This window comes from Profundibacterium mesophilum KAUST100406-0324, assembly GCF_009835145.1.
In the GTDB taxonomy this organism is placed as follows: Bacteria; Pseudomonadota; Alphaproteobacteria; order Rhodobacterales; family Rhodobacteraceae; genus Profundibacterium; species Profundibacterium mesophilum.
Genome location: NZ_APKE01000021.1, coordinates 1 through 41,309, shown reverse-complemented (window position 1 = coordinate 41,309; position 41,309 = coordinate 1). Strand labels below are relative to the sequence as shown.

Below are 41,309 nucleotides of genomic sequence, written 5' to 3'. Positions count from 1 at the left end.
AAACTCCTGCCCTAATCTCCGTCAGGTGCGAAATCTCAGGTCAGGTGAGAATTGGGAAGGTGCGGGCCAGGAAACGCTTACTGTGCTCTTCACGGAGCCCTGACAGATCGTGTAGAGAGTGTTTCCTGTCCCAGTGACGGTCGTGTGAAGGAGACCTGCGATGGCTCCGAACTGGCCCGCTGCCGCTGGCGCTCGAGCGTCCCGTGCATCGAACGCGGTAGACAGCAAACGAAACACGGGAAATTTCCCGAGAAACAACCTTGGGTTGTAATTCTGGGTGCCGGCAGCCATCGCAAATCGCCCCTCGGAGGTCCGGATCAAGATCGGAGCCGTGATTTGCGGGCGTGATACCATGCCTCGGTTTGGCGCAGGGCATACCTCATGGATGACGGGGCCAGCATGTAGAGCAGCCAGGGGAGGTGCGACATGGCGCCGGGCTTCTCCATCACGGCGGACAGGACGAGCTTGCGGCCTTCACGCGCGGAACCGGCCGGTTCGCGAAGCTCCCGCCGGGCACTTTCCATCAGGTAGGCATGCGCCTGACCGCTTCGCCGCAATGCATGGCGATTGCGCTCCCACAGCATATCGCGCGCCGTCATGTTCGCGCGGAATGCCTTCGAGCGCTGATCGGCCCCGTCATCGCGGTAGAGGGCGAGCGGTTCGGGAATGGCCGCCACGTCGTAGAGCCGCGCCGCGCGCTGCAACCAGTCCCAGTCCTCGATCGCGGGCAGGGACGGGTCGAACCCCCCGATGACATTGAGGACTTCGCGGCGCACCAGCCCGCTCGAGGTCGGGGCGCGCACCGGGTTGTCGAGCAGGGCAGGCTCGAAGATCCGCCCCTGCGCGGCGGCATGGCGCAAGACCGATCCACCCGGCTCCGCGATCTCGAGCCCGGTATGGCAGAACCCGACACGGGCGGGCAGGGGCAGCATCACCGCCATCTGCCGCGAGAGCTTCTCGGGATGCCACGTATCGTCGGAATCGAGAAACGCGATCCAGTCGCCGCGCGCCTGCGCGATGCCGCGATTGCGGGCACTGGCGACACCGCCATTCTCCTGGCGGATGACGCGCAGGCGTGGATCGGTGATCCTTGCCAGCCGCGCGCCAGTGTCGTCGCGCGATCCATCATCGACCACCAGGAGCTCCAGCGCCCTCCATGTCTGACCAAGGACACTGGCCACCGCGCGTTCGGCGAGGTGGGCGCGATCGAAGGTGGGAATGATGACGCTGACGAGTGGCCCGGTGACGGGCAGATCGCCGCTACGCATTGGTGGGGCAGGGGGCGTTGACGGGGCGGGGGCCAAGGGCAGGGGCGGCGGAATGCGTCCCTCGGCGCGGCGTGCGGCCAGCCGGGCAAGGAACGCGCCCGCACCGCGCCGAAGGCCGGCGCCGCGCGGTGCCCCCCCGATGCGGCGCAGCAGGGCCCCGCAGTCATCGGCGGTCGCGGTCCCTTGCGCATCGCTGGCCAATGCCGCGATCGCCTCGGCCAGCGGCGCGCGATAGGCCGCGATCCGTCCCGCGCGCTCGATCTCGGTGACGGTGTTTTCCAGCGCCCTCAGACGCGAGCGGAGGCCGGACTGCGAAAACCGGTGCCCGCTCAGGGAGACCGCCCCCTCGGGCGCGCGGCGATACAGCGAAAGGCCTTGGGTGATCTCCCGCCCCGTGAAGCCGCGGGCTAGGGCGCGGCGCATCAGATCGCCGTCATCGTCGACGCCGCATTCCGTGTCCCACCCGCCGGAGGCCGTGAAACCGTCCCGCGTCCACAAGATCGCGCAGGGCGGCCAGTATCGCCCGGTCAGCCAGCCCGCCAGAAGGTCCGCACCGGGCCGCGCGGGGGGCACGGAGGGCGGTGCGGCGATCCAGATGCCGTTCCTGAGCTCGTACCGGTCCCAGGGGCAGAGCGCGAAGGCGCGGGTCTGGCCCGCGAGAGCCCCGTCGAGTGCCCCGTCGAGCGCGGCCAGCGTCGGCGGCGTCAGCAGATCGTCGGCATCGAGGAACATCAGGCGGTCCCCCACCGCCGCCGCCGCCCCGATGCCGCGCGCCGCCGCCGCCCCCGAGGCCGGTCCCGCCAGCACCCGCACCTGCGGCGCGAAGCCTTCCGCGATGTCCCGGCTGCCGTCGCGCGATCCGTCATCGACCACGATCACCTCATCGGGCGGGCGGGTCTGGTTGAGGACCGAGCGCAGGGTCTGCGCAAGGAAGGCCGCGCCATCGCGGCAGGGAATGATGACCGAAAGACGGCTCACGCGGCGCGGTCCAGAATGCTCTCGATCTGCGCACGGGTGACTTCGAGATCGCGGCGCAGCGGATGCCCCGCGCCGACACCGCGCGCCGCGACATAGCCGTAGCGATGCCCGAGGGCGGCGGCCATCGCGTAGAAGTTGGGATTGGGATAGCCGGGATCGGCGATCTCGATGATGGTCGTGCCGGGCGCGCAGAAGAGCATGTTCGCAAGTCCCGCGCCATGCGGCGCCAGCAGCAGCTTGGTTCGCGACATCAGCGCGACCTGTGCCTCGAAAGTGAGATGCTCCATCTCGGCGATCTTGAAGCCCTGCGCCTCGAGAAACGGCACGAAGGTCTCTTCTCCCAGAAGCCGGCGGCCGCGTGCGGCGCGGCGGGTGACGAAGACCTTCTCCGCGCCGCCCGGCGGATCGGCGGCGGCGCTCCTCGCGGCGGTCAGAAGCTCGGGGCGGAAGCGGTCGCATTCGAGGAGGACCAGTTCATCGGCGGCGAGCACCGCCCCGCGCGGCAGCTCGGCGGCGGGCGCAACGCCGATCCGCGCAAGGCTGGCATCCACCCAGGCCGGGCGATCCATCGGCAGGACGAGATCACCGAGCTCTCCCAGATCGCGCAGGCAGACGAGCTTTCCCAGATGTGCCGTGAACCAATGGGCGTAATTGTCGAAGACCCGCTCGGCGATCCAGACCGCGCGCCGCCGGTGCATGTCGGGCGCGCGCCGGGCGAGGGGGGCGTGGAAGGGGCGGTGGCGTATCTCGCGCAGATCGAGACTGCGGCCCGCGGCATCGAGGATCGCCGGTGAGAAATCGCCAAAGGCCGTCCGCCCCGTCAGCACGCGCGCATCCGCGATGCTCAGAAGCCGCGTGGGACCGGCGGCCCGCAACGGCACATCGCTGAACGAGAAGCCGAACCAGCCGGCCTCGCGGGGAAGCCCGGATGCCGGCAAACCGATGGGAAGATCGGCGGGAACGGGGGCCGGGGGATGGATGATGCTGGCGGTCGCGGCCTCTGCCGCCGGAACGTGGCGCCGGTAGCGTCCGGCAAGGAGCATCGGCGGCACACCCGCCTGCGCCGCGCGCCTGCCCCACCGCTCGCCCATCCAGCGCAGGCGGCGGCGCAGCCGACCCGGCAGTCCCGTGACTTCGGCCTCGGCGGGCGCAACGTAGAGGGGGACGTTCTTGCTCATGTCTGTCTCGTCCAACTGGAGTGGCCCGCTCTCACCTCGCGGCAAGCGTTCGGAAGATCTCGGCATAGCGGCTGTAGCAGGCCTCGTCGGAGAAAAGCTCGGCCCGCGCGCGCGCGGCGGAGCGTGAAAGGGGGCCGCCGTGGTCGAGCCCGCGTGCGAGCGCCGCGCGAAAGGCGGATGCGTCTTCGGGCGGCACGACGATCCCGGTCGCCTCCGTCAGCACCTCGGGGATGCCGCCGATGGCGGTCGCGGCGGCCGGGGTGCCGCAGGCCAGCGCCTCGATGAGCGCGAGCGGCATGCCTTCGCGGCGCGACGGCATGGCAAAGAGGCTCGCGCGGCGCAACGCGCGGCGCAGCGCCTCCGGCTCCAGATGCCCCGCGAGGTGGACCCGCGCGCCCAGGCCGAGCCGCGCGATGCTGCCCTCCAGCTCGGCGCGGTCCGCCCCCTCGCCGGCGATCGTGCATTGCGCATCCGGCAGCCCCGAGAGCGCCTCGAGAAGGATGTCGAACCCCTTGTTCGGCAAGAGCCGCCCGGAGGCCACGATCCGGCCCGGCTCGGCCTCGGGCGGGCCGGGGCACCAGAAATGCGTATCGGCCCCGTTCGGGATCATGTGAAGGCGGTCTTCGGGCACGCCATGCGCGCGCGCGACCTGCGCCAGCTCGCCGGAGACGACCGTGACCGCGTCGGCCGCGGCCAGAAAGCCGGGAAGGCGGGCCGCCATGCCCGGCGTCGGCTCCAGAAGGTCGGCGCCGTGGCCCGAGAAGACGAGCCTGTATCCAAAGACCGGACGCAGCGCGAGAAGATAGGCCGCGGCGCCGGTCATGAAATGCAGGTTCACCACCGCCGGTCGGACACGCGCGAGGAGCCGTGCGAGCTGCAGCAGCGAGCGCCCCGCCCCCGGAAGCGCGCTCAGCGTGGGCCGCCCCCCGCGCCCCGCGCCGACCTCCAGATCGATCCGGGTGCCGCTGTCGGGCGTCTCGTCGGGGCCCGCGCGGACCGGCGTGAGACCGCGCGGAGGCAGCTCCTCGACGAGGCGGTCCATCATCCGCTGCACGCCGCCACGGTCGGACCGGGGGGTCGCCGAGAGGAGCAGGATGCGGGGGAGGGAGGATGCGGTCATGGTGATCTCCGGCAGGCTGCGGCGGCGCTGCCTTGCGGCGCGCGATGGTGCGGGGGACAGGTTCGGCTCACTTGGCCCGCGCCCGGCGCTCGCGGCGCAGCGCCGCGCCATAGCCCGCGATCATCGCGACCTGGCTGAGCCCGATCAGAAGGCTTTGGCCCAGCCGGTTATGGCCCTCCTTCCTGAGCGGATAGCCCAGCATGTTCAGGTAGAAGCCGGCGCCCTCGAGCTTGGAGCGCCCGTCGGCACGCGCGTTCATCGCCTTGTGCAGATCCCGCAAACCCCGCCCGTAGCCGGCATGCTGGCGCCAGAACGTCCCCATGTCGAGCGCATGGGCATGATCGACGACGGCATCCGGCGCATAGACGAGGGTTCCGCCGGCCGCGCTCCAGCGAAGGCTCAGATCCCGGTCCTCCGAGGCGACGGCGAAATCGCCGAAACCGCCGACCGCCAGGAAATCCTCGCGCCGGAAACAGACATTGTTCGTCGTGAAGAAGGTCATCCCGCTGCCATGCGACTGGTAGAAGTCGTAAAGATAGCTGCTGAGCGACTGACTGGCCGAGGAGTAGACATTGCGCGGCAGCGCGTTCTCGATCCGGCCCCCGACGAGCCGTTTCTCGATGCCCCCTTGCGCCGCGACGAGCCGGGTAAGCCAGTCGGGCCGGGGGCGGCAATCGTCATCGGTGAAGCAGATGAGCTCGGCCCCTTCGGCGGCCCTGACGCCCCGGTTTCGTGCCTGTCCCGGCCCGGCATTCGGCTGGCGGATGCATTCGGCCCAGTCGAAGGGCGCGCAGACCCCGGCAAGGGGCGTGTCGCTGCCGTCATCGACGACGATCGTGCGCACCGGCCCGCCATCGAGCCCGGCAAGCGCCTCGAGACAGGTGCGAAGCTCTTCGGGGCGGTTGTAGCTTGCGATGACGATGGCCGTCTCGCGGCCCGCGCCGGTATCATCCACGTGTTTCGCATCGCGCATGGCGGTGTCCTCCATCGTCATTTCCTTGCGCCTTGGGGCTGCACGTCCGTGCGTTCACCCCCGCCCGTGAGCCGGTCGAGGCCCGAGCGCACCCAGAAGAAGCCCAGCCCGCCGCACAGGTAATGCAGCCAGAGCACCGGCACGGCGAAGACCGCGTCGGCCGCACTCTGCTCGCGCAGAAGGCGGCGCAGGAAGCGCCGGTTGAAGACTGCGAGCAGTCCCAGCGAGGCCGCGACCAGCCACAGCCCCGCGCCGCGCGCGGCGAGCATCAGCACAAGACCCGCAAGCGTGGCGGAGACGCACAGGACCGAGAGCTGGCCCGCGCGGCTCACGTTCAGCGCCGCCGGGGCCGATCCATGGCGCGGCGCGGCCAGAAGGCGCGCCCAGGGGATCGCGCGGTCGAAGAGGTCGGTGCGCATCATCCCGCCGAGCGACCAATGCTTGAGATGGGTGCCCTGCAGCTCCGGATGGATCGCGATGGGCCGGCCGGCCCCATGCAGGCGCAGCCCGAACTCCACGTCCTCCATCATCCGCTGTCCGGCATCGAAGCCGCCCTGCGCGGCGAAATCCCCGGCCCTGACGGCGCCGCATCCGGTCCAGAAGGTGGAGGCCGGGCCGGCTCCCTCGATATGGACGTGACGGTGCAGCATGTTGCGGATGCGGCTCACCCGGCCCGGCGCGGCGGGCCGTGCGTCATAGGCGCCGAAGAGCGCCGCATGGTCCGGGTGGGCGGCGAAGAACGCGGCGATCACGGCGCGCGCATCCGTCGCCACCACCACGTCGGCATCGACGAAGAACAGGATTTCGGCATCGCTGTGCGCGGCGCCGATGTTGCGCGCGCCCGCCGCGCCGACATTCGCATCCAGCACGATCGGCGCGATCCCGCGGGCGCGGCAGATATCGGCGGTCCCGTCGCTGGAGGCGTCATCGACCACCACGATGTCCCCCGGGGCGAAGCCGGCGGCGGCGAGCCCGTCGAGGCAGGGACCGATCACGCCCGCGCCGTTGTGCACGGGGATGATGGCGGCGATGGCCGAAGTGTTCTTCATGCTGACTGCACGCGGTCCTTTCACGGCTGCCGCCGCCCTAGCGGGAGAGCTGCGCGAGCAGGGATTTCAACCGGCCCGGCAGGATGAAGTTCCCAAGATGGAACAGCAGCTCGGCCCGTCCGGCCTGCCCGAAGGACCGCGCCTTGCGCAGCAATGCGAGCGCGGCCCTGCGGTCGCCCTGGCGCGCGGCGCGGATCGAGGGCAGGGTCAGGGTGAAGGCGGCGGCGGCGGCGGGCGTGACGAGATCGCGCCGCTGCTCGATCCAGGTCACGTCGTCCTGCCAGTTGCCCTTCATCGAGATACGGTCGCGGTCATCCATGCGCCACACGGCCATGGGGCGCTCTGGCGCGGCGAAGAGGATGCCGGTCCCCTCGGCCCGCGCCGCGCGCAGCAGCCAGTCGATATCGACGAAGCGCTTGCAGTCCGGATCGAAGGGCACTTCGGCAAAGAGCGCGCGGGGCGCGAGGATGGTCGAGGTCTGGATCGCGCCGTCGCCCGTCGGGGGGCGCCGGCGGCGAAAGAGATAGTCGCCCATCGGCTCGCCGGCGGCGGGCAGGCGGCGCGGCCAGAAAAACTCCTGCGTCTCGGTGCGCGCGAGAAACCGGCAGGTGACGATGGGCCGGGGCAAGGCGCAGGAGCGCGCGGCTTCGATCTGCGCCGCGAGCTTGCCCTCCAGCCACAGATCGTCATCGTCGAGAAGCGCGATCCACGTGCCGCGCGCGGCGCGGATGCCGCAATTGCGGGCCTCGGCATTGCCGACATGCGCCCCGGGCCGCACGATGCGCAGACGCGGATCGCCTATCCGGGCGAGGGAGGCGATGGCGGCGGGATCGTCGCCGTCGGGCACCACGATCACCTCGAGGCTGGGCCCCTTCTGTGACAGGGCCGAGGTGACGGCCTCGAGCACCATCTCGGGGCGCCCGTAGGTCGGGATGACAACGGAGATCTGGGGAAGGTCGATATCGGTCATGAAACTGTCCTACCTGCCGCTGCGGCATTGAGGATGAAATGGTTGCTGCCGGGCTGGTCAGGGACGGCCCTGTGCCATGCGCCGGGACTATGGTGTGGCGGGGGCGCGTCGCGGCGCCCCATCCGTGGCGTGTGACCCTTCCGCGCGGCGGCGGAATGGAAGGGTTGCCAGATACAGTGCCAACCCCCGCGTCATCGACGCGAAACCGGGACCATCGCCTCCTTCAAAGACAATGCCGTCCCGAAATGCAAGCCCGCAGCGGTTGCCGCGCGCGGCCTCAGCGCGCCCAGGCGCGGGCGAGCAGGTAGACGCTCCAGAACGAGAAGCCGATGATCTCCAGGTAGTCCTCGAGCCCGACCCCGAGCGGCCGGATGCCCAGCATGTCCTCGGTGGCCGCAAGCCCGAGCATGGCGAGAGCCGCTACGGCGACCATGGCCAGCGGCTGCAGCATCGCCATGGGATCGAGGACCAGGGCGATGACGAGAAGCGCGTCCTCCCACAAGATCACGTGGCTCTCCTCGAGCCCGACATACCAGGCGGATTCGTGCAGCATCAGCAGATCGTCCGCGCCCAGGAACAGCGTCAGGAGCGCGAGGACCAGCAGGGCCAGCATCGCCTTGCGCGGCTCGCGGCGCCGGTGCTTCAGCGTCTCGAAGGCGAGGATCGCGCCCGACATCATCAAGAGGCCCGATGGCGCGTATTCGAGGATGCCGTAATAGAATGGCTGCCCGGCGATCGCGTTGGCATCGCGGTAGAGAAGCGCGCCCGGAACGCCCGTCGCGCGGCGGATCAGGGAGGCCATGGAGGATCACCGCCGCGAGCGATCCGCCAGCGGCGAGCCACGCGGCCGCCGCGCCGAAACTTGCCTTGTTCACCCTTGATGTCATCGCAGAAATTCTCGTTCTCGCGCCTCTTGGCGCTTCAATATCCAGAGTAATATCCAAAGCGTTCTTTATAGCTCAAGGCGATCCGGGGTCCACGGGTTCCGACAGGCTTTCCGCCATGATCGCGGCGGCTTGGAGATGGCGGAGTGGCGGGCCGCAAAGGCGCGCGGGCGAAGGGGCTCCATGCGATCCCGGTCCTTCCGCGCTCCCCTTGCGGACCCGTCGCGGCCCCGCATGGCGCAAGACTGCCGGACGCCTCGCCGATTGGCCAAGCCCGCCACCCGGCCAGACACGCGTGCGGGGCCGGGTGGCAGGCTTGGCTTTGCGCCCCGAGGGCGCGCCGCCTACATCAAAAGCCGCAGCGCTTCGAGCGCCCGGTTCAGCGGGGCCTCCGAACCGTCATCCCCGGCGATTTGCGATGCCGATCCCGGCAGGATCAGGCGGTTCGCGCTGCGCTCCATGGCCTCGGGGGCGTCCCGCGGCACGCTGTCCTCGTGGAAATCGAGCGCCACCCCTTTCGGCCCGATCGAGACATGGGTGATCCCCAGCGTGCTCGCCCGTCCTCTCACGGCGGCCAGAAGCAGCAGGTTGCGGGCCTCCTCGGGGGGCGGGCCGAACCGGTCCTCGACCTCGTCGGCGAGACGGTCGGCCTCCTCGGCGCTCGATGCCCTGGCGAGCCTGTTGTAGAGCGTCGCGCGCACCTCGGGGCGGGGGATGTAATCGGCGGGCAGGGCGGCCGCGACCTCGGTCCCGATATCGGGGCGGGCCCGCGGCGGCTCTCCCTTGGCCTTGCGCAGGGCCTCGGCGAGCATGTGGGCATGCAGCGCGGGACCGATGCGCGCGTCGTGCCCGCTCTGCGCATCGCCGAAGAGATCGCCGGCGCCGCGCTGGTCCATGTCGGCCACCGACAGGGTGAAGCCCGCGCCGAGGCTGTCGGCCGCCGCGAAGGCGTCGAGCCGCGCGCGGGCCGCCGCGCGCATGCCCTCCTCGTCCGAAGCCGCATCATCGCCGGGCGCGGCGGAGACGGGCGCATCGCCTCCGGAGGCCTCCGTCAGCAGCCAGCAATAGGCCTGCTCGGCGCCGCGTCCCACCCGGCCGCGCAACTGGTGCAGCTGCGCAAGACCAAGCAGTTCGGGGCGCAGCACCACCATCGTGTTCGCGCGGGGAACATCGAGCCCCGATTCGATGATTACCGTGGCCAGCAGCACATCGCCCGCGCCATCGGCGAAGCCGGTCATCACCTCGTCGATCTCGCGCGCCGGCAGCTTGCCATGCGCCACCTTGATCGAAAGCTGCGGCACCAGGCGGGCAAGGCGCGCCCGTTCCTCCTCCATGTCCTCGACCCGCGGCACCACGACGAAGCTCTGCCCGCCGCGCCGCCATTCGCGCATCAGCGCATCGCGCAGCAGCGTCTCCGCCTGGCGCGGGCGGTCCGACAGGACGGTGCGCACGGGCCGGCGGCGGGCCGGCGCCGTGGTCAGCAGGCTCAGCTCCTGCACACCGGCAATCGCCCCCTGGAGGCTGCGCGGGATCGGCGTCGCGCTCATCGACAGGACATGCACCCCTTCGGCAAGATCGCGCAGGGCCGTCTTGTGCTTGGCGCCGAAGCGCTGTTCCTCGTCGATCACCACGAGGCCGAGATCGTGGAACGCGCAGCCCTTGCCCAGGATCGCATGGGTGCCGGCCACGATCCCGATGCGCCCATCGGCAAGACCCTCGCGCACCCGCCGGGCCTCGGCGGCGGTGCTCAGGCGCGACAGGCCGGCAACCTCGATCCCGGACCCCTCGAAGCGCCGCGCCAGCACGCGCGCATGCTGGCGCGCGAGAACGGTGGTGGGCGCGATGAGCGCCACCTGCGCGCCCGAAAGGGCCGCCGCCGCCGCCGCGCGGATCGCCACCTCGGTCTTGCCGAAGCCGACATCCCCGATCAGGAGCCGGTTCATCGGCGTGCCGGATGCCAGGTCGTCCAGCACGGCGCGGATCGCCCGCCTCTGATCCTGCGTCTCGGTCCAGGCGAAGGCGGCCGCGATCTTCTCATAGGCCTTCGCGGGGGGGCTCAGCTTGCGCGCCTTCGTCTCCCGGCGCGCGGTGGCGGCCGCGAGAAGGGCCTCGGCGCTGCGCTCGACCGTCTTGGCAAAGCGCGCCCGCCGGCTCTCCCAGGTCTTGCCGCCGAGCTTGTCGAGCGAGACCGTGCCGCTGTCATGCCCGTAGCGCCACAGGCGGCCGGCATCGGAGACTGGCACGAGGCTGGCCTCGTCGCCGGCATAGCAGATACGGATCGCCTCGCCGCCCTCGATCTGCGTCAGCCCCTCGAACCGGCCGAGCCCCTCATCCTCGTGGATCACCAGATCGCCCAGGTGCAGATCCTGTGCCTCGGCGAGCCAGGGCGGCACGATCGTGGCCCCGCCGGTATCCTCGGCGCGCGTGCCCAGCACGTCCCGGGCGGTCAGCACGAGACAGGCATCGTCGCGAAAGCCGCGCTCGAGCGGGGCGCAAAGGCTCGCGATCTCGCCATCGGGCAGGGCGAGGGCGGCGTCCCAGTCATCGACCTCGCGCACCGGGCCGGCCCCCGCGGCCATGCGGCCGAGACGGGCACGGTCGCGTTTCGTCGCGGCAAGGAGGATGGCGCGCCCGGCCTCCTCGACGGCCTCGGCGAGCGCGGCGCGCGGGCGCCGGCTTCCGGCGATCTCGGCGCCCGGCGCGATCCCGTCAAGTTCGAGCGGGTGAACCCACGCGGCGATCCGCTGCCATTCATCGGGCGCGAGGTAGAGCGCATCGGGGGGCAGGGCGCGCCGTGCCTCGGCGCCCGAGATCTCGGCCTCGAGCCTGTGGGCCTGTTGATCGGGAAGCGCCTCGATCAGTCCCTCCATCCGCGCGCATGCGCCGGGGCCGGCAAGGATCGGCGCGTCCTTCATGTGATCGTGCAGGCGGCAGAGCCTGTCGCGGGCCTGCGGCAGCCAATGCTCGGCGCCGCGCCACGGGGCGCCCTGTGTCCCGGGATCGGCCTTCTCGGCATCCGCGTCCTGCTCCCCGGGGGTCTCGGCCCCATCATCGAGGCTCCCGCCGCGCCGCATGGGGGGCGGCATCTCGCTTGCCGCATCTATCACCAACGTCTCCACCGCGTGGGTGGTGATCTGCGTCGCCGCGTCATAGGCGCGCAGCGTCTCGATCGCGCCATCCTCGAAACCGATCCGGAAGGGGCCGTCGGCGGCCGCCGGGAAGATGTCGACCACCGCGCCGCGCAGGGCGATCTCGCCCGGCTCGTCAACCCGCTCGTCGCTGCGGTAGCCGTGATCGCACGCCCAGCCCATGAAATCCTCGGGAGAGAGCGCGTCGCCCGGTGTCAGCTGCCGCCAGGAGATGTCGCCGGCGCAAGGCACGCGCTGCGCCATGGCGCCGGGGGAGGTGATGACGAGGCAGGGGCCCTCCTGCGCCATGCGGCGCAGCACCGAGAGCCTGTGACCCATCGCGGCCGCCGAGGGCGACGCCCAGTCATAGGGCAGGCAGTCCCATGGCCGAAAATGCAGCACCCGGGTGCCCGGCAGGGCGGCGCCGAGGAAGCGGGCGATGGCTCCGGCGCGCATGTCGTTGCGGCTCAGGTGAATCGCACGCTCCGAGCCGGCGCCTTGCAAGGCACGCAGAAGACGGACGGCTTCGGCGCCCGCCGGGTGATCGGTCGGCATGAAGCGCCCCCTCTTCGGTTGTCGTGAGGGGCAACATGGCCCGGCCCGGCCCGGTTCCGGGGCGCAGGGATCGGGGGGAGAGCGGCGGCGGATCGGCGGTGGATGCGCGGGCGCGCCCGGATCCCGGGGCGTCAGCCGCCCCCCGTCCCGCGCGCCTCTCCCGGGGTCATGCCGGTGGCGGCGCGGAAGCTGCGCGAGAAGCTCGCCGCGCCCGAAAAGCCGCAGGCCCGCGCCGTCGTCTCGACATCGGTGCCGGCGCGCAGCAATGCGCTGGCATGGGCCATGCGCCGGGCCTGGAGCCGCTCGCGGAAGGTGCCGCCGCCATCGCGGGCCAGGAAGCGCTGCAGGCTGCGCTCGCTGAGCCCGCAGGCCTGGGCGGCCTGGGCGAGGGTGGCGCGCGGCTCGGCGAAGACCGCGTCGAGATGCGCCTCGAAGGCGGCACCGACGCGGGCATCGAAGGGGATGGTCACGGGGGGGGCACCGGGGCCACCGGTGCCGCCAGCCTCGCCCCGCCCGCTTGCCAGGCGTTCCCGCATCTGCGCGATGACCCGGAGCGAGCGGGTGCAGCGGGCCAGGAGTTCCTCGGGCTTGAACGGTTTGGCAAGGAACTGCTCGGTGGCCAGGTCGCTCGCCCGCCCGCGCGTCAGCCGGTCGTCATGCCCGGTCAGGATGACCACGGCGAGCTGCGCGAATTCCGGCGCGTCGCGGATCTCGGCGATGAGGTCGAGCGCGTTGCCATCGGGCAGGATCACGTCACTGACCAGAAGGCCGATCGGATGACGGTTCAGCGCCCGGCGCGCGGCCGCGAGCGAGCGTACTCCGCGCGCCGGGCCAAGGGCGCTCAGGACCTCGCAGATATACTCGCACAGATCGCTGTCATCCTCGAGGACCAGGATCTCGCCTTGCCCGATCATGGGCGGATCGCCCGGCTTCGCCGGATCGTCCCCACCGCCCGCGCGCGGTGCCGCGGGATGCAGGGTGCCCTCCGCTTCGTTTTCCGCGCCCCCCGCTTCTTCTTTCGCGCCTCCCGCCTCCTCCGGCGCGGCACGCGGGCTGGGCCCGCTTCCGGGCGCGGGCAAGAGCGGCGGCTCATCGCCGCCATCCTCGCGCGCCGCGCCCCGCTCGCCGCCCCGCTCGCCCGCCTCCCGCGCGCCGTTCGGCGCGAGGCTCCGCAGCTGCAGGGGGCCGGAGGGGGCGAGCGTGTGACAGGGCAGCCCGATGGTCACCGTCAGCCCGCCGAGCCCCTCCGATTGCTCGCCCGTCGACAGGACCATCCTGCCGCCGCAATCGAAGACGGCGGCGCCGGCGATCTCGAGCGGGCGGCGCGGCAGGCTCTCCGCCTTGCCCTCGGCAAAACCCTGCGCGCCGCGCAGCGCCTCGGGCGAGGGGCCCGGCCCGCCGGTTGCGACGGACAGATGCAGCCTGTCGGTGGAGAGGGCGATCTCGGTCTCGATCGTGCCTTGGGCGGGGACGCGCTCCACCGCGTCCGACAGGACCGCGCCGAGGATGGTCTCGAGCGCCTCGTTGTCGAGCGTCGCCGAGCCGAGCGTCTGCGGCATCCGCGCGCGCAGGCCGCTCCCGGCGGCCGCCGCGCGTTCGTGATGCAGGGCCAGGACGGGGATCACGAGCCGGTCGAGGTCGATCGTCACGCGGCGCGGCTCGAGCGGCAGCGCGTCGGCGACGGCCGCCATCTCGCGCACCAGGGCGCCGAGCTGGTCGGAGGCGCGGCGCATCACGGCCAGCAGGCGCGTGTCGATCCGCTCCGTGCGCCCGGCATCGGCGAGCGGCGCGGCGATCATCGCAAGCGGGCCGCGCAGCTCGTGGGACATGCGCATGTAGAAGCGGCGGCGATGCTCCAGCTCGCGGCTCAGCGCGGTGTTGGAGGCCCTCAGGCGCAGGCTCGACTGCGTGAGCTCGGCCGTCTTGCGCGCCACGCGCGTCTCGAGCACGCGGGCCCGCGACTGTGCCAGGTGCAGCCGCCCGCGGATCAGCATCCACAAGAGCGCCGCCGCCCCCAGCAGGGTCAGCAGGCGCCCCCAGAGGCTCTGCCAGAAGGGTGTGGGGATCAAGAATTGCGCCGCCGTCACGACCGGCCCCGCGGTGCCGTCGGCGCCGGCATACCTGACTTGCAGGCTGTAGGGGCCGGGGGCGAGGCGGTCCCAGTCCATGCTGTGGGCGACGCCGTCGGAGCTGCGCCATTGCGTATCGACCGGCAGCAGGCGCGCATCGAGCCGGTTGCGGGGGGGATCGGTGAACTCGATCACGCGCGCATCGAGCCTGAGGCGCGGCGGCTGGCCCGCGACCGGCAGCGTCACATCGGTCGTGAGCACCGGCGGGCGGGTGCGCAGGCCAAGCCTCATCGGGTTGAAGATCGACAGGCCGGACACCCCGCCCATCGCCATCCGCCCGTCCGGCAGGTCCGCGAAGGCGTTGAAGTTGTATTCCGGCCCCTGCAACCCGTTGCGCGCGCCGAAAACGGTCAGCGCGCCCGAATGGTTGGGATCGTAGCGCACCAGCCCGTTCGAGCTGGGCAGCCACAGCCGGCCCGCCCGGTCGCGCCGCACCGCGTAGAGGCTCTCGCTGAGGAGCCCGTCGGCGCGTCCCACGTGGCGCGCCGTGCGCGTGCCCAGATCGATCCGGCTCAGCCCGCCGCCGGTGGCCGCCCAGATGATCTCCGGATCGCCCGGATCGACATGGATGCCACGCACGTCGTTGTCGCGCAGAAGGCCCTGCTCGCGCGTCAGGGTGGTGAACCGGTCCTCCTCGGGGTCATAGAGGCTCAGGCCGCCGCTGGTTCCGATCCAGAGCCGCCCGGTGGGGTCGGTCTCGATCGCGCGGACGCGCGCATGGGGCAGGGCGCCGGGGCCGGTGCCGGGGCGGTAGCGGGCGATCTCGGCCAGCTCGGCATCGAGCCGCACGAGCCCGTCATGCGTGCCGACCCAGTAGCCGCCGGAGCGGGCGGGCCGGATCAGGCGCACGTAATCCTCGCGCAGCGCACGCGCGGTGACGCGGGGCAGGGCGGAGGCGGCGTTCTCGAGCCGGATGATGCCGCGCCGCCGGATCGCGAGCAGCAGATCGCCTCCCTCCCGCAGGATGTCGCGGATATCGGCATCCTCGCCCGCCGCGCCCACCTTGCGAAAGCGCGCCCCGTTCGGCGACAGAAGGCTGAGCCCCCCCGCGGTGCCCACCCAAAGCCCCCCCGAGGCGGCCGGGGTCAGCGCCCAGACCATCGCCGAAGGGGGGCCGCGCGTGCCGCCCGGATCGCCGACATAGCTGACCACGGCGGCCTCCACCGCCGCCCCGTAGGCGATGCCGCTGTCATAGGTCCCGATCCAGGCGGTGCCGCGCGGCCCGATCCGCAGGGCCGTCACCGTGTCGCTCGGCAGGCTGCGGCGATTGCCGGGAAAGGCGCGGTGGTTGATCACCGAGCCGTCCTGCGGGTCATGGATGAAGATGCCCTGCGACCAGGTCGCGACCCAGAGGCGGCCGATCTCGTCCTCGGCGAGGGCGGGGATGTCGGTGGCGGGCAGGAAATCGGCCTGCGCGAAGGCCTCGTCCCCCGCCGCGCCATGCCACAGGCCGCCATCCTCGAAGCCGGCCCAGACGTGGCCGGCACTGTCGAGAAGCAGGTCGCTCACCCGGCGCGGCGCGGCTTCGGCGTTGCGCGTGGCGATCCTCCTGATCCGCCCGCTTTCGGGCTCGTAATGGAACAGGCCCTCCCCATCCGTCCCGAGCATCAGCCCGCCGGGCACGGGCAGGATGGCGCGCACCGGGCTGTCGATGCTGCGGGCGGCCTCGATGGGCGCGCCGGCGACCGGGTCGAACACCGCAAGGCCGGTATCGCTGCCGATCCAGATCCGACCGCCCCGCCCCTCCTCGACGACATGCACGTCATCGGCCACGGCGCCGGTGCCGCCATGCCAGACATCGCCCGCCCCGCTCGCCGGATCATAGCGGGTGAGCCCGCCGCCGTAGGTGGCGATCCACAGCGCCCCGCGATGATCGAAGGTCAGGTCCGTCACGTAATCGCTGCGCAGGCCGTTGCGGCCCGACGGCTCCCTGTAGAGGATTTCGACACTTTCGCCGTCGAAGATCGAGATGCCGTCATTCGTCGCGATCCAGATCCGCCCGTCATCCGATTCGGCGAAGGCGGAGACGAGGCTTGCCGACAGGCCCTGGTCGAGCCCGACCTGCGTGACCCGGCGCGGCATGATCGGCGGCGGCGCATCCGGGCGGGGGGGAGCGGCCGCCGGGCCGGGGGTCGGCGCGTCCATGGGGGCGGGGGTCGGCGCGTCCATGGGGGCGGGGGGCGCCGTTTCCATGGAGCCAGGGATGTCCGCGCCGGGCGGTTTGTCGACGACGGGCGGCTTGTCGATGACGGGCGGATCGTTCGGGCGATGCAGGACCGGGCGCAGGAGGCCCGGCGGGGCCGGGTGGCCCGCGCCGGTCGCACCGAATGCGCCAGACAGGCCGGACGGGCCGATCGGGACGATTGAGCCGGACGCTCCGGAGGCACCGGCCGCAGGACCGCGCGCGGGCCTGCGCAGGGCGACGGTTTCGATATGTCCCGGTGCGGCATGCGCTGCGTTGCCTTGTGCCCAGAGGGGTGCCGGACAACCGGGAGCGGTGGCAATCCACGACAACACAACCCAGGCCGTCTTGGCGCGCAGGGTGATGCCACCTTGGCGCCCCGGCGTGCCGGGACCGCGTCCGAGCCGGGCCCATGTCATGTCGCCGAGCATCAAATACCGCCTTTCCAAGGGCATAGCCCCATACACTGTTAATATTTATTGCACATCCCGCCAAGCCTTATCCGAACGCGCCAAACTCCTCCGGCGCATTGTGATTGAACTTGCGCCGGCTCGGGAAGGGTTACGATTGTGAAGTCGAGCCCAAGACCAACTTGCATTCCAGCGATCGACTAGGTGATCCATGACCCGCCCGGCCCGCACGGAGCCACACCGGCTCTCCCCTCTCGAACCGCTCCTCCGCACTGTCTTCCGCATGGTTGCGGGCGGGGCGTCTTCCCGGCCCCTCCGGCCCGCATCGCACACCCGAACGGAGCCGGTGCGATGAGCGCCGCGCTGGCACGTCGGCGCCTGCTGTTGGGGCGGATCGACGCGGTGCGCCGCTCGGCCGAGGGGCTGGGCCAGTGGACGGGTCATCATCCGCTCGCGGCCGGCGCCCATGCCCCCCAGATCCGCCGCGATAGCGCCGAGCTGGTCGATGCGCTCGAGCGATTGTCGCACGCGGCCGCGCGGCGTCCCGCCATCGCCGCCTTCGGGATGCCGCGCGGGCTTGCCGCCCTCATCGGGGCGGCGGCGGGGCAGCATGGATCGGGCGAGGTGCCGCTGCGCTTCGGATCGACGGAGATCGCGGCCTCGCGCTTCCTGACGCCCGGACGCGGCGCGATCTTGCGGATCACGCCGGGGGAGGAGGGTCCCGATCCGACCTATCCCGTGGCGCTGTCGCTGCTGACCGAGCTCGAGGCGGCGGCGCTTCTGGTCGCGGGGACGGCGCCGATCTGCGCGCTGCCGGCGCGCATCGAGGCGGTGCTCGAATGCTGCGAGCGCATGGTGCCCGATGCCGGCACCGGCGCGGCGCAGGGATGGAGCCCGCCGCGCCGCTGCGCCGGCACGCTGGCGCGTGAGCTTGACCGCCTCGTGCGCGATTATCCCCATCTGGCGCAGCTTGCTCCCTTCTCCGCGCGGATCGGTGCGATCCTGGCGCGGGGCAATGCCGCTTGCCGGGCCGCGGCACTCTCGCTGCTCTGGGCGGAGGCCCCCGCGCAGACCGCATGGTGCCGGCAATTCGGCATCACCCTCGACGCCCTGGGCCATGCGCGGCGGGTCTGGGCACCGGCCGGTCTTCTCGATCATCCGGGCCTGGGGGGCTGCGACGAGGCGGAGGCCGGGGATGACCGGCTGGTCCGCCTGCGCCTGCCATCGGGGGCATTGGCGCGCACGCAACTGCGCGGGCTTTCGGCGCTGACGGCGGAAATCGGGGCGGTCACGGCCCGCCGGGATATCGGCATCGCCGAGGACGGGCTGCTCAACCTTGCCGATCTGCTGATCTTTCCGCAGATGCCGGGACAGGCGGACCTTGAGGGCCGGGCGCGTCCGGGCACCCCGGCGGGAGATCCGTCAGGGAGCGCATCGGAGCCCGCATCAGGAGGCGCGGCGTGGGAGGCGGGCCGGCTCGACCGGGTCAAGCGCGCCTGGCTGCCGCTGCGCGCGCAGCGCCGCCGCGAGCTTTGCGCCATCGTCGATTGCCGGGCGCAGGATGGCCTCGGGAGGACGGCGTTCGAGGGGGCAGGCCTCGGCTCGGCGGCACCCGATGCCGAGCGGGTGCCGGTCTTCGCGGTGATCTTCCGCAGCGAGCTTGACGCGGCCAACGGCGCCGCCGCGCCGGCCTCCCCGTGCGAGCATCGCTCGGCGCGCCGTCCCTTCGGGGGCGCGATCTGGCTCGCCCGGCTTCCCCATCCCGCCCTTCTGCCGGGGGCGGGGCGGCAGGCCTGTCCGCTGCAATCGGCCCTGCGCGCGGCCTGCACCGCGCGGGGGCGGGTCAACGGGCTGGAGCGATCGCTGCTGCGTCTGCTGCACAAGCTCAACGCGATGATGAAGCAATGCAGCCGGCGGAGCGAGGCGGCCGACGAGCATGCCGCGCGGATCGCCACCGGGCGCGCCATGGTGCGGCGCCTGCGGCCTTGCATCGAGGAGCGGCGCCTGGGGCTGCTGCTCGGGGCGCTCTACCTGCGCCGGGGGGATTTGCAGGATGGTGCGCCGCTGGCGCTGTGCGGCCGGGCCTGGAACGGGGACCGCCATGCCCGCTTCGCCGAGACCGTGCTCGGAGCCTGGCAGGCGGCGGCGCGGCGGCGTCTGGGCCGGCGCGAGCTGTGCGATTATCTCGGGATGATCCCCGCCCATGCCGAGGTGCTGGTGGACGAGCTGGCGCAGGGGGCCTTGCGCGCCGGGATGGTCGAGGCGCTTGCCGCGATGTCGCGCGGGCTGGCGGATGCGGGGGAACGGCCGGTTCACGACCGGGAGGACGCGGCGGCGCGGGCCATCCGCATCGTCAACGCCTTCGTCGAGCGCCCCGGCGCGGCGCTGGTCGACGGGCGGCCTGCCATCGCCCGGCCGGCGTGCGGGGGCGGCGCCACCAAGGCGGCCTGGGAGGCGCTGCGCCGCCTTCAGACGACACCGCGCGACCAGGCCCTCGCCGAGCTGATGCAGGCACGCCGGACCGATCGCCCGGCGCCCGGACTGCGCTGGAGCACGGAGTTGATGACGCTGATCGAGGGGAATGCCGCCGCCCTGACCGGTCTCGCGGTGGGGGAGGTCGAGGCCGACGCCGCGCTCGATCGGCTGATCGCGCGGGCGCGCGGCTGACGGGCGGCTGACGGGCGGGCCGAAGGACCGGATCATCATGTCCGGGCCCGCCCGCCAGACCCGCCCGTCAGCCTCGCTTTCCAGACCCGCGCCCGGCGGGCGGATCTGGCGCGATGCCCGGTCCTGCCGGACCGTGACACCGCGTTCCCGACGAGGAGTGCCCCGACGGGGGCGATTACTCTTTCGCCGTCATGTGCATGATCGAGCCATTCTCCAGGTCGGTCAGGAAGACGATGCTGCCATCTTGCAGCACGTCGACATCGCGCACCCGCCCCTGCTTGCGCAGCAGCCGCTCCTCATGCGCGACGAAGCCCTCGCCGTCCAATTCCAGCCGCACCAGCCCGCCCGGGTAGAGCGAGCCGATCAGCATGTCGCCCTCCCATTCGGGGAACATCTCGCCGCTGACGAAGCTCATGCCGCCGGGCGCGATCACCGGGTCCCAGAAATAGAGCGGCTCCTCCATTCCCTCCATCGAGGCCCGGCCTTCACCCACCGCCTCGCCGGAATACTCCTCGCCATAGCTGACCTTCGGCCAGCCATAGTTCAGGCCCGGCTCCGGACGGTTCAGCTCGTCGCCGCCCGCGGGCCCGTGCTCGACGATGTGAAGCCTGCCATCCGGCGACATGTCGGCGGCCTGGATGTTGCGGTGCCCGAGGCTCCAGATGCTGTCGACCCCGTCCTTGCCGACAAAGGGATTGTCCTCGGGGATCGACCCGTCGAGATTGACCCGGATCACCTTGCCGTAGGTCTTGTCGAGATCCTGGGCATATTCGCGGTATTTCTCGGTGAAATGCTCGCCCGTGGTGATGAAGACAGTGCCGTCGCCGGGAAAGACCAGGCGGCTGCCGTAATGCATCGGGGCCTCGGAGGGCGGGTCCTGCACGAAGATGTCCTCGACATCGCTCAGCGTCGTCATGTCCTCGCTCAGCACGCCGCGGGCCGCGGCGGTTACGGTCGTCTCACCCTCCATCGGCTTGGAATAGGTGAAGTAGACCATCCGGTCATTGGCAAAGTCGGGACCGATCTTCACATCCAGAAGGCCGGCCTGCACCGAGGCCTCGGGCGAGGCGGGCTGGTTGTAGACCTCGGGAAGCCCCTCGATCGGATCGTGCAGCGTCCCGTCGGCGGAGACATGGCGCAGACGGCCGGGCCGCTCGGTCACCAGGAAGCTCCCATCGGGAAGCTGGTCGATCCCCCAGGGGTGGACGAGCCCGCCGACGAGCAACTCGACGGAGGTTTCGGTCTCGCCCTCGACAAGGTCCGCGCGGAACTGCTCGGGGAAGGCCGGCTCGAGATCGGTGTTCCGGTTGCCGCGCGTGAAGGTCACGTCGGAGGCCGCGTTGTCGGGCGCGGCCGCAACCTCGGCCGGGCCGGCGAAGGGCGCGGCGGCAAGGATCGGCAGCGCCAGAAGCGCGGGGCTGAGGGTCGAAAATTTCCGTGTCGTCATCATGGTCTCCCATTTGGAACAAGGGTCGGGATCGGGCGCACGCTCCTGGCGCATCGGGGCCATTCGGGCCGCGGACGCTATCCCGGGAGCGGCGCCGGGGGTTCACGGTCCAACGCATGGGCGGCGCCGGGCGTTCCGAAACGGGGCCGCGCGGCCCTTCCGGGGGGGGCTCATACGGCGCAGGAATGGAGGGCGTACTGCCGGCGCGCCGCGTGGGGGCGCTCTTCGCCCTTCGGCATCTCCATTCTTACGGATCGGACAGAATTGCATGCGGTTTTCATTGCAGAAGTTCACGCGAGTAAGCTGCGCGCCCCTCTTGTCGTCTGCCTGCGACCGCAGAAGGCCATGTCGCCCCTTTCCGCCCCCGTTGCGGTCCCTGTCACAATGCATGTCCGTCAGAAGGTTCCAGCGCATATAGACCGTCTTGACAGCCTTCGCGTTCCGCTGCATGGCCACGTCATGTATGTTTCATGGATCATGATCGGTTTCTCGCGGATCTGGATGGCCGCGGTGCTTACGTTCATGCTGGCGAGCACGCCGTCCATGGCCGAACATATGGGCGGTCAGGCGCATGAGGCGGCAACCGCGTCCCATGCCATGGCGGCCGAGCCGCATTCCGGCCTCGAGACGCCCGCAATCCCCGCGCTATCCTCGGACCTCGTGGCCGATTGCCAAAGCGCCTGCTGTTCCGGCATCTGCGCTGTGGTGGATGTGACCGTGAATTCCGGCGTCATGGGCGGCATTCCTCCCATGCGTCATGAACCCGCCGGCATCGCCGGGACCGTCTCGGTCCAGGGCGGCGATCTGCTCAGGCCGCCGCAGGGCTGATCCGCCCCGCATGGGGGACGCCGCGCGCGCCTTCGTCCGGATCATCTTCCAGACCGATGCTTTTCGCACGCCCGAGGCTTGTTTCCTCCCGCGCCCTCCTCCTGCGATCCTGAAACGGGTCCGCATCCGTGATCCGTCCCTTCGCGGGTGCGGGGATGCGCAAAGCGCGGAAGGCAGGCGGCAGGCTCCGCATCTTCCGTGCCACCCGCATCATCCCTCCCTGCGCGCATTCCCCGCGCAGGGTCCCCCCGCACGACCCTACTCCGCGTCCCCATGACGGCTCCGGGCAGGACCGCATGGGGGGCACGCACCCCTTCGAGAAAGGCCAAGACCCCATGATCAATCGTCGTAGCATGCTGACCGGCGCCGGCGCGATAGGCGGGCTCACCGCGCTTGGCGGGCTCATCCCCGCCTGGGCCCATAGTGGCAGCCCCGGCATTCCGCCCGCCATGAACACGCTTTCGAGCAACAACATCGCCCTGACGGTCGGGCGCGACCGGTTCAGTGTCGGCGGACGCACCGGCAAGGCAATCACGATCAACGGCACCCTCCCCGCGCCGCTCCTTCGCCTGCGCGAGGGCGAGACGTTCAGGATCGCCGTCACCAACACGCTCGACGAAGACACGTCGATCCACTGGCATGGCTTCCTGATCCCGTTCCAGATGGACGGCGTGCCGGGCGTGAGTTTTCCGGGCATCCGCCCACGCGAGACATTCGTCTACGAACTGCCGATCCGGCAGGCCGGCACGTTCTGGTATCACAGCCATTCGGGGCTGCAGGAGCAGATCGGCCATTACGGGCCGATCATCATCGACCCCGCGACCCCCGATCCGGTCGCCTATGACCGCGAGCATGTCCTCGTCCTGTCGGACTGGAGCTTCGAGAATCCGGCGCGGATCATGAACCAGCTCAAGCAGGAGGGCGGGCATTACAACCGTCAGAAGCTGACGGCGCCCGGACTGGCGAGTGACGATCCCGAACAGCGCATGACGCTGGGCGAGCGTCTGAGATGGGGCAAGATGAAGATGGACCCCACCGACATTTCGGATGTCACGGGCGCGATCTATACCTTCCTCGTGAACGGTCACGGACCGAAGGAGAACTGGACCGGCCTGTTCCGGCCGGGCGAGCGTGTCAGGCTGCGCATCATCAACGCCTCGGCGATGACCGTCTTCCAGCTGCGCATTCCCGGCCTCGCCATGACGGTCGTGAACGCCGATGGCGAGAACGTGCGCCCGGTGGATGTCGGCGAGCTGCAGATCTCGGTCGCCGAAACCTATGACGTGATCGTCCGGCCCACCGCCGACCAGGCCTATACGGTCGTCGCCGAGGCGGCCGACCGCTCCGGCATGGCGCGCGCCACCCTCGCCCCCCGCATGGGCATGAGCGCCCCGGTGCCGCCCCTGCGTCCGCGCCCGCTCCTGTCGATGGAGGATATGGGCATGGGCGGCATGCAGGGCATGGATCATGGCGGCATGGACATGGATATGAACATGCGCGATCCGGCGAATGTCCCGCCGGACGTGCAGGTGGGCGTCGGCGTCGATGCGATCGCGCCGTCGCCGCAGGACCGGACGGGCCATCCCGGGCTCGGCCTGACCGATGTCGGACACCGCGTCCTGACCTATCGTGATCTCGTCTCCCTCAAACCCAATCCCGACAGGCGCCGCCCCTCGCGGCATCTGGAGATCAACCTGACGGGCAACATGGAGCGTTTCATGTGGACGCTGGACGGGCGCAAGTTCAGCCAGGGCATGGAGCCGATCCGCTTCGCGCGCAACGAGCGTGTCCGCGTGACCATGGTCAACAACACGATGATGCAGCACCCGATGCACATCCACGGCCATTTCATGGAGCTGGTCAACGGGCATGACGGGTATCACCCCCTCAAACACACGATCAACGTCCTGCCCGGAAGCAAGGTGACCTTCGACATGACCGCCGACAATCCCGGCGACTGGGCCTTCCACTGCCACCTCCTGTTCCACATGCATGCGGGGATGTTCAACGTCGTCACCGTCCGCCCCCTCGATGGAGAACCCAAATGAAACGGTTCATGATCACCTTTCTGGCCGCCGGTTTCGCCGGTGCCGCATTCGCCCAAACGGCATCCGGGCCCGAGGCCGTTCCGATGGCCGACCCGATGGCTGGCCATGACATGTCCTCCATGACGCAGATGCAGGACCCGGGTTCCAGCGCGGCAGATTGCGATGATTCGGACCCTTCGGCATCCGGCGGAACGGCCGGCGTGACGGAATGCGACGAGACACCGCCTGCCGCCCCGATGGCGGGCCACGACATGAATGCCATGGATGACATGGAGGGCATGGATCACGGCGCGATGACCGGCGGCGAGACCTCCGAACGGTCCGCCGCCCCTGCCGACCCGATGGAGGGCCACGACATGGGTGCCATGGAGGGCATGGATCACGGCGCGATGACCGGCGGCGAGACCTCCGAACGGTCCGCCGCCCCTGCCGCCCCGATGGCGGGCCACGACATGGGTGCCATGGAGGGCATGGATCACGGCGCGATGACCGGCGCCGAGACCTCCGAACGGTCCGCCGCCCCTGCCGCCCCGATGGCGGGCCACGACATGGGAGCCATGGATGGCATGGATCACGGCGCGATGACCGGCAGCGAGACCTCCGAGGCTTCCGCCGCCCCTGCTGACCCGATGGCGGGCCACGACATGGGTGCCATGGAGGGCATGGATCACGGTGCGATGACCGGCGGCGCGGCTGCCGGAGATGCGATGGCCGGGCATGACATGGGCGCCATGAACGCGCCGGAAATCGCGGATGCGCCGCCGCCGGCCGCTGCCTTCTCCGGCCCGGCCCATGCGGCCGATCTCTATTATGGAGACGCGGTCATGGCCCGCAGCCGCGAACATCTCGACGAAGAAATGGGAGATGTCACGGCCTACAAGTTCCTTCTCGACCAGCTCGAGATCAGGCCGGACGGGGACGAGAGCGCGCTGAACTGGGATGGGCAGGCCTGGTACGGGGGCGACATCAACAAGCTCTGGGTCAAGACGGAAGGTGAACTCACCCTGGGCGAGTCGCTCGAGAGCGGCGAAATCCAGCTCTTGTGGAATCGCACCGTGACGCCGTGGGCCGATTTGCAGACGGGCCTTCGTTACGATTTCGGCGAGGATGCGGACCGGGCGCATTTCGTGCTCGGGGTGCAAAGCCTCCTGCCCTATTTCTACGAGTTGGAAGCGGCCGCCTTCCTGTCGGACGAGGGCGATGTGACGGCGCGTGCGGAAGCCGAGTATGACATGCTTCTGACCCAGAAACTGATCCTGCAACCGAGCGCGGAAATCGAGCTTTCCGCCCAGGACATTCCCGAACTGGGGATCGGGGCGGGCGTCACCGGGATCGAGGCGGGGCTGCGCCTGCGCTACGAGATCGTTCCCGAATTCGCGCCCTATATCGGCGTCACCTATGACCGGTTGATCGGCGAGACCGCCGACCTGGCCGGCGCGCGGGGCGAGGACAAGAGCGCGTGGAGCGGCGTCATCGGTGTCAGGATGTGGTTCTGACGAAGTCGCGCGGTCCGGCCCCCGCGACAGGGGGGCGGGACGGTTCAGGTTGGTGCGAGCCGGTTCGGGCCGCTTTCGCATCGGTCCCGAAATGTGAAGTTTGCGGGACGGGTGCGGGGCCGCTGGAAACCTGTCCCGAAACTCGTCCCGTATTGCTTTCCCGCAACCCCTAGGACATTGTGGGACGATGAGGATCGGTTACGCACGTGTCTCCTCGCAGGGGCAGAGCCTCGATGCGCAGATCGCGGCCCTGACGGCGCAGGGCTGCGAGAAGCTGTTCGAGGAGAAACGCTCCGGCGCGTCGCGGGCGGGGCGCGCGGCCCTGCGTGAGGCGCTCGATTTCTGCCGCGAGGGGGACGTGCTGATCGTCACCCGTCTCGACCGGCTGGCGCGCTCGATGTTCGATCTTCAGGAGATCGCCCAGGGGCTCGAGCGCAAGGGCGTCGATCTCGTGGTGCTGGACCAGCGCATCGACACCACCACGCCCGCCGGGCGCCTGACCTTTCATCTTCTGGGGGCCGTGGCCGAGTTCGAGCGCGACCTGATCGCGGCACGGCGCAGCGAGGGGATCGCGCGGGCGATGGCGCGCGGTGTCAAGTTCGGCCGCCGGGCCAAGCTCACCCCGGCGCAGGCCCGGCAGCTGCGCGCCGATCACGCGCAGGGCGTGCCGCGCCGCACGCTCATGGCGCGCCATGGCATCTCCAAGAGCACCTTCTACCGCCTGATCGCCGAAGCGCCCTCCCCCTGAACGCGGTGATCGCGGCTGGAGAGCCCCCGGGGGGAGATGCGCGGCGGCATGGGACCGGCCGCCGCGCGACAGGCTCAGGAGGCTTCTTTGCGCAGCTCGAATTCCTCGTGATAGGAGCGCTCCACGTTGACGTTCCACACGTCATGCGAGGCGCCGAGCAGGTTGCGCGCGGCATACATCGCCGAAAGCATCGAGTGGTCCTGGTTGTTGTAGCGGTGCAGGCCGTTGCGGCCCACGGTCTGGAAGTTCTCGAGCTTCGAGAGCCAGTCCGAGATCACTTCGAGCGCTTCCTGGTAATGGGCGTCATAGACCGGGTAGGCCTTGGGCTGGCGGATGATCGCGGCGCCGATGACGTGATCCTGCGTGGCAAGGCCGAGCTGTTCGAGCTCCCGGCCCGCGAGATCGCGCAGCTCCTCGTCGCTCATCGTCCAGAGCCCGTCGCCCTCCTGGCAGAAATACTCCATCCCGATCGAGGCGGTGTCCTCGTCGGGCAGCAGATCCCTGGACCAGGCGCGGAAGTTCTGGATCCGGCCGACCTTCACCTCGGGCGCATGGACATAGATCCAGTTGTCGGGGAAGGGATCGGGCGTGTCGAGCACGAGGGTCACGATCAGGAAGTCGCGATAGGCCAGGCGGCCCGCGGCCTCGAGCACCGCATCGGGGGGAGGCGGGTCGAAGGCGTGGATGAGATCGCGCAGGGCCATCGAGTTGATGACCTCGCCGTTCCGCGCGTCATGCTGCGCCGTGCTGCCATCGGCGGTATCGGTGGTCTCGACCTGCGTGATCCTCATGCCCTCGCGGCGCAGCCCGGTGACGATGCTGCGCATCTCGACCTTGCCGCCGGTCTCGTTGACGATGTCGCGGGTCTTCTCCCACATCTGCCCCGGCCCGAGACGCGGATACTGGAACTCCTCGATCAGGCTGGTTGTGTCATTGGCCCCGGAGATCGAGTTCCAGACGGCTTTGAGCAGGGACAGGTTCTTGATCCGCTGCGCGGCCCAGTCGGCGCGGATGTTGCTTGGCGGAATGCCCCAGACCTTCTCGGTATAGCTGCGGAAGAAATGCATGTAGAGCCGCCCGCCGAAACGGTTCATCACCCATTGCTCGAACGTGTCCTCGACCTTGTGGGGGCGCACCTGCCACTTGAGGTAGCTGGCAAGGATGCGGACCGATTCGTAGGGTCCGATATTCTCGAGCGCGTTGAAGATCTTGAGCGGGTAGGAGAAGAACTTGCCCCGGTAATAGATGCGGCTGAGGCGCGGCACGGTGATGAAATCGTCGCCCATCACCTCGTGCCACATCGCCTCGACCTCGGGCACCTTGGTGAAGAAGCGGTGTCCGCCGATGTCGAACCTGTAGCCGTTGCTGGTCTCGGTGCGGGCGATGCCGCCGACCATGTCGCTGCCCTCGAAGACATGGGGGCGATGCGCGTCCGACCGCTTCAGCAGCTCGTAGGCCGCCGTCAATCCGGCGGGGCCACCCCCGATGATGAAGACGTCTTGTTTCGGTTCAGACCTCTGCTCGGGTCGATCGTCAATGGTTTGAAGGGTCACGGTTTCAGGCTTTCTTGCAGGGTAATCGGAAATGGGAACAGGGATAGTAGCTGTGGTACGAAGGCCGGGTGATGCGAAATGATACGCTCTACGCGCAACCCATCTAGGGCAAAATAATGAGAGATCGACAGGAAAAGGCCGGCAAGTTGAAAAATGTTGATAATCCGGGAGTTCATGTCAGGATCCTGTGCGATTGGCAAGGCGCGCCAAGGCCCCGTGGAGCGGTCCGGGCAGCAGGCTGGCGATCACCGCGGCCAACCTGATCCGGCCCGCGCCATTGCCGAGGGCCGCGGCGGGATCGGCGCGCAGCGCGCCCGCCATGAGCCGCCGCGCCGCGCCGTGATCGCCCGCCTGATAGGCGCTGGTGGCCCAGACCACGCCGGCGCGGGCACGGGCGGCGCGCAGCTCGCGGGCCGGCAGGGCGGCGCGCCCGGCGACACGCTCCCAGCCGGCCTTCTGCCGCCGCCAGTCGGAGGTGATCTGCCCGGGGCGGCGGCGATAGGAGACGAGCACCCGCGACAGGGGCAGGATGCACGCACCGCCCCCCGCGCTTGCCCTCAGCCAGAAATCGAGGCCGATCGCCGAGGGCAGGCCGGTATCGAAGCGCGGCGGGTCCGGCAGCGCGGCCCGGCGCAGCATCACGCCCGTATCGGTATGGATGGGATTGTCGGCAAGGAGCGCCCCGGCGCCGACCGGCCCTTCGGGACGCGGCGAGAGGACGCCGAGCTCGGCGCCGCCGGGGCCGACATGGCGGCAGCGCGGGAAGGTCATCCGGGCCGCGGGATGCGCCTTCAGCGCCTGTGCCAGATGCCGCATCGCGTCGGGATCAAGCAGGTCGTCGGCATCGGCGAAGAGCAGCAGATCGCCCCGCGCCGCTGCCAGCGCCGCGTTGCGCGCCGCGCCGAGCCCGCCATTGTCCTGGCGCAGCAGCACCGCGCGGTGCCCGGCGGCGCGTATGGGCGCCATCGCCGTCTCGATCGCGGCGGCGGTCGCATCGCGCGAGCCGTCATCCACGGCGATCAGCTCGAAGTCGGGCCAGTCCTGCGCGCCGACCGCCCGCACCGCCGCGCCGGCATAGGCGGCGACGTCATGGGCGGGAAGGATGACGCTGACAAGGCTCATGTCTCCTCGCGCACCGCGATGTAGATCTGGCGTCCGCCATCGCGCATCGAGCTGAGCGCGATCCTTTGCCCCGAGGCGTCAGGGCAGGGATGCAGATCGCAGCGGAAGGCGCCGCGCGCCGGAACGTGTCCGGAAAAGCTGTCGATGCGCAGTGGCACGGCGCCGCCCTCGGTGCCCATCTCCAGAAGCGAGACCTCTTCTGAATAGGGCGTGTCGAAGAGGATGCGCGGCGGCAATTTTCCGGGCGGCGGCGGGCCGGGGGGCAGATGGCGCAGGTGGACATTGGCGGTGATGACCCCGGCACCGAGCTGCCCGACGCGGTGCCCGCGCGGGGCGCGATCCTCGAAGATGGGCATGTCACGCCGCCGCTCGTCGTAGAAATAGAGCCGCCTGTCATCGAGCCAGAGCACATGCGACGTGGCGGCGGCGAGCAGGCGCAGATCGCGCCCGTCCATGCCGCAGGTCAGGCTTACGCCCTGCGTGCCGTTCCAGCCGCCCGAGAGCCTGCGCCAGCGCAGCTTGACGGTGAAGCGGGTGCCGCCGGGCGCGATCTTCACATGGTTGAACCAGTAGTGATAGCGCGCCATCCGGTGGCGCAGACGCTCGCGCAGCGGCAGCTGCGACATCAGGAACTCCGCCGCCCGCGCCAATGGCAGCAGAAGCTCCGTCGCGGCGCCATCGAGGGGCACTCGCCACACCCCGTCATCCTCGGGCAGGCGTGCGCGCACCGCCTCCGCGCCGGCCTCCGGCAGCGCCGCATAGCCGTAGCCGGGACGCAGCGTGTCGAGCCGCGTCATGTTCACCGACAGGCCCGAACGCCCGTCCGGCGCGATCGCGTAGAGCGGGCGCGACAGGCTGCGCGACGTGCCCGAAGCGATGTCGTGGAGCCGCGCGGCAAAGCCGTCCGCGCCGCGCTCGTTCCAGGCGATCTCGCGCGCCCCCGGCACGAATTGCGCCATCGGACCCTGCTGCCAGCTCCAGGCGGTGCTGGTGCCGATCTCGCGCCAGCTTCCGGGCCTGTCGGTCTCGACGATGCCGATGCCGACCGCGTCGCCGGGCTCCGGATGACGCCCGGTGAAACGGGTCTCGAATCCGACAAGCATGCTGCCTTCGGGGTTCATCACCGGGATGTCGTAATAGCTGTGGGCGTGAAACCGCCCCGCATCGCTGCCGAAGGTCAGCTGGGTGACGCGCCAGCCGCTCATCGGCCCAGCACCCGGCGCGCACCGGCCCGCGCGATGCCGATCGCCCCGCGCACCCGCCCCGCACGGCGCATTCGCGCAAGGGCCTGCGGCCAGTCCTCGGCCCCATCGGCAGGCACCGAGGGGCGCACCGGCGCGATGGTGCCGTCGGCGCGGTCCGCATCGCGCGCAAGGCGCGGCGCAAGGGCCACATCCGCGAGGGAGATGCCCCCATGCGCGGCGATGTGATCGAGCTGCCGGCGGCCGTATTCGGCGCCGGCGGGGCTGACGCCCGGCGTGGCGAGCCGCAGCTCGAGCCGCGCGGCGAGCTCTGCGGTCCAGTGGACATGCTCGACCGTGGTGGGGACGCGGAAGCGGAATTGCGGATCGTCGATCTGCGGGAACTCCCCGAGGGGATTGCGATAGAGGTAGCGTACGCCGCTTTCATCGAGCGGCCGGTGCCCGCCGCGCCGGGGCAGCAGACGCCCATGGGCGGCCATGATCTTGACGGTGCCGCCGCGCCCGTGAACCTGGCTCTCGCCGCCGATCGCCTGCGCGACCTCGGCGCGGATCGGGAATTGCGTGCCGATACCGGGCGCGGGGGCGACGGGGGCCAGCACGCCGCCGGGGGCGAGCCGGTCGATCATCACCCCCTGGATGCAGTCCACCCCGAGCGCGTCCGCGCGGGCGAGGCAATCGGCGAGCGGCTCCGGCCAGCGGTGGAACTCGTCGACATCCGCGTTCAGCACCCAGGCATCCGGCGCGCAGAACTCGGCCTGCGCCGCGCCGCGCCGGGCCCACATGCTGCCGGAGGTATAGGGCGCGATCCAATCGATGGCGGCGCGGGTGATCCCCTCGTCGCGGATCACGGCGCGGGCCCGCGCAAGGCCGGGATGCTCGGCATCGGCGGCGTTGAGCAGGATCACGAAACGGTCCGGCGCGATCCCGAGCGCGCGGTAGTGGCGCAGGAAATGGGGCAGCAGGGGCAGGTCATGCTCGACCCCCACGCAGGTAATCAGCCATGGCGCGTCGCGCATCATCGTCTCTCCTTGGCCCGGCCCGCTTCGGAACGCGGTCCCCGGCCGCCGGGTTCAGCGGCGCCGGCGCCGTCCGGGCGGTGTGAAGCCTGTCTCATTCGGCGGCCTCGAGCATCGCCCTGAAGGCGGGGGCGTCGCGGCGCAGATCGTCGAAATCGCCCTGCGCCGTGATCACCCCATGCTCGAGGAAATAGATGTGATCGCATTGCGCCAGCGAGGTGAGGCGGTGGCTGATCATCACCGTGGTGCAGCCCTCCATCGCGTTCACCGCATCGAGCACACGGGTCTCCGTCACCGCATCGAGGGCGCTCGTCGCCTCGTCGAGGATCAGCATTTCGGGCCTGCGGTAGAGGGCGCGGGCGATGCCGAGCCTCTGGCGCTGGCCGCCAGAAAGCCTCAGCCCGCCCTCGCCGATCATCGTGTCGATCCCCTGCGGCAGGGCCTCGACCACGTCCTCGATCCCGGCGAGGACGATGGCGCGCCGGGCCGCGTCCCGGTCGATCCGCTCCGCCGGAATGCCGCGCGCGATGTTGGCGAGAACCGTGTCGTCGACAAGGTGGATCGTCTGCGGCACGTAGCCAAGCCGGGCCTGCCAGTCGGTGCGCCGGGGGCCCGTGAGCGGCACGCCGTCGATCAGGAGATTGCCCTCATGGGGCACGATGAGGCCGAGGATCAGGTCGATCAGGGTCGTCTTTCCCGCCCCCGTCGAGCCGGCGATGCCGATCCGCGCGCCCTTCGGAACGCTCAGGTCGAGCCGTTCGAGCGCGGTGATCCCGGCGCCGGGATAGCGGTAGCTCGCCCCTTGCAGGCGCAGCTCGCGCTGCATCATCTCGCCCGCCTCGCGGCCGGGATGCAGCGCCAGTTCGGGCGGCAATTCGGTGGGGCGCGCGTCGCGGGGGCCGACCGAGAGATCGGCGGCAAGCTCGGCCAGCGCCGGCTGCCCGAACCGCGCGAGCGAGAGGTCGCGAAAGAGGATCTGCGCGGTCGGCATCAGCTTGATCGCGGTGAAGGCGAAGGCCCCGATCACCGGGATCACCTGCTGCATGTCGCCGCCGCGCATCCACAGCAGGAACAGCACGAAGAGGAGCATCCCCCCGAAGATCAGCGCCTCGAGCGCGTAGCGCGGCAGCTCGCCGATCAGCGAGAGCGAGGCGTGATGGCGCGCCAGGCGATAGGAGGGCGCGAGGAAGCGCGACAGGTAGTAGCGCTCGAGCCCCATCACCTTCACTTCCTTGATGCCGCCCAAGGCCTCGCCGACCATCTGGTGACGCTCGCGATTGGCCCTGAGCCGGTCCTCGCCCATCTCGCCGAGCCGCGCGCCGAGCAGCCAGTAGACGCCGCCGAAGCCAAGCGAGAAGGCCCCGCCGATCACCGCCGCCCCGAGCGGCTCGACCCAGATCAGGAAGAGCCCCAGAAGCAGCATCAGGAAGCCGTTGACGATGAGCCTGATGGCGGGGGCGATGATGTTGTTCACGATCTCCGAGATTTCCTCGAGGACGGATTTTGCCAAGTGCGCGGAATGCTGCGTCAGGAACCACTCGTAGGGCTTGCCGAGATAGCCCGACAGGCGCCTGTGGCTGAGCGACACGGCGATGTCGCGGGTGAAGCGGTTGGTCAGGTAGAAGGTCACGGTGCGCACCGCGATGCCGGCGATCACCATCACGAAGATCGCGGCCCCGAGCGCCTGCAGGAAGCCGAAGCTGCTCTCGAAGCCCGCCAATTCGTAGAGCCGCGACAGGAACGGCCGCTCGAAGATGATCGAGGGGTTGGACATCACCGTGAGGAAGGGCACCACCAGCGCGACGCCGGCAATGTCGAAAAGCCCGGTGAGGATCATCAGGAGCACCAGCCAGGCGAAGCTGCGTTTCTGGCGCGGCTCGAGCAGCTGCCAGATCAACCTGTAGCCAAGTCCCATGGGTCAGCCCCTCCGCCCGGCGCGCTTCGCCCGCCAGTAGCCCCAGACCATGGCCACCTGGCTCAGCCCGATCAGGCCCGATTCCACGAGGCGCAGGCGGCTCGAATGACGCAGCGGCCAGAGCAGCAGGCCGAGATAGAAGCCGAAGGGCTCGACCTTGGGCCGGTCGTCGCCGCGCCCGTCAAGCGCGAGGTGGAGGGTCCGCGCGCCATGCCCGTAATTAGCATGCTGGCGCCAGTAGCTGGCAAGGGTCAGGCGGTGGGCGTGATCGACCACCGCGCCGGGCACATGGCTCAGCGCGCCGCCCGCATCCTTCCAGCGCAGCGACAGGTCGCGGTCTTCGGAGGCGATGCGGAACTTGGGATCGAAGCCGCCCACGGCGGCGAAATCGGCGGTCCGGCAACACATGTTGTTGGTGGTAAAGAAGGACATCTGCGAGCCTCGTGACTGGTAATACGCGTAGAGATAGCTCGAAAGCGACTGGCTGGCCTGCGAAAAGACGTTGCAGAGCATGTTCTCGATCCGCCCCCCCACGAGACGCATCGGAACGCCGCCCTGCGCCTGCAGCATCCTCAAGGCCCAATCGGGCCGGGGCCGGCAATCATCGTCGGTGAAGAGCAGCCAGCGCGCCTCTCCCGCCGCCGCGGCACCGGTATTGCGCGCGGCCCCCGGCCCGCCATTCTCGCGCCGCACGCAGCGCACGCCCGGAAAATCCGCGCAGACGGGGGCAAGCGGCTCCGGCGAGCCATCATCGACCACGATCACCTGCCATGGACCGCCATCGAGCCGCGACAAATGGTCAAGGCACAGGCGGAGCTGCTCGGGCCGGTCATAGGAGGGGATGACGATGACCGCCGCGCCGGAAGGGCCGGCCTGCGCCATGTCGATATGCGCGGCGTCCGTGCGGGCGTCGCCGATGCCTTCGCCTTTGGCCGTCGCGAGACCGCGGCCCTCGACGCATGCGGCGTCACGCGGCGCGGGATGTTCGGAGGCCGCGGGGGCCGGCGGTGTGGGGGGGATATCCGGCATGGGGCCTGCGTCCGATGTCTCGTTGCGGGACCCGGGGCGGGCCTCTTGTCTCGAACCGGCGCACCGCCATGCAAGGGATGCGGACCGGGATCGGGCCGGTCGAATCGCCCGGCGGCGAAATGCCCGGAGGCCCGGGCGGCGAATGATCGCGGCGCATCGCACCGGCGGCTGTCCGGGCTGTCATGCCCCATGGCTGCGGCGTATCTTGGGCAGGTTTACGGCGCTGCGCCGTCCCGCCCTCCGCCACGGATGCACCGGCCCCGCGTCGTGATCCAACGTCGATGCGCGGGGCGATGCGAGGATGGAGGTGCCGGGCGTTTTGTGATCCAAGGGCACCAAAGTTACAAGGGCTGCCCCGGTTTCGGCCCGGTTCGATTTTATGATTGCGGCAGGGTGACGTGACGGCAGGACAGGTCCGCGGATGCGCCGCCTGGGAAAACTGCCCCCGTGCCAGGAGGAATGGTGATGACGGAATTCGATCAGGGCAGGCCCCGCCGCGGGGCATCGGCCGCTTTCGTGCGGATCGGGGTCATCGCCCTGCTGACGCTGGCGCTCCTCTTCCCGGCCCTGCGCTCCGGGGCACCCTTCGCCTTCGGCGACACGCGAAGCTATTATGTTGGCGGCGGGGTGGCGATCGCGGTGCTTGGCGCACGGCTCGGCCTTGGCCCGGCGCAGGAAGGCGCGGAACCCGGCAAAGGCCGTGATGACGGATCAGGTGGGGACGATACGGACGGGGATGGCGACACGGCGTCCCCAGAGCCCGATGCCAAGAGCGTGGCCAATGTGCGCTCGGTGCCCTTCGCGGTCTATGTCAACGCGGCAATGCGGGCGGGGGGCGTCTTCGCACCCGTGATCCTCGCCGCGCTCGGGACCGCCTGGCTGATCTGGATGGTGCTCCATCCGCTCGCGCCGCTGGCGCGGCTCGGGGTCGGCATCGGCATGGCGGCGGTGACGAATGCCGGCTTTTTCGCGGGACAGATCATGCCCGACATCCTTGCCGCCTGGCTGATCCTCGTGCCGCTCGTGGTGCTGCGCCGGGGCGGGGCGATCGGGATCTGGACGGGGGGGCTTCTGGGCCTGTTTGCCCTCTGGGCGGTGCTGTCGCATTACAGCCATATCCCCCTTGCCGCGACGATGGGCGTGGCGCTCGGCCTGTGGCTGGCATGGCGGCGGCGCTGGATCGCGGCGCTTGCGATACAGGTGCCGCTCCTTGCCGCGCTGGCGCTCAATATCGGCATGTCGGGAATGCTTCCGGGAAAGGCGAGCGTGGCCCCTGCCCGTCTGCCGATCCTGCTGGCGCGCTCGCTCGCCGACGGGGTCGCGGTGCGCTACCTAACCGAGAATTGCGATGATGTGGCCTTCACCCTGTGCGAGCTTTATCCCGACGGCTTTCCGCAGACCGTGGCCGAGGCACTCTGGGAGCCCGGGAACATCAAGGATCGCGCCAGCGGCGCGCAGATGGCCGAGGTCGCCGACCAGGAGGTCGCGCTGGTCTGGGAGGTCTTCCTCTATGATCCGCCGGCGCAGCTCTGGGCGCTTCTGGGCAACGCCGCGGAGCAATTCACGCGCATCGGTCTGAGCGAGGTTCACGAGGTCAGCTACGAGATTGCGGGGCCGGCGCGCCTGCATGTCGACACCCTGCCCCGCGACGTGGCGCGCTTCGAGCGCGCCGAGCGGATCGAGCGTTGGGCCGCCCTCGCCGCCGCCCTCGCGCTGCTTCTGGCGGCAATCTTCCGGCCCCGAACGCGCGCGCCGATCGCGATGCTGGTGACGGGCCTCGCGGCCAACGCATTGATATGCGGGGGGCTTTCGGCGCCGGCGGATCGATACCAGGGGCGGATCATCTGGGTCGCGGTCCTGCTGGCCCTCGCCTTCGCGGCCGAGGAATTGCGGCGCCGCCCACCGGCCCGAAGGGAGGCCGGGCCGGCATGACCCGCTTCTCCTGAAAGGCTCCATGGCCCGATGACGAAAACGTGAGCGACGGGCCGCCCCCTTCCCGCGAGGGAGACCTCTTGTCCCGGCCTCCGCATTGCTGTTCCAGTCATCCTCATGAGAACAGGTTTTGCATTCAGGATACTGATGACCCTGGCGGCCGCCTTTGCCGCCTTCTCATTGCTTGCCGTCTCCGCCTATGCCGCGGCCGAGGAGTTCGATCTCGAATGCACGGCAGGCGCCTTCGCCCATTCGGAAGACCATGGCAGCCATATCAGGCCCCATGCCGAAGGCGAAGAGGACAGCCATGCGCGCCATGAGGCGGTTCACTGCGAGCCGTCCTCGGCGCCGAGCCTCGTGCCCGAGCGTGCCGCTCTGCGGATCACCGGCCCGGCCCTGTCGCATGTCCACGGCGTGCGCGATGGACGGATCGCGGACCTGCTCTCCGAGTTCGGACTACGCCGCCCTCCAAGAGCCTGACCCGGCGCCTCGAGGCTCTGAAACGGGCCGCCGCGTGCCGCTTTCGGGGCCGGGTTGCAGGCTCTCCTCGCCTTTCGCAGACGCAATGCCCGGTTTCACACCGCATGAGCGTTATGCCGTGACGCTTGGAGGCCCTTGTCCCGCGCTGCGTGCAACAGAGGTACGTGCCCGAACCGGCGCGTAAAGCCCGCGGGCCGGCGGTTTCCTTTCCCTCGCCGCTGGCCCGCATCCTTCATCCATACCGCATCACGGGCCCTGCCTTTCGTCCCCGTCAAGGGGGGCCGGGCCTGCGATTTCCTCAAAACGCGCGGCCTTCATGGCTGCCGCATCATCCCGCAGCCGCCGCGCTGCATTCAATCTGCAAGGATCGATCCAATGACTTCCTATCGCACGCTTCTCGCCGCAAGCCTCGCCGCCGCAACCCTCGGGCTTGCCCTCCCCGCCGCCGCGCAGCCCGTCAGCGCTTCCGAGGCGCAGCTCGCACGCTCCCTCGGGGTCGCGCCGGGCGCCTATTCCCTGCCGCAGCTCGTGCAGTTGAAGGCGCTGAAATCCGAAGGCGGCTCCGGGGCGCGCACCCGCATCCGGCATCTTCTGAACAATAGCGGCACGGATGCCGGCGCCACCCGTGCGGACCAGCTTGCCCGCGGTCTCGGCCTTGCGCCGGGCGCGCTCAGCGTGGCCGAGATGCAGCAATTGGCACAGGCGCGCGTCGAGAATGACAGCAACCGCGCCGAGTTCGTCCTCTCGGGCCGCTCCCATGGCGAGGCCCGCGCCGCCGCCCGCGCCCAGCTGGCCGCGAGCCTCGGCGTCCGTGCCGAGGGCCGGTCGCTGAACGAGCTGGTCCGCCTGCAGGCCAACCGCCGCAGCGACAACGACTGACCGCCATTGCGGCACGGGTCCGGGCGGGCCCCCATCACCCGCCCGGACCCTCTTGCGCGGGCCTGCCCGGAGCGAGGCGACGCGCAGGTTGCGAGAAAATTCTTGCGAGAATCTCCCGGGTCGGTCATTCACTTACGCCATGAGCAATACTAAACGTCGCAAACCGTAACAAACGGATGTGAAAATCGGGAGGCGGCCACCGCCCCCGCGAGGCGAAGGACAGCGAATGGGCAATGAACGGATCGACGTGCTCGTGGGAGAGCATGCGGCACGCCTTTCGGAACGTCTGCAGGCCCATCGCAAGCAACTCTTTCCGCCCGATGCCCGCAAGGAATTGCGCAAGTTCACCTCCGGCGAGGTCGCCGACCTGCTGGGGGTCAAGGATGCCTATCTGCGCAAGCTGCATCTCGAGGGGCGCGGGCCCGAGCCGGAAATCCGCACCGGGGGGCGCCGCTGGTACACGCCCGCCGACATCCAGGCGCTGCGCGAGATGCTCGAGAAGGGGGCCAAGTCACCGGGCACCTACCTGCCCGGACGGCGTGCGGGCGACCAGCTCCAGGTGATTACGGTGATCAACTTCAAGGGCGGCTCGGGCAAGACCACGACATCGGCCCATCTGGCGCAGAAGCTGGCGCTCGACGGCTACAAGGTCCTCGCGATCGATCTCGATCCGCAGGCCAGCTTCTCTGCCCTTCACGGGTTTCAGCCCGAATTCGACCTGCTCGATGGCGGCACGCTCTACGACGCGATCCGCTATGACGATCCCGTGCCGGTGCGGGACGTTATCCAGAAAACCTATTTCACCAATCTCGACATCATCCCGGGCAATCTCGACCTGATGGAATTCGAGCATGACACGCCGCGTGTCCTGGCCGAACGGGCCGGTCATCTCTTCTTTACCAGGGTTGGTGACAAACTGGCGGAAATCGAGGGCGATTACGACATCGTGGTGATGGATTGCCCGCCGCAACTGGGTTTCCTGACGATGTCGGCCCTGTCGGCGGCGACGGCGGTGCTGGTCACGGTGCATCCGCAGATGCTCGACGTGATGTCGATGTGCCAGTTCCTGCTGATGACGTCGAACCTTCTGGGGGTCGTGGCGGAGGCGGGGGCGGACATGTCCTATGACTGGATGCGCTACGTGGTGACACGCTACGAGCCCGGCGACGGGCCACAGAACCAGATGGTCAGTTTCATGCGCTCGCTTTTCGGCGAGCACGTGCTCAATCACCCGGTGCTCAAATCCACCGCGATCTCGGATGCCGGCATCACCAAGCAGACGCTCTACGAGGTGGAGCGGAGCCAGTTCACCCGCTCCACCTATGAGCGCGCGATCGAGAGCCTGAACGCGGTCAACGGCGAGATCGAGGGGCTGATCCAGGCCGCCTGGGGCCGCCAGGCGAAGGCATGAGGAGACGGCAATGGCGCGCAAGGACCTTCTGAAATCCCTGATGACACCGGCCGTGTCCGGCGAGGGAGAGAGCGCTTCGTCGAACGGGCCGGACGCCAATGCTCCGGGCTCCGCGGGCGACGCGCGGGCCACCCCCCTGCCCCGCTCGGCAAAGGGTGCGATCGGTGCGGTCAGCCAGTCGATCGCCGAGCTCAAGAAACGCGCCCTGATCGAGGTTCCGGCCGACATGATCGACGATGCGGGCCTGCGCGACCGGCTCGATGCCGATCCCGCGGGGCTCGACGCGCTTGCCGAAAGCCTGCGCCTTTATGGCCAGCAGGTTCCCGTCCTCCTGCGCCATTCGCCCAATGTCGAGGGGCGCTACGAGGTGGTCTACGGGCGGCGGCGGGTGGCCGCGCTGCGCCGGATCGGGCAGCCCGTCCGCGCGATGCTGCGCGATCTGAGCGATGCCGACCTGATCATTGCGCAGGGCCAGGAGAACAGCGCGCGCAAGGAGCTGAGCTTCATCGAGAAGGCGAGCTTTGCGCGCCAGATGGTCGAGATGGGCTTCACGCGCAAGGTGATCGGCGATGCGCTGCATCTCGACAAGACGGTGCTGAGCCGGATGCTCGGCATCGCGGACGCGGTTCCCGCCGCGCTGATCACGGCGATCGGTGCCGCCCCGTCGGCGGGACGCGATCGCTGGCGCCTGATGTCGGAGCGGATCGGCGACACGCCCCTGCCCCGGCTCGTGGAACTTGCCGCCGGCGAGACATCGGATGCCCGGTTCGAGGCGGTGCTCGCCGCGCTCGATCCGGCCGGACGCAAGCCCGCCCCCGCCAGGACGATCCTGTCCGGGGTCGGTGGCGCCCAGCTGGGGCAGCTGCGCCGCACGGGAAAGGGCCGGACGCTCAGCATCGAGGATGCGGCGCTCGGCGACTGGATCGCGGCGAACATGGAAGAGATTCACCGTCGTTTCCTGAAGGAACACGGCGAATGAGCGCGAAATACGCGCGGTTTCAACACTGAAGAGAGGAGCACGGGACAGGCAGAAAACGAAAGACCTCCCGAGACGGTAAAATCCCGAGAGGCCCCATCGAACTCGCACCTCGTATGTAGCTTCGAAAGTTGACAGCTGTCAACAGCCGTCCTTGGACGTCACGCTAGAGTTTTGCCTTCGTGAAAACGGATGAAGCACATTACGATGACGCCCTTTGCGGCGCGCATGACGGCCCCCGCCCTGAAGACGGCGCGGGTGCTCGAGGAGACACCGCGCGGGACGGCCCGCGCGGATCGCTACGCGCTGCTGGCCGAGCTGACACTGGCGCGGCGCGCCTTCGGAATCAGCGACCGGGACCTCGCCGTTCTGGCCGCGCTTGTCTCCTTTCATCCCGAACGCGTCCTTTGCGATACGGCCATGCTGGTCGTCTTCCCCTCCAATGCCGCCCTTGGCCTCAGGGCCCATGGCATGGCGGAGAGCACCCTGCGCCGGCATCTCGCAGCCTTGGTAAAAGCGGGCCTCGTGGCGCGCCATGACAGCCCGAATGGCAAGCGTTATGCCGCGCGCGGTCCGGGCGGCGGGATCAGCAGGGCCTTCGGCTTCGATTTGCGACCCCTGCTGCTGCGGGCGGGCGAGATATCCGAGGCCGCAGAGGCCGAACGCGAAAGGCTGGCCAAGGTCAGGGCGCTGCGCGAGGAGACTGTCGTGAGGCTGCGCGATATCGCCAAGCTCGGCGATTGGCTCGCGGAGGCCGGCCTGCCGCCCGAGCAGCTTGGCCCCTTGCGCGCCGACCAGGCGGAACTCCTGCGGGGTCTGCGCCGGAAGCTGGACCTCGATGCGGCCGCGAGATTGAACGTTGCCAGCGCTGATCTGCACGCGCGGATGCTGACCGAGATCGACGCGTCGTCCTGTCTCGAAACCGTGGATTTGAGCGGCGATGACAGCCAAAATGAGCGGCACATTCAATCTTCAGACAGAATACCTATTGAAAGAAAGAGGGCTGTGGAAACCCGGCTTGCGGATTCCGGCGCGTCCCATCCGCCACGGGTGGGCACGCCGAGAGAGGATCGCGACGACATGCCGGCCCTGCCCGAGATATTGGCACGATGCAGACAGATTGCCGAGTTGATACCCGGCGGGATTGCAAACTGGCACGGTTTGACACAGGCGGCAGAAACGGTGCGCCCGATGCTCGGGATCGGCGGTGACGTTTGGCAGATGGCCAAGTCGCGCATGGGCAGTGATGCCGCAGCAGTCACCCTTGCCTGCATCCTCGAGAAATTCGCGGTGATAAGAAACCCGGGAGCTTATCTGCGCGTGCTCAGCGTCAAGGCCGAACAGGGGCGCTTCACGCCGGGCCCAATGCTGCGCGCGCTGAAGGTTGAGGGGACACCGGCGTAAGAGTTGACAGCTGTCAACTCCGCCCCAGGCCTTGGGATGCGTGATTATCCGACCCGGCGCGGTGTGTTTTCTCGAGGATACCAGATACGCCCATATGAAGGCCCGATGACGGATTGGAGCATCCGGAAGGATCTGGCGCAGCACCCCGATATGGATCTCCATTCAGCTGTGCGCGCCGTGCTAGATCCTTGGAGCGCCGCGCGGGCCGACCGGCTGAACAATGGCCCTGTCGGCTTCATAGACCGTGCTCTGTAAGCGTTAGCTGAACAGCACCAGCGGTTCAGCTTGACGGCTTGAAGTTCCACGGCAGCAGGTCGTCGAGGCGGCTTTGC

Annotated in this window: 28 protein-coding genes; 11 read left to right on the top strand and 17 right to left on the bottom strand. The window is 69.8% G+C overall.

What is annotated here, in order from left to right; genetic code table 11:
* Nucleotides 1–317: 317 nt before the first annotated feature.
* From PMES_RS08875 to PMES_RS08835, 9 genes are all read right to left on the bottom strand, one after another.
* Nucleotides 318–2,246: a glycosyltransferase family 2 protein gene (locus PMES_RS08875; RefSeq protein WP_159965356.1), complete on the bottom strand. Its 1,929-nt coding sequence runs from the start codon at nucleotides 2,244–2,246 to the stop codon at nucleotides 318–320.
* A complete protein-coding gene (locus tag PMES_RS08870; RefSeq protein WP_159965355.1) occupies nucleotides 2,243–3,424 on the bottom strand; it encodes a glycosyltransferase family 61 protein in 1,182 nt (393 codons plus the stop codon). Before PMES_RS08870 ends, PMES_RS08875 begins: the two co-directional genes overlap by 4 nt.
* A gap of 31 nt (nucleotides 3,425–3,455) precedes the next feature.
* A complete protein-coding gene (locus PMES_RS08865; protein WP_159965354.1) occupies nucleotides 3,456–4,544 on the bottom strand; it encodes a glycosyltransferase in 1,089 nt (362 codons plus the stop codon).
* 67 nt (nucleotides 4,545–4,611) lie between these two features.
* Nucleotides 4,612–5,532 (bottom strand): glycosyltransferase family 2 protein, encoded by a 921-nt coding sequence (locus PMES_RS08860; protein ID WP_236549753.1) that lies wholly within the window; start codon nucleotides 5,530–5,532, stop codon nucleotides 4,612–4,614.
* Between the two features lie 2 nt (nucleotides 5,533–5,534).
* Nucleotides 5,535–6,566 (bottom strand): glycosyltransferase family 2 protein, encoded by a 1,032-nt coding sequence (locus PMES_RS08855; RefSeq protein ID WP_159965353.1) that lies wholly within the window; start codon nucleotides 6,564–6,566, stop codon nucleotides 5,535–5,537.
* Nucleotides 6,567–6,603: 37 nt separating this feature from the next.
* Nucleotides 6,604–7,536, bottom strand: a complete 933-nt coding sequence (locus tag PMES_RS08850) for a glycosyltransferase family 2 protein (protein ID WP_159965352.1) — start codon at nucleotides 7,534–7,536, stop codon at nucleotides 6,604–6,606.
* Between the two features lie 277 nt (nucleotides 7,537–7,813).
* Entirely contained in the window at nucleotides 7,814–8,338 is a 525-nt protein-coding gene (locus PMES_RS08845) for a DUF8692 domain-containing protein (protein ID WP_159965351.1), read from the bottom strand.
* 426 nt (nucleotides 8,339–8,764) lie between these two features.
* Complete coding sequence (locus PMES_RS08840; RefSeq protein WP_159965350.1) at nucleotides 8,765–12,103, bottom strand: TRCF domain-containing protein; 3,339 nt, start codon at nucleotides 12,101–12,103, stop codon at nucleotides 8,765–8,767.
* Between the two features lie 131 nt (nucleotides 12,104–12,234).
* On the bottom strand, nucleotides 12,235–16,845 hold the full coding sequence (locus PMES_RS08835; RefSeq protein WP_159965349.1) for a two-component regulator propeller domain-containing protein: 4,611 nt from the start codon (nucleotides 16,843–16,845) through the stop codon (nucleotides 12,235–12,237).
* Nucleotides 16,846–17,175: 330 nt separating this feature from the next.
* Here PMES_RS08835 and PMES_RS08830 point away from each other — a divergent pair, with 330 nt between their 5' ends.
* On the top strand, nucleotides 17,176–19,491 hold the full coding sequence (locus PMES_RS08830) for a virulence factor SrfC family protein (RefSeq protein WP_159965348.1): 2,316 nt from the start codon (nucleotides 17,176–17,178) through the stop codon (nucleotides 19,489–19,491).
* A 175-nt stretch (nucleotides 19,492–19,666) separates the two neighbouring features.
* Here the strand turns inward: PMES_RS08830 and PMES_RS08825 are convergent, their stop codons facing one another.
* Nucleotides 19,667–20,938 (bottom strand): PQQ-dependent sugar dehydrogenase, encoded by a 1,272-nt coding sequence (locus tag PMES_RS08825; RefSeq protein WP_159965347.1) that lies wholly within the window; start codon nucleotides 20,936–20,938, stop codon nucleotides 19,667–19,669.
* A gap of 477 nt (nucleotides 20,939–21,415) precedes the next feature.
* Between PMES_RS08825 and PMES_RS08820 the strand changes: the two genes are divergently transcribed.
* From PMES_RS08820 to PMES_RS08805, 4 genes are all read left to right on the top strand, one after another.
* Nucleotides 21,416–21,766 (top strand): hypothetical protein, encoded by a 351-nt coding sequence (locus PMES_RS08820; RefSeq protein WP_159965346.1) that lies wholly within the window; start codon nucleotides 21,416–21,418, stop codon nucleotides 21,764–21,766.
* Nucleotides 21,767–22,101: 335 nt separating this feature from the next.
* Nucleotides 22,102–23,814, top strand: coding sequence for a copper resistance system multicopper oxidase (locus PMES_RS08815; protein WP_159965345.1), 1,713 nt, complete (start codon nucleotides 22,102–22,104; stop codon nucleotides 23,812–23,814).
* On the top strand, nucleotides 23,811–25,310 hold the full coding sequence (locus tag PMES_RS16585; RefSeq protein WP_201288980.1) for a copper resistance protein B: 1,500 nt from the start codon (nucleotides 23,811–23,813) through the stop codon (nucleotides 25,308–25,310). The genes PMES_RS08815 and PMES_RS16585 overlap by 4 nt, the downstream gene beginning before the upstream one ends.
* Before the next feature lie 187 nt (nucleotides 25,311–25,497).
* Nucleotides 25,498–26,058, top strand: coding sequence for a recombinase family protein (locus tag PMES_RS08805; protein ID WP_159965344.1), 561 nt, complete (start codon nucleotides 25,498–25,500; stop codon nucleotides 26,056–26,058).
* Nucleotides 26,059–26,132: 74 nt separating this feature from the next.
* Here PMES_RS08805 and PMES_RS08800 read toward each other — a convergent pair whose 3' ends face one another.
* The 7 genes from PMES_RS08800 to PMES_RS08770 form a co-directional block, all read right to left on the bottom strand.
* Nucleotides 26,133–27,611: an NAD(P)/FAD-dependent oxidoreductase gene (locus PMES_RS08800; protein ID WP_236549752.1), complete on the bottom strand. Its 1,479-nt coding sequence runs from the start codon at nucleotides 27,609–27,611 to the stop codon at nucleotides 26,133–26,135.
* Nucleotides 27,608–27,787 (bottom strand): hypothetical protein, encoded by a 180-nt coding sequence (locus PMES_RS08795; RefSeq protein ID WP_159965343.1) that lies wholly within the window; start codon nucleotides 27,785–27,787, stop codon nucleotides 27,608–27,610. The genes PMES_RS08800 and PMES_RS08795 overlap by 4 nt, the downstream gene beginning before the upstream one ends.
* A 1-nt stretch (nucleotide 27,788) precedes the next feature.
* Nucleotides 27,789–28,733 carry a glycosyltransferase family 2 protein gene (locus PMES_RS08790; protein WP_159965342.1) on the bottom strand — a complete coding sequence of 315 codons (945 nt, stop codon included), beginning with the start codon at nucleotides 28,731–28,733 and terminating at the stop codon, nucleotides 27,789–27,791.
* A complete protein-coding gene (locus tag PMES_RS08785; RefSeq protein ID WP_159965341.1) occupies nucleotides 28,730–29,938 on the bottom strand; it encodes a hypothetical protein in 1,209 nt (402 codons plus the stop codon). Before PMES_RS08785 ends, PMES_RS08790 begins: the two co-directional genes overlap by 4 nt.
* A complete protein-coding gene (locus PMES_RS08780) occupies nucleotides 29,935–30,954 on the bottom strand; it encodes a glycosyltransferase family protein (RefSeq protein ID WP_159965340.1) in 1,020 nt (339 codons plus the stop codon). Before PMES_RS08780 ends, PMES_RS08785 begins: the two co-directional genes overlap by 4 nt.
* A gap of 91 nt (nucleotides 30,955–31,045) precedes the next feature.
* The gene (locus PMES_RS08775; RefSeq protein ID WP_159965339.1) at nucleotides 31,046–32,866 is read right to left on the bottom strand and encodes an ABC transporter ATP-binding protein; all 1,821 of its coding nucleotides are present in this window, start codon (nucleotides 32,864–32,866) and stop codon (nucleotides 31,046–31,048) included.
* A 3-nt stretch (nucleotides 32,867–32,869) separates the two neighbouring features.
* The gene (locus PMES_RS08770; protein ID WP_236549751.1) at nucleotides 32,870–33,895 is read right to left on the bottom strand and encodes a glycosyltransferase family 2 protein; all 1,026 of its coding nucleotides are present in this window, start codon (nucleotides 33,893–33,895) and stop codon (nucleotides 32,870–32,872) included.
* A gap of 465 nt (nucleotides 33,896–34,360) precedes the next feature.
* Here PMES_RS08770 and PMES_RS08765 point away from each other — a divergent pair, with 465 nt between their 5' ends.
* From PMES_RS08765 to repC, 6 genes are all read left to right on the top strand, one after another.
* Nucleotides 34,361–35,827: a hypothetical protein gene (locus PMES_RS08765; RefSeq protein ID WP_159965338.1), complete on the top strand. Its 1,467-nt coding sequence runs from the start codon at nucleotides 34,361–34,363 to the stop codon at nucleotides 35,825–35,827.
* A 147-nt stretch (nucleotides 35,828–35,974) separates the two neighbouring features.
* Nucleotides 35,975–36,307: a hypothetical protein gene (locus PMES_RS08760; RefSeq protein WP_159965337.1), complete on the top strand. Its 333-nt coding sequence runs from the start codon at nucleotides 35,975–35,977 to the stop codon at nucleotides 36,305–36,307.
* A 375-nt stretch (nucleotides 36,308–36,682) separates the two neighbouring features.
* On the top strand, nucleotides 36,683–37,186 hold the full coding sequence (locus PMES_RS08755; protein ID WP_159965336.1) for a hypothetical protein: 504 nt from the start codon (nucleotides 36,683–36,685) through the stop codon (nucleotides 37,184–37,186).
* Nucleotides 37,187–37,412: 226 nt separating this feature from the next.
* Nucleotides 37,413–38,597 carry a plasmid partitioning protein RepA gene (gene repA, locus PMES_RS08750; RefSeq protein ID WP_159965335.1) on the top strand — a complete coding sequence of 395 codons (1,185 nt, stop codon included), beginning with the start codon at nucleotides 37,413–37,415 and terminating at the stop codon, nucleotides 38,595–38,597.
* Nucleotides 38,598–38,607: 10 nt separating this feature from the next.
* Nucleotides 38,608–39,576, top strand: a complete 969-nt coding sequence (gene repB, locus PMES_RS08745; protein ID WP_159965334.1) for a plasmid partitioning protein RepB — start codon at nucleotides 38,608–38,610, stop codon at nucleotides 39,574–39,576.
* Nucleotides 39,577–39,765: 189 nt separating this feature from the next.
* The gene (gene repC / locus PMES_RS08740; protein WP_159965333.1) at nucleotides 39,766–40,977 is read left to right on the top strand and encodes a plasmid replication protein RepC; all 1,212 of its coding nucleotides are present in this window, start codon (nucleotides 39,766–39,768) and stop codon (nucleotides 40,975–40,977) included.
* Nucleotides 40,978–41,309 lie beyond the last annotated feature (332 nt).

What these genes read in the sequence shown, in the direction of transcription:
- PMES_RS08870 (WP_159965355.1), bottom strand. Translation starts at nt 3,424, where the DNA reads ATGAGCAAGAACGTCCCCCTCTACGTTGCGCCCGCCGAGGCCGAAGTC.
- PMES_RS08865 (WP_159965354.1), bottom strand. Translation starts at nt 4,544, where the DNA reads ATGACCGCATCCTCCCTCCCCCGCATCCTGCTCCTCTCGGCGACCCCC.
- PMES_RS08860 (WP_236549753.1), bottom strand. Translation starts at nt 5,532, where the DNA reads ATGGAGGACACCGCCATGCGCGATGCGAAACACGTGGATGATACCGGC.
- PMES_RS08855 (WP_159965353.1), bottom strand. Translation starts at nt 6,566, where the DNA reads ATGAAGAACACTTCGGCCATCGCCGCCATCATCCCCGTGCACAACGGC.
- PMES_RS08850 (WP_159965352.1), bottom strand. Translation starts at nt 7,536, where the DNA reads ATGACCGATATCGACCTTCCCCAGATCTCCGTTGTCATCCCGACCTAC.
- PMES_RS08845 (WP_159965351.1), bottom strand. Translation starts at nt 8,338, where the DNA reads ATGGCCTCCCTGATCCGCCGCGCGACGGGCGTTCCGGGCGCGCTTCTC.
- PMES_RS08840 (WP_159965350.1), bottom strand. Translation starts at nt 12,103, where the DNA reads ATGCCGACCGATCACCCGGCGGGCGCCGAAGCCGTCCGTCTTCTGCGT.
- PMES_RS08835 (WP_159965349.1), bottom strand. Translation starts at nt 16,845, where the DNA reads ATGCTCGGCGACATGACATGGGCCCGGCTCGGACGCGGTCCCGGCACG.
- PMES_RS08830 (WP_159965348.1), top strand. Translation starts at nt 17,176, where the DNA reads ATGAGCGCCGCGCTGGCACGTCGGCGCCTGCTGTTGGGGCGGATCGAC.
- PMES_RS08825 (WP_159965347.1), bottom strand. Translation starts at nt 20,938, where the DNA reads ATGACGACACGGAAATTTTCGACCCTCAGCCCCGCGCTTCTGGCGCTG.
- PMES_RS08820 (WP_159965346.1), top strand. Translation starts at nt 21,416, where the DNA reads ATGATCGGTTTCTCGCGGATCTGGATGGCCGCGGTGCTTACGTTCATG.
- PMES_RS08815 (WP_159965345.1), top strand. Translation starts at nt 22,102, where the DNA reads ATGATCAATCGTCGTAGCATGCTGACCGGCGCCGGCGCGATAGGCGGG.
- PMES_RS16585 (WP_201288980.1), top strand. Translation starts at nt 23,811, where the DNA reads ATGAAACGGTTCATGATCACCTTTCTGGCCGCCGGTTTCGCCGGTGCC.
- PMES_RS08805 (WP_159965344.1), top strand. Translation starts at nt 25,498, where the DNA reads ATGAGGATCGGTTACGCACGTGTCTCCTCGCAGGGGCAGAGCCTCGAT.
- PMES_RS08795 (WP_159965343.1), bottom strand. Translation starts at nt 27,787, where the DNA reads ATGAACTCCCGGATTATCAACATTTTTCAACTTGCCGGCCTTTTCCTG.
- PMES_RS08790 (WP_159965342.1), bottom strand. Translation starts at nt 28,733, where the DNA reads ATGAGCCTTGTCAGCGTCATCCTTCCCGCCCATGACGTCGCCGCCTAT.
- PMES_RS08785 (WP_159965341.1), bottom strand. Translation starts at nt 29,938, where the DNA reads ATGAGCGGCTGGCGCGTCACCCAGCTGACCTTCGGCAGCGATGCGGGG.
- PMES_RS08780 (WP_159965340.1), bottom strand. Translation starts at nt 30,954, where the DNA reads ATGATGCGCGACGCGCCATGGCTGATTACCTGCGTGGGGGTCGAGCAT.
- PMES_RS08775 (WP_159965339.1), bottom strand. Translation starts at nt 32,866, where the DNA reads ATGGGACTTGGCTACAGGTTGATCTGGCAGCTGCTCGAGCCGCGCCAG.
- PMES_RS08770 (WP_236549751.1), bottom strand. Translation starts at nt 33,895, where the DNA reads ATGCCGGATATCCCCCCCACACCGCCGGCCCCCGCGGCCTCCGAACAT.
- PMES_RS08765 (WP_159965338.1), top strand. Translation starts at nt 34,361, where the DNA reads ATGACGGAATTCGATCAGGGCAGGCCCCGCCGCGGGGCATCGGCCGCT.
- PMES_RS08760 (WP_159965337.1), top strand. Translation starts at nt 35,975, where the DNA reads ATGACCCTGGCGGCCGCCTTTGCCGCCTTCTCATTGCTTGCCGTCTCC.
- PMES_RS08755 (WP_159965336.1), top strand. Translation starts at nt 36,683, where the DNA reads ATGACTTCCTATCGCACGCTTCTCGCCGCAAGCCTCGCCGCCGCAACC.
- repA (WP_159965335.1), top strand. Translation starts at nt 37,413, where the DNA reads ATGGGCAATGAACGGATCGACGTGCTCGTGGGAGAGCATGCGGCACGC.
- repB (WP_159965334.1), top strand. Translation starts at nt 38,608, where the DNA reads ATGGCGCGCAAGGACCTTCTGAAATCCCTGATGACACCGGCCGTGTCC.
- repC (WP_159965333.1), top strand. Translation starts at nt 39,766, where the DNA reads ATGAAGCACATTACGATGACGCCCTTTGCGGCGCGCATGACGGCCCCC.